General features: G+C 71.4%; 54 protein-coding genes, 1 tRNA gene and 1 pseudogene (2 of these 56 cut by a window edge). 38 read left to right on the forward strand and 18 right to left on the reverse strand.

The genetic code is table 11. From position 1 onward, the window contains the following. Positions 1-750 carry the 5' portion of an MFS transporter gene (locus EIY87_RS18575; protein WP_125309561.1) on the reverse strand. 675 nt of this gene lie to the left of the window's left edge, so the window shows 750 of its 1425 coding nt (coding positions 1-750); its start codon is at positions 748-750; its stop codon lies beyond the left edge, outside the window. 101 nt (positions 751-851) lie between these two features. Between EIY87_RS18575 and EIY87_RS18580 the strand changes: the two genes are divergently transcribed. From EIY87_RS18580 to EIY87_RS18590, 3 genes are all read left to right on the forward strand, one after another. Then, positions 852-1682 carry a helix-turn-helix transcriptional regulator gene (locus tag EIY87_RS18580; protein WP_125309563.1) on the forward strand — a complete coding sequence of 277 codons (831 nt, stop codon included), beginning with the start codon at positions 852-854 and terminating at the stop codon, positions 1680-1682. 76 nt (positions 1683-1758) lie between these two features. Further along, entirely contained in the window at positions 1759-2865 is a 1107-nt protein-coding gene (locus EIY87_RS18585) for a sensor histidine kinase (protein WP_191984150.1), read from the forward strand. After that, the gene (locus tag EIY87_RS18590) at positions 2862-3530 is read left to right on the forward strand and encodes a response regulator (protein ID WP_125309565.1); all 669 of its coding nucleotides are present in this window, start codon (positions 2862-2864) and stop codon (positions 3528-3530) included. Before EIY87_RS18585 ends, EIY87_RS18590 begins: the two co-directional genes overlap by 4 nt. Before the next feature lie 153 nt (positions 3531-3683). Here the strand turns inward: EIY87_RS18590 and EIY87_RS18595 are convergent, their stop codons facing one another. Further along, positions 3684-4907, reverse strand: a complete 1224-nt coding sequence (locus EIY87_RS18595) for a DUF1707 domain-containing protein (protein WP_125309567.1) — start codon at positions 4905-4907, stop codon at positions 3684-3686. A gap of 124 nt (positions 4908-5031) precedes the next feature. Further along, positions 5032-6324: an alginate O-acetyltransferase AlgX-related protein gene (locus EIY87_RS18600; RefSeq protein ID WP_191984169.1), complete on the reverse strand. Its 1293-nt coding sequence runs from the start codon at positions 6322-6324 to the stop codon at positions 5032-5034. An 89-nt stretch (positions 6325-6413) separates the two neighbouring features. Between EIY87_RS18600 and EIY87_RS18605 the strand changes: the two genes are divergently transcribed. Both EIY87_RS18605 and EIY87_RS18610 read left to right on the forward strand, forming a co-directional pair. Next, entirely contained in the window at positions 6414-7820 is a 1407-nt protein-coding gene (locus EIY87_RS18605; RefSeq protein ID WP_125309569.1) for an SAM-dependent methyltransferase, read from the forward strand. Positions 7821-7830: 10 nt separating this feature from the next. Further along, positions 7831-11010, forward strand: a complete 3180-nt coding sequence (locus tag EIY87_RS18610; RefSeq protein ID WP_125309571.1) for a glycosyltransferase — start codon at positions 7831-7833, stop codon at positions 11008-11010. Here the strand turns inward: EIY87_RS18610 and EIY87_RS18615 are convergent, their stop codons facing one another. Further along, entirely contained in the window at positions 11011-12144 is a 1134-nt protein-coding gene (locus EIY87_RS18615) for a hypothetical protein (protein ID WP_125309573.1), read from the reverse strand. Between the two features lie 232 nt (positions 12145-12376). Here EIY87_RS18615 and EIY87_RS18620 point away from each other — a divergent pair, with 232 nt between their 5' ends. Together EIY87_RS18620 and EIY87_RS18625 are read left to right on the forward strand one after the other, a co-directional pair. Then, positions 12377-12982 carry a hypothetical protein gene (locus EIY87_RS18620; protein ID WP_125309575.1) on the forward strand — a complete coding sequence of 202 codons (606 nt, stop codon included), beginning with the start codon at positions 12377-12379 and terminating at the stop codon, positions 12980-12982. A 70-nt stretch (positions 12983-13052) separates the two neighbouring features. After that, positions 13053-14603, forward strand: coding sequence for a serine/threonine-protein kinase (locus EIY87_RS18625; protein ID WP_125309577.1), 1551 nt, complete (start codon positions 13053-13055; stop codon positions 14601-14603). On the opposite strand, the gene EIY87_RS18630 is transcribed toward EIY87_RS18625, so the two are convergent. Beyond that, positions 14588-15259 (reverse strand): alpha/beta hydrolase, encoded by a 672-nt coding sequence (locus tag EIY87_RS18630; RefSeq protein ID WP_125309579.1) that lies wholly within the window; start codon positions 15257-15259, stop codon positions 14588-14590. The genes EIY87_RS18625 and EIY87_RS18630 overlap by 16 nt on opposite strands. 134 nt (positions 15260-15393) lie before the next feature. Here EIY87_RS18630 and EIY87_RS18635 point away from each other — a divergent pair, with 134 nt between their 5' ends. The 3 genes from EIY87_RS18635 (at position 15394) to EIY87_RS18645 (ending at position 16715) form a co-directional block, all read left to right on the forward strand. Further along, a complete protein-coding gene (locus EIY87_RS18635) occupies positions 15394-15933 on the forward strand; it encodes a DUF2716 domain-containing protein (RefSeq protein ID WP_163046865.1) in 540 nt (179 codons plus the stop codon). A 21-nt stretch (positions 15934-15954) separates the two neighbouring features. Continuing rightward, positions 15955-16353 (forward strand): immunity 7 family protein, encoded by a 399-nt coding sequence (locus tag EIY87_RS18640; protein WP_125309581.1) that lies wholly within the window; start codon positions 15955-15957, stop codon positions 16351-16353. A gap of 68 nt (positions 16354-16421) precedes the next feature. Further along, positions 16422-16715 carry a YiaA/YiaB family inner membrane protein gene (locus tag EIY87_RS18645; RefSeq protein ID WP_125309583.1) on the forward strand — a complete coding sequence of 98 codons (294 nt, stop codon included), beginning with the start codon at positions 16422-16424 and terminating at the stop codon, positions 16713-16715. A gap of 70 nt (positions 16716-16785) precedes the next feature. Here the strand turns inward: EIY87_RS18645 and EIY87_RS18650 are convergent. Further along, a tRNA-Gly gene (locus tag EIY87_RS18650) sits at positions 16786-16858 on the reverse strand. 187 nt (positions 16859-17045) lie between these two features. On the opposite strand from EIY87_RS18650, the gene EIY87_RS18655 reads away from it, so the two are divergent. The 14 genes from EIY87_RS18655 to EIY87_RS18725 all read left to right on the forward strand — a co-directional run bounded on the left by EIY87_RS18655 (position 17046) and on the right by EIY87_RS18725 (position 31556). Next, complete coding sequence (locus tag EIY87_RS18655; protein WP_125309585.1) at positions 17046-18569, forward strand: sigma-70 family RNA polymerase sigma factor; 1524 nt, start codon at positions 17046-17048, stop codon at positions 18567-18569. Positions 18570-18672: 103 nt separating this feature from the next. Continuing rightward, the gene (locus EIY87_RS18660) at positions 18673-19113 is read left to right on the forward strand and encodes a DUF983 domain-containing protein (RefSeq protein ID WP_086858118.1); all 441 of its coding nucleotides are present in this window, start codon (positions 18673-18675) and stop codon (positions 19111-19113) included. 39 nt (positions 19114-19152) lie between these two features. After that, complete coding sequence (locus EIY87_RS18665) at positions 19153-20013, forward strand: Fpg/Nei family DNA glycosylase (protein WP_125309587.1); 861 nt, start codon at positions 19153-19155, stop codon at positions 20011-20013. A gap of 247 nt (positions 20014-20260) precedes the next feature. Next, positions 20261-21574: a histidine kinase gene (locus tag EIY87_RS18670; RefSeq protein ID WP_125309589.1), complete on the forward strand. Its 1314-nt coding sequence runs from the start codon at positions 20261-20263 to the stop codon at positions 21572-21574. A gap of 20 nt (positions 21575-21594) precedes the next feature. Then, positions 21595-22440 carry a S49 family peptidase gene (locus EIY87_RS18675; RefSeq protein ID WP_125309591.1) on the forward strand — a complete coding sequence of 282 codons (846 nt, stop codon included), beginning with the start codon at positions 21595-21597 and terminating at the stop codon, positions 22438-22440. A gap of 43 nt (positions 22441-22483) precedes the next feature. Beyond that, positions 22484-22942: a hypothetical protein gene (locus EIY87_RS18680; RefSeq protein WP_125309593.1), complete on the forward strand. Its 459-nt coding sequence runs from the start codon at positions 22484-22486 to the stop codon at positions 22940-22942. 414 nt (positions 22943-23356) lie between these two features. Beyond that, positions 23357-24748: a glycoside hydrolase family 16 protein gene (locus EIY87_RS18690; protein ID WP_125309595.1), complete on the forward strand. Its 1392-nt coding sequence runs from the start codon at positions 23357-23359 to the stop codon at positions 24746-24748. A gap of 88 nt (positions 24749-24836) precedes the next feature. Then, positions 24837-25670 carry a LytR/AlgR family response regulator transcription factor gene (locus tag EIY87_RS18695; protein WP_163046789.1) on the forward strand — a complete coding sequence of 278 codons (834 nt, stop codon included), beginning with the start codon at positions 24837-24839 and terminating at the stop codon, positions 25668-25670. Between the two features lie 13 nt (positions 25671-25683). Next, the gene (locus EIY87_RS18700) at positions 25684-26214 is read left to right on the forward strand and encodes a hypothetical protein (RefSeq protein WP_125309597.1); all 531 of its coding nucleotides are present in this window, start codon (positions 25684-25686) and stop codon (positions 26212-26214) included. 31 nt (positions 26215-26245) lie between these two features. Continuing rightward, complete coding sequence (locus EIY87_RS18705; RefSeq protein ID WP_125309599.1) at positions 26246-28036, forward strand: sodium/solute symporter; 1791 nt, start codon at positions 26246-26248, stop codon at positions 28034-28036. A gap of 116 nt (positions 28037-28152) precedes the next feature. After that, a complete protein-coding gene (locus EIY87_RS18710; protein ID WP_125309601.1) occupies positions 28153-28503 on the forward strand; it encodes a DUF485 domain-containing protein in 351 nt (116 codons plus the stop codon). Next, positions 28500-30128, forward strand: a complete 1629-nt coding sequence (locus tag EIY87_RS18715) for a solute symporter family protein (protein WP_125309603.1) — start codon at positions 28500-28502, stop codon at positions 30126-30128. Before EIY87_RS18710 ends, EIY87_RS18715 begins: the two co-directional genes overlap by 4 nt. A gap of 52 nt (positions 30129-30180) precedes the next feature. Then, a complete protein-coding gene (locus EIY87_RS18720; RefSeq protein WP_086858109.1) occupies positions 30181-30540 on the forward strand; it encodes a rhodanese-like domain-containing protein in 360 nt (119 codons plus the stop codon). Positions 30541-30578: 38 nt separating this feature from the next. Next, positions 30579-31556 (forward strand): DUF4328 domain-containing protein, encoded by a 978-nt coding sequence (locus tag EIY87_RS18725; protein WP_404800054.1) that lies wholly within the window; start codon positions 30579-30581, stop codon positions 31554-31556. On the opposite strand, the gene EIY87_RS18730 is transcribed toward EIY87_RS18725, so the two are convergent. Continuing rightward, positions 31553-32143: a TetR/AcrR family transcriptional regulator gene (locus EIY87_RS18730; RefSeq protein WP_125309607.1), complete on the reverse strand. Its 591-nt coding sequence runs from the start codon at positions 32141-32143 to the stop codon at positions 31553-31555. The two genes, EIY87_RS18725 and EIY87_RS18730, sit on opposite strands and share 4 nt — an antisense overlap. Before the next feature lie 90 nt (positions 32144-32233). Between EIY87_RS18730 and EIY87_RS18735 the strand changes: the two genes are divergently transcribed. Both EIY87_RS18735 and mca read left to right on the forward strand, forming a co-directional pair. Continuing rightward, positions 32234-33589, forward strand: a complete 1356-nt coding sequence (locus tag EIY87_RS18735; protein WP_125309609.1) for an MDR family MFS transporter — start codon at positions 32234-32236, stop codon at positions 33587-33589. Further along, positions 33586-34206, forward strand: a pseudogene (gene mca / locus EIY87_RS18740) (mycothiol conjugate amidase Mca); the annotation flags it as partial. The gene EIY87_RS18735 and the pseudogene mca, both read left to right, overlap by 4 nt. Positions 34207-34496: 290 nt before the next feature. Here the strand turns inward: mca and EIY87_RS18745 are convergent. Next, positions 34497-35663 (reverse strand): cytochrome P450, encoded by a 1167-nt coding sequence (locus EIY87_RS18745; RefSeq protein WP_125309611.1) that lies wholly within the window; start codon positions 35661-35663, stop codon positions 34497-34499. 53 nt (positions 35664-35716) lie between these two features. On the opposite strand from EIY87_RS18745, the gene EIY87_RS18750 reads away from it, so the two are divergent. From EIY87_RS18750 to EIY87_RS18765, 4 genes are all read left to right on the forward strand, one after another. Then, the gene (locus tag EIY87_RS18750) at positions 35717-36598 is read left to right on the forward strand and encodes a DUF5926 family protein (protein WP_125309613.1); all 882 of its coding nucleotides are present in this window, start codon (positions 35717-35719) and stop codon (positions 36596-36598) included. A 103-nt stretch (positions 36599-36701) separates the two neighbouring features. Further along, positions 36702-37055 carry a DUF952 domain-containing protein gene (locus EIY87_RS18755; RefSeq protein WP_191984151.1) on the forward strand — a complete coding sequence of 118 codons (354 nt, stop codon included), beginning with the start codon at positions 36702-36704 and terminating at the stop codon, positions 37053-37055. 198 nt (positions 37056-37253) lie between these two features. Further along, entirely contained in the window at positions 37254-37766 is a 513-nt protein-coding gene (locus EIY87_RS18760; protein ID WP_125309970.1) for a SigE family RNA polymerase sigma factor, read from the forward strand. After that, complete coding sequence (locus EIY87_RS18765) at positions 37763-38587, forward strand: hypothetical protein (protein WP_125309615.1); 825 nt, start codon at positions 37763-37765, stop codon at positions 38585-38587. The genes EIY87_RS18760 and EIY87_RS18765 overlap by 4 nt, the downstream gene beginning before the upstream one ends. A gap of 76 nt (positions 38588-38663) precedes the next feature. Here the strand turns inward: EIY87_RS18765 and EIY87_RS18770 are convergent, their stop codons facing one another. The 3 genes from EIY87_RS18770 to EIY87_RS18780 form a co-directional block, all read right to left on the reverse strand. Then, positions 38664-39215, reverse strand: a complete 552-nt coding sequence (locus tag EIY87_RS18770) for a ferritin (protein ID WP_191984152.1) — start codon at positions 39213-39215, stop codon at positions 38664-38666. 149 nt (positions 39216-39364) lie between these two features. Then, positions 39365-40552, reverse strand: coding sequence for an arginine deiminase (locus EIY87_RS18775; RefSeq protein WP_191984170.1), 1188 nt, complete (start codon positions 40550-40552; stop codon positions 39365-39367). Between the two features lie 40 nt (positions 40553-40592). Continuing rightward, complete coding sequence (locus EIY87_RS18780; RefSeq protein WP_125309621.1) at positions 40593-41405, reverse strand: CPBP family intramembrane glutamic endopeptidase; 813 nt, start codon at positions 41403-41405, stop codon at positions 40593-40595. A gap of 22 nt (positions 41406-41427) precedes the next feature. Here EIY87_RS18780 and EIY87_RS18785 point away from each other — a divergent pair, with 22 nt between their 5' ends. Beyond that, on the forward strand, positions 41428-41889 hold the full coding sequence (locus tag EIY87_RS18785) for a PPOX class F420-dependent oxidoreductase (RefSeq protein WP_125309623.1): 462 nt from the start codon (positions 41428-41430) through the stop codon (positions 41887-41889). Here EIY87_RS18785 and EIY87_RS18790 read toward each other — a convergent pair. Continuing rightward, positions 41881-42675, reverse strand: a complete 795-nt coding sequence (locus tag EIY87_RS18790; protein WP_125309625.1) for a DUF2470 domain-containing protein — start codon at positions 42673-42675, stop codon at positions 41881-41883. The two genes, EIY87_RS18785 and EIY87_RS18790, sit on opposite strands and share 9 nt — an antisense overlap. Before the next feature lie 156 nt (positions 42676-42831). Between EIY87_RS18790 and EIY87_RS18795 the strand changes: the two genes are divergently transcribed. Further along, the gene (locus EIY87_RS18795; protein ID WP_125309627.1) at positions 42832-43854 is read left to right on the forward strand and encodes a hypothetical protein; all 1023 of its coding nucleotides are present in this window, start codon (positions 42832-42834) and stop codon (positions 43852-43854) included. Here EIY87_RS18795 and EIY87_RS18800 read toward each other — a convergent pair. Continuing rightward, complete coding sequence (locus tag EIY87_RS18800) at positions 43821-44747, reverse strand: LysR family transcriptional regulator (protein ID WP_125309629.1); 927 nt, start codon at positions 44745-44747, stop codon at positions 43821-43823. The two genes, EIY87_RS18795 and EIY87_RS18800, sit on opposite strands and share 34 nt — an antisense overlap. Positions 44748-44893: 146 nt before the next feature. Here EIY87_RS18800 and EIY87_RS18805 point away from each other — a divergent pair, with 146 nt between their 5' ends. Beyond that, entirely contained in the window at positions 44894-46051 is a 1158-nt protein-coding gene (locus EIY87_RS18805) for an MFS transporter (RefSeq protein ID WP_404800055.1), read from the forward strand. On the opposite strand, the gene EIY87_RS18810 is transcribed toward EIY87_RS18805, so the two are convergent. The 3 genes from EIY87_RS18810 to EIY87_RS18820 all read right to left on the reverse strand — a co-directional run bounded on the left by EIY87_RS18810 (position 46048) and on the right by EIY87_RS18820 (position 49839). Further along, positions 46048-46785, reverse strand: a complete 738-nt coding sequence (locus EIY87_RS18810) for a hypothetical protein (RefSeq protein ID WP_125309633.1) — start codon at positions 46783-46785, stop codon at positions 46048-46050. The two genes, EIY87_RS18805 and EIY87_RS18810, sit on opposite strands and share 4 nt — an antisense overlap. A 1-nt stretch (position 46786) precedes the next feature. Then, complete coding sequence (locus EIY87_RS18815; RefSeq protein ID WP_125309635.1) at positions 46787-48595, reverse strand: substrate-binding and VWA domain-containing protein; 1809 nt, start codon at positions 48593-48595, stop codon at positions 46787-46789. A 71-nt stretch (positions 48596-48666) separates the two neighbouring features. Then, positions 48667-49839 carry a homogentisate 1,2-dioxygenase gene (locus EIY87_RS18820; protein WP_125309637.1) on the reverse strand — a complete coding sequence of 391 codons (1173 nt, stop codon included), beginning with the start codon at positions 49837-49839 and terminating at the stop codon, positions 48667-48669. Between the two features lie 85 nt (positions 49840-49924). Here EIY87_RS18820 and EIY87_RS18825 point away from each other — a divergent pair, with 85 nt between their 5' ends. After that, positions 49925-50779 carry a hypothetical protein gene (locus tag EIY87_RS18825; RefSeq protein WP_276328914.1) on the forward strand — a complete coding sequence of 285 codons (855 nt, stop codon included), beginning with the start codon at positions 49925-49927 and terminating at the stop codon, positions 50777-50779. Further along, positions 50776-51411 carry an IclR family transcriptional regulator gene (locus EIY87_RS18830; protein WP_125309639.1) on the forward strand — a complete coding sequence of 212 codons (636 nt, stop codon included), beginning with the start codon at positions 50776-50778 and terminating at the stop codon, positions 51409-51411. The genes EIY87_RS18825 and EIY87_RS18830 overlap by 4 nt, the downstream gene beginning before the upstream one ends. Here EIY87_RS18830 and EIY87_RS18835 read toward each other — a convergent pair. Then, the gene (locus tag EIY87_RS18835; RefSeq protein ID WP_125309641.1) at positions 51408-52055 is read right to left on the reverse strand and encodes a DUF998 domain-containing protein; all 648 of its coding nucleotides are present in this window, start codon (positions 52053-52055) and stop codon (positions 51408-51410) included. The two genes, EIY87_RS18830 and EIY87_RS18835, sit on opposite strands and share 4 nt — an antisense overlap. Positions 52056-52111: 56 nt before the next feature. Then, positions 52112-52699 carry a TMEM165/GDT1 family protein gene (locus EIY87_RS18840; protein ID WP_125309972.1) on the reverse strand — a complete coding sequence of 196 codons (588 nt, stop codon included), beginning with the start codon at positions 52697-52699 and terminating at the stop codon, positions 52112-52114. A 186-nt stretch (positions 52700-52885) separates the two neighbouring features. Here EIY87_RS18840 and EIY87_RS18845 point away from each other — a divergent pair, with 186 nt between their 5' ends. From EIY87_RS18845 to cydB, 3 genes are all read left to right on the forward strand, one after another. Next, positions 52886-53878, forward strand: coding sequence for a S41 family peptidase (locus tag EIY87_RS18845; RefSeq protein ID WP_125309643.1), 993 nt, complete (start codon positions 52886-52888; stop codon positions 53876-53878). A gap of 38 nt (positions 53879-53916) precedes the next feature. Beyond that, positions 53917-55389, forward strand: a complete 1473-nt coding sequence (locus tag EIY87_RS18850) for a cytochrome ubiquinol oxidase subunit I (RefSeq protein ID WP_125309645.1) — start codon at positions 53917-53919, stop codon at positions 55387-55389. 114 nt (positions 55390-55503) lie between these two features. Beyond that, positions 55504-56399, forward strand: partial view of a cytochrome d ubiquinol oxidase subunit II gene (cydB, locus tag EIY87_RS18855; protein WP_125309647.1) — the 5' portion only. 112 nt of this gene lie beyond the right edge of the window; only the first 896 of its 1008 coding nucleotides appear in the window; the start codon lies at positions 55504-55506; its stop codon lies beyond the right edge, outside the window.

A 56399-nucleotide genomic window follows, 5' to 3' on the forward strand; every position in this document is an offset into this window, starting at 1 on the left:
GGGGAAGACGGCCAGCAGCGCGATCGTCCACGCCGGCCAGCCCAGCGCGCGGCCTTCCATCAGCGGGACCAGCAACGACAGCAGCGTCACGGCCAGCAGCAGCGTGCCGAGCCGGTCGACGCCCAGCGGGTTGTGCGCGCGGCTCTCCGGCAGGCGGCGGGCCAGCACCAGCACCACCAGGCCGATCGGCACGTTCACCAGGAAGATCGGCCGCCAGCCGCTGCCGAACAGGTCCGCGGCCACCAGGCCGCCACCGAGGAGCTGGCCGACCACCGTGGAGAGGCCGCCGGTCGCGCCGAACAGCCCCAGCGCGCGCGAGCGCTCTTCGCCGGACGTCGTCGCCTGGATGATCGAGAGCACCTGCGGCAGCAGCAACGCCGACGCCGCCCCCTGCGCGGCGCGGGCGATCACCAGCGTGCCCGCCGTCGGCGCGAGCCCGCAGGCCAGCGACGTCAGCGTGAACAGCCAGAGGCCCCAGAAGAACAGCCGCCGCCTGCCGAACGAGTCGCCGAGGCGGCCGCCGACCACCAGCAGCACCGCGTACGCGATGCCGTAGGCGGCGACCACCAGTTCCAGGGTCGCGGTCGAGGCGTGCAGGTCGGCGTTGATCGTCGGCAGCGCGACGTTGACGATGAAGAAGTCGATGATCGGCAGCGCCGCCCCCAGCAGCACCGTGACCAGGCCGGCGGGGGTCAGCCCAGGCCGGACGGGAGCGCCGGTGGTGTTCGGCGCGAGTTCAGTCGTGGTCATGGGTACTACGATCGACCCGGTTTTAAACTGGTACCAGTTGGTGTTCATCCTGGTACTGCCACTACCTGGTACCAGTTTCGCGGGCGTGCCATCCTGGCACCATGACCACCGCCGTCGAATCCGAACTGCGCCGCCAGGAACTCGCGAGGTTCCTGCGCAGCCGGCGCGAGCGGATCACGCCCGAGCAGGTCGGGCTCCCGATCCTGGGCCGCCGCCGCACGCCGGGGCTGCGCCGCGAAGAGGTCGCGCAGCTCGCCGGGGTGGGGGTCACCTGGTACACGTGGCTGGAGCAGGGCCGCGACATCAACGCGTCCGAGCAGGTGCTGCAGGCGATCGCCCGCACGCTGCGGCTCGACCCGCACGAGCACACCCACCTCTTCCGCCTGGCCGGCGCGCCCGAGCCCGAAGGCGAGAAGGACTGCCAGGTCATCACGCCGGCGATGGAGCTGATGCTCCGGAAGCTGGAGCCGTACCCGGTCGCGGTCCGCAACGCGCGCTGCGACCTGCTCGCCTACAACCGCGGCTACACCTGGCTGATGGGCGACGTCGACGCGATCCCGTTCGCCGACCGCAACACCCTGGTCCAGTGCCTGCTCAACCCCGAGTGGCGCGCGCGGATGCTGGACTGGGAGACGAACATCCCGCGCGTGATCGCGTCCTTCCGTGCGGCGATGGCCGACCACGTCGCCGAGCCGGCGTGGAAGCAGCTGGTCAAGCGCCTCAAGGCGGAGTCGCCGCTGTTCGCCGAGCTCTGGCCGCACCACGACGTCAACTCGGAGCCGATCCGCACCAAGCGTTACCAGCACCCCGACGTCGGGCTGCTGCGGTTCAACTTCACCTACCTCCACTACGGCCGCCGCTCGGAGATCACCGTGTCGACCTACACCCCGGCCGACGAGGAGACCGCGGCGAAGCTGCCGCTCGTGTTCTGACTACGGCGTACGGCGTACGCGGGGAGTCGCTCCGAGACGGACGCGGCCCGGCCCCGCGACCGGTAGTTTTCGCGGCATGAGATGGCCGCCGTGGGTGGGGCGCGTGGTGCGCACCGTCGTCGTCACCGGGTTCGTGCTCGGGGCGACCAGTGGTGCGTCGCGCTGGCAGCCCGGCTCGCCGCCGATGACGCCGCTCGCGGTCGCGTGGCTCGCCGCCACCGGGCTGACGCTGCTGCTCGTCCACCGCTTCCCGCTGACGATCTTCCTGCTCACGACGGCGTCGGCGTTCGGCTACTACGCCTCCGGGCTGCCCGGCGGGCCGGTCATCCTCGTCCCGACCGTCGCGCTCTTCCTGCTCACCCGGCAGCGCGGGCCGCTGACCGCCGGGATCACCGGGTCCGCCGCGCTGGCCGTGCTCTACCTGGTCCACATCGTGACGTCGGGGTCGTTCGCGCTGGAGTTCGGCGCCGGGTTCCTCGTCGTCTGGCTGGTCGCGGTGATCGGCGTCGGCACCGCCGTGCGGTACCAGCTCGACGCGCTCGCCGCCCGCCGCGAGCAGGCCGACGAGCACCGCCACCGGCTCGCCGAGCAGGAGCGGCTGCGCATCGCCCGCGAGGTCCACGACGTCGTCGCGCACAGCCTCGCCATGATCAACGTCCAGGCCGGCGTCGCCGCGCACGTCGCCGACCGGCGGCCCGAGCAGGCGAAGGAGGCGCTGCTGAACATCAAGGCGGCCAGCGCGTCCGCGCTCAAGGACCTCCGCGCGACCCTGGCCGTGCTGCGCTCCGGCGAGGACAAGGCACCCGCGCCGAGCCTCGCCCAGGCCGGTGAGCTGCTGGACCACGCCCGCGACGCCGGGCTGGCGGTTGACGTCCACGGCGAGCCGGGCGACCTCCCGGCGCCGGTCGACGCGGCCGCGTACCGGATCCTGCAGGAGTCGCTGACCAACGTCGTCCGGCACGCCGACCGGCCGGAACACGTCGACGTCCGGTTCGAGCGGCGGCCAGGTGCCTTCACGCTGAAGGTGCGTGACGACGGCCGCGGTACAGCCCAGCCGACGCCCGGCCACGGCCTGCGGGGCATGGGCGAACGCGCCGCGGCGCTCGGCGGCCGGTGCACCGCCGGGCCGGTCGACGGCGGTTTCGAAGTGTGCGTCGAGCTACCGATCGAGGGGGAAGCATGATCCGCGTCCTGCTGGCCGACGACCAGGTCCTGGTCCGCGCCGGGTTCCGCGTGCTGCTGGAGACCGAGGACGGCTTCGAGGTGTGCGGCGAGGCGGGCGACGGCGAGCAGGCCGTCGCGTTCGCCGTCGAGCACCACCCGGACATCGTCGTGATGGACGTCCGGATGCCCGGTGTCGACGGCCTCGAAGCGACCCGCCGGATCACCGCCAACCCGGACCTCGCCGGGACGAAAGTGCTGGTCCTGACCACGTTCGACGTCGATGAGTACGTCTACGAAGCCCTGCGCGCCGGCGCGAGCGGGTTCCTGCTGAAGGACACCGAGCCGGTAGAGCTGCTGCGCGCGCTGCGGGTGGTCGCGAGCGGCGAGGCGCTGCTGGCGCCGACGGTCACGCGCCGGCTGATCCAGGAGTTCGTCGGCCGCCCGGAGAACCGGCGCGTGGACACCAGCGCCGTCCGCGAGATCACCGACCGCGAACGCGAGGTCCTCGCGCTCGTCGCGGGTGGCATGTCGAACGACGAAATCGCCGCCCACCTGGTGATCTCGACGGCCACCGCACGCACCCACGTCAGCCGCATCATGACGAAGATCGGCGCACGCGACCGGGCCCAGCTGGTGGTGCTGGCCTACGAGTCCGGCCTGGTCAGCCCGCGTCGCCCCGCCTGACCACCCGCACGGTCCGCACCAGGAACACGACGGCGAGGACCGAGACCAAGCAGATCCAGATCACGGCGCCTCCTCTCCCGGCCGACTCTCTGCTCAAGAGGCGTCCGGGAGTGGGACGGCGTTCATCGACACGGCCGAACTCACCCGTTCGGGTCAGTTGTTGGTGCGCTCCGTCGGCGGCGCCTTCTGGACCTGCGCGGTCAGCAGCGTCTTGAACGAGTTGAGCGTCGCGTCCTTGGACGGGCCGAACGAGTCGATGATGATCACGCGGTTGTAGAGCACGTAGACCGCGCGGTAGACCTGCTGGTTCGCGTCCGCCGCCGAGAACACCTGGACGCCGTGCAGCGACAGGTTGCGGTTGACGGTCAGGCCGCCTTCCTGCTCCGCGTTGCCGTACTCGGCGGCCACCGCGGAGGCGGCCTGCGCGTTCGGCAGCTCCAGCGCGAACAGGCCCAGCGTGACGTCGCCGTCCTTGGTCGTCTTGAGCAGGCCTTCGGTCATGCCGCTCTGCTTGGCCTTCTCGATGACCGTGGTCGGCAGGTACTTGGCCGACTGCAGCTTGTCGAGGTCGAACTCGCCACCGCCGGCGCGGGTGGTGCCCGCCGGGGTGACCAGCGCGGCGGAGTTGTCGGCAGGCTCCGGCTTGGCCGCGGGCGGCTCCGGGAGCGGCTTGACGGTCGGCGCGGGCGGCGGCTGCTGCTGGCTCGAGCTCTGCGCGACCGGCGGGTTCTGGCCGCCGTCCTTGATGAACAGCGCCCAGACGCCGAAGCCGAGGCCGGCCACCACGAGCACCGCGATGACGGCGAAGGCGATCTTCTTGCCCTTGCCGGACGACGGCTGGGTCTGGAAGCTCTCCGGGCCCTGGCTGATCCAGTCCGCGTTGTTCGACGGCGCCAGCGGCGGGAAGTCCGAGCCGCCCCACGGCGGGCTGACGTCCTGCTGCTGCGCGCCCCACGGGTTCTGCTGCTGCATCGGCTGGGCGAACCCGCCGGCGGGGGAGTGCTGGCCGTACTGCGGGGGCGGCTGCTGCTGCGGGAACCCGCCCGACGGCGAGTGCGGGTGCTGCTGTTGCTGCCACTGCGGGACCACCTGGGTCCGCTCGCCACCGCCGGCGTCGGCCGCGGAGACGACCTGCGTCGCCTCGGCGGAGTTCTCCTGCGGCTGCTGGGGCGGCGACACCGGCGGGATGATCTGGGTCTCGGCGGCGTTCCCGGACGACTGCGGCTGGGCGGGCTGTGCGGGGGCCGCCGACTGGCTCTCGCCGGTCGACACGGCCATGGACAGCACGCGATCCCGGCGCGCCCGGTATTCGTCGGCCGTCAGGTTGCCTGCCGCGAGCTCCTCGTCAAGCCTGCGCAGCTCTTCCTGCCAGGTCACCCCGGTACCCCCTTGGGTATATCGCCTGCGAGTGCGAACCGGAGGTCCGCACGGAGTCATTGTGCACGGGTGTGCTCACCTGTTCGTCGCCCACCACCCCGTCGTTACCTCCGCGTGGCGGAGGTCAGCGCGGGTGGGCGGCGAGCACCTGCCCGAGCAGGTCGATCGTCTGGTCGCGCAGCAGCGCCGACGACCCGCCGATGACGCTGCGCTCGACCAGCTCGAAGGTCACGACGTCGCGGTCGGCGAACAGGCCGGCCAGCTCCGGCGCGGTGCTCTGCGCCACCGTCTCGGCGTGCACGATGGTGACGTCCTGGCAGGCCGCGGCCAGGAACGGGCTGGCGAACTGGGTGAACGAGTCGGCGACCACCGCCGTGTTCGGAGCTATCGAGCCCGGCGGCTTGGCGCCGTCCGGCTGGCTCAGGTGCAGCGGCGTCTTGAAGTCGCTGGCGATGTAGCGGGTGCGGTCGGCGCCGCCGTCGGTGGCGAGGCTGTAGGTCGTCAGCGAGCGCTGCTCGTTCTTGCCGAGCACGCGGGCCAGGTCGGCGGGCCACGGCCGGACGCCGTTCGGGGCCGCCTGCCAGTTCGCCGTGGTGCCGGGCTGGATGGCCGCGCCCAGCGCGTACGTCATGACCAGGCCGCCGTCGAACGACCAGTGCGTGTCGTTGCGGTCGTACAGCGAGTGCCCGACGCGCTTTTCCGCGTCGGCGAGCGCGGGGCGCAGGTCGATCGCGCCGGACTCGCGCGGGACGCGGTTCCAGAACTCGGCGGTCCGCGCCTGCGCGCACGGCTTGCCGACGTAGGTGTCGGGCAGGTGCGACGGCTCTTCGCTGTACTTGTCCGGCGCGATGACCAGCTCGAACTTCCGCCCGGACCGCTCGACCACGCCCCGCAGCTTCCGCAGGGCGGCGACGACGTGGTCGGTGTCCATCACCGGGCGGCACCGCGCGTTGACGTCCTCGCCGAGGTACAGCCAGCCGTCCTTGCCGGGGAGCACGGTCGGGTAGACGTACCCCGGGACGTCGCCGGTGTTCGGCTGCCCCTGGTCGACGCCGACGGTGCCGCCGTCGTGGCTGGTGCCCTGCCCGGACCCCGGCGGGTCGCCGAAGACGCCGGTGCCGACCGCGTCGGCGGCCTGGACCCCGGCCTGGCGCAGCGGCAGGTGGTCGGTCGCCCAGCCGGACAGGCCGGTGAAGAAGCCGAAGCCCTCGGACAGACTCGGGAAGTCGCGCAGCGGCCGGTTTTCGAACGCCTCGGGCCGCACGCCGACCGCGGACAGGAACAGCGGCGTGACGAAGAAGAAGGCCGCGCAGGCCAGCGCCGTGCGCTGCCGCTTGCTGTGCCGCGGCCGGTAGAGGTTGTGCTCCTTGGGCAGGAACGACTCCGGGGTCCTGGGCAGCAGCGGCGGGGTGGGCAACTGCGACGGAGGACGGGAGGACACGGCCGTATCCTAGCGCCGGGCCGGTGACAGGCGGTTCGGAACAGGTGAACCCGAGGGGACGTGCGATGAACGGTGGCCGAGGACCGGGCTACGAGGCGCGGCTGGCCAGGGAGCGCGAAACCTTCGCCGGCCAGGAGGAGATCCACGGCAACCTGCCGCCGTCGGCGCACCGGTGGTCCAACCGGCACGTGCGCCCGAAGCTCGAAGCGCTCGGCGTGCCGGGCCTCGACGAGCTGATCGTCGGGCAGATCGCCGACCGCGCGCGAGTGCTTTCCCGCGACGCCGTCGTGCTGTCGCTGGGCAGCGGCAACGGCGACCAGGAGCTCGGCTGGCTGCGCGGCCTGGCCGCCGAAGGCCTGGACAACGTCCGGCTGCGGCTGCTGGAGCTCAACCCCGAGATGCAGGCGCGCGCCGAGGCGTCCGCCCGCGAGCAGGGCGTCGCCGACCGCGTCGAGCTGATCACCGCGGACTTCAACACCTGGCGCGCCGACGCCGAGCACGACGTCGTCGTCGGGTTCCAGGCCCTGCACCACGTGCTGGACCTGGAGCACCTCTACGGCCAGATCAAGACCAGCCTGACCGCGGACGGCGTGCTGGTCGTGCACGACATGATCGGCCGCAACGGGCACCGCCGCTGGCCCGAAGCGCACGAGGTCGTCGACCGGATCTGGGCGACCCTGCCGCCGGAGCTGCGGCACAACTCGCTGACCGGGCGGACCGACGAGCGGTTCGAAGACGTCGACTGCGCCGCCGACGGGTTCGAGGGCATCCGGGCCCAGGACGTCCTGCCGGTGCTGCTCGACCACCTGCACCCGAGCCTGTTCCTGCCCTACGGCAACGTGATCGACCCGTTCGTCGACCGCATCTACGGCCACAACTTCGACATGGGCAACCCGGAACACGTCGCCCTGATCGACGAGATCGGCGTGCTCGACGACAGCCTGCTCGACCTCGGGCTGGTCACCGGCACGCGGCTGACCGCGCTGTTCCACCCCACGCCGCAGCCGCTGCGGGTGCACGGCAACCGGACGCCCGAGCGGTCGGTGCGCGACACCCGCGTCGTCGATCCCGCGGGCCGCGTCTCGTTCCGGCCCGGCGGCACCAACGGCGAACGGCTGGTGCGTGGCGCGGGCCTGGTGACCGGGCGGATGAACGGCATCGCGCACGACGACTGGGCGGCGCCGTCGGTCGAGTTCCCGCTGCTGACGACCGCCGCGGTCGAAACGATCGAGCTCAAGACCTACCTGCCCGACGACGCCACCGAGCACGGCAGCGTCACGGTGTCCGTGGACGGCGTGCCGGTCGCGAAGGCCGACGTCGGCGCCGGGCTGACCGAGCAGGTGCTGCCGGTCCGGCTCGCCGCCCACCGGCAGGTGCGGCTCTCGCTCGACGCGGACTGGTCGATCACCGCCGGGCTGGGCGGCGACCGCCGCACCCTGGCGTACGTCCTGGTCGGACTGGACCTCCGCTAATCTGCCCGCCATGGGCAAGGGGACGAGCGGTGAGCGCCTGATCGAGTGGACCGGCGAGCGGTGCGTGCCGTGGACCGACGACCTCCAGGTGATCTACGAGCACTACCACCGCTACGCGTTCGCGAGCCGGTTCACCGACGGCAAGCGCGTCCTCGACCTGGCCAGCGGCGAGGGCTACGGCGCCGCGCTGGTCGCCACGGGAGCCCGTGAGGTCGTCGGGCTCGAGATCGACCCCCGGACCGTCGAGCACGCCAGGGCCCGCTACCCGCACGTCCGGTTCGAGGTCGGCTCGATCACCGACCCGGCCGCGCTCGACGGCGAGGTCTTCGACGTCATCACGTGCTTCGAGGCGATCGAGCACGTCGACGAGCAGGACCGGCTGATGGAACTGGTCCGCAACCGGCTCGCGCCGGGCGGGGTGTTCCTCTGCAGCACCCCGGACATCGAGGTCTACACGCACGACCACGGCAACGAGAACCCCTACCACGTGCACGAGCTGACCGAATCGGCGTTCCGCGCGCTGCTGGCCGGCAGCTTCGAGCACGTCGTCGTGCTGCGGCAGAACGTCGCCGTCGGCTCGCTGATCCACGACAACGGCGCGGGTGCCGGCGCGGAGGTCTTCGCGCTGCAGCCCGACGACGCCGACGGCTGGGTCATCGAACCGGGCGCGCCCCACACGTACTTCGTCTCCGTCGCGTCGGCCGAGCCGCTCGACGTGCCCTCGACGTCGGCGCTGATCGACCCGAAGCTGACCCTCGTGGCGCGGGCCGCCGCCGAGGCCGGCCGCCTGCGCGACGGGCTGGGCCGCGCGGAAGCCGAACGCGACCAGGCGACGGCGTCGGTCACCCGGCTCACTGGTGAACTCGCCACGGTCACCGCGGCCGAGCAGCGGGCCGCGGCCGAACGCGACGAGGCGCTCCGGCAGGCCGAGCACGCCCGCGAGGACCGGCAGCGCGCGGCCGACGAGCTGAACCGCTTGCAGCGCAAGGCGGGCTACGACCGCGAACGCCTGGAATGGCTGGCGCGCAACAACACCGGCCTCAGCGAAAGCGTCGGCAGGCTCGCCGCGGAGAACGAGAAGCTGCGCGCCGAGACGTCCGCGCTGGTCCAGCGCGCGATCGGGAAGTACCGCGGCACCATCGAGAAGTACGCGCCCCGCGGCACCCGCCGCCGCGACTTCTACGAGACGGCGCTCGGCCGCCCGGCCGGCGTGCTGCCCGGCGAGCCCGTCGGCGTCCCCGGTCCGGTCGCGGTGACCACCAGCGACCAGCCGATCGTCAGCGTCGTCATCCCGGTGTACGGCAACTGGAACTACACCCGCGGCTGCCTCGACTCGATCCAGCGGCACCTGCCCTCGACGCCGTTCGAGGTGATCGTCGTCGACGACAAGTCGCCGGACGACTCCGCCGACCGCGTCGCCGGGTGCGCCGGGGTCCGGCTGATCCGGGCGCCGAAGAACCTGGGCTTCGTCGGCGCCTGCAACCTCGGCGCCGAGAACGCGCGCGGCGACTTCATCTTCTTCCTCAACAACGACACCGAAGTCCGCGCGGGCTGGCTGGACGAGCTGGTCGCCGTCGTCGAGACGCGGCCGGACGTCGGGCTCGTCGGGTCCAAGCTGGTCTACCCGGACGGCCGCCTGCAGGAGTGCGGCGGCATCATCTGGGCCGACGGCACCGGCTGGAACTACGGCAGGCTGCAGAACCCGGACGCGCCCTGGTACCAGGCCCTGCGCGACGTCGACTACTGCTCCGGCGCGGCCCTGCTCGTCCGCCGTGAGCTGTTCGAGCGCGTCGGCGGCTTCGACCAGCGCTTCGCGCCCGCGTACTACGAGGACACCGACCTCGCGTTCGCCGTGCGGGCGGCCGGGTACCGGACGATGGTCCAGCCCGCGTCGGTCGTCGTGCACCACGAAGGCATCACCAACGGCACGGACGTCTCCTCCGGCGTGAAGCGCCACCAGGAGCTCAACCGCGGCGTCTTCGTCGACAAGTGGAGCGTCCAGCTGCGCGACCACTTCCCCGAGGCGAGCCCGCGCGCGGTCTGGGCCGGGCGGCAGCGCACGAAGGACGGCCACCGCGGCGGCACCGTGCTGGTCGCCGACCACCAGGTGCCGATGCCGGACAAGGACTCCGGCTCGGTGCGGATGTCCCGCATCCTCGAACTGCTCGTCGGCCTCGGCCAGCGCGTGGTGTTCATGCCGCTGAACAACGCGCTCCCGGAGCCGTACGCCGACGCGCTGTACCGCGCGGGCGTCACCGTGGTGACCGGGCTCGGCGAACAGCTCGAGTTCCTGCGCGACGCCGGCGCCGACCTGAGCCTGGCGATCCTGTCGCGGCCGCACGTGGCCTGGCAGCTGCTGGAGCAGGTCCGCGAGCACGCGCCCGACTGCGTCATCGCCTACGACACGGTCGACCTGCACTTCGTCCGGCTCAACCGGCAGGCCGACCTGGCCGCGCAGCTCGGCGAGACGCGTGAAGAGCTGACGCTGCGGCGCCGCGCCGAAGTGCTGCGGGAGTCCGAACTCGGGCTGACCCGCGCCACCGACGTCACCTTCGTCGTGTCCGATGTGGAGCGTGCGCTGCTGCAGGAGCTCGTGCCGTCGGCACGCGTCGAGGTGCTGTCCAACGTGCACTACGCGAACGGCTCGGTCGCGACCCCCGAAGGCCGCTCCGGCGTGCTGTTCGTCGGCAGCTTCGACCACCTGCCCAACCGGGACGCGGCCCGCTGGCTGGCGGAGGAGATCATGCCGCTGGTGCGCCGCCGCCGTCCGGACGCGGTCGCGCAGATCGTCGGCAGCAACCCGCCGCAGGAGATGTTCGACCTCGAGCGCGACGGCGTCGTCGTCCGCGGCTGGGTGCCGAACCTCGAAAGCGCGTACGGCGAGACCCGGGTCGTCATCGCGCCGCTGCGCTTCGGCGCGGGCGTGAAGGGGAAGCTGGGCGAGAGCCTCGGCTACGGCGTCCCCGTGGTCGCCACCCCGCTGGCCGCCGAGGGCATGCACCTGACGCACGGGCAGGACGTCCTCGTCGGCGCTTCGGCGCAGGAGCTCGCCGACGAGATCGTCACCCTCCTCGAGGACGACAAGCTGTGGCAGCGGCTGTCCGAAGAGGGCAAGACCGTCGTGGACCGCCTGTTCGGCGCCGACGTCGCCCGCCGCACGCTGGCCGGGGTGCTCGACCGGCGCGGCTGATCAGCTCGGCGGCAGCGCTTTCTTGAACACCGCGACGGCGTTGTCCAGGCTGGTCTTCAGCTCGTCCTTGTCCTTGGCGAACGGCTGGGACGCCCAGAGCACGACGGCGACCTTGCCCGAGGTGTACCAGGTGCCGTCGAGGCGCTGGTCGTCGTTGCGGCCGGTGACCGACGCGGGGTCGGCCGCGATCGGGACGAACCCGCCTGCCGCGGCGGCCTCGCGCAGGTAGTCGACGATCGCCTTCGCGCCCTCGGCGTTTTCGGCGGGGATCGCGTAGCCGAGGAACCCGGTGTCGCCGGCCGACGAGGCGCGGTACACGAGCTGCGTGACGCCGTGCTGCGAGAAGACCTGCGCGGCCTCCTTGGGGTACAGCTTCAGGTCCAGGCCGCGGGCCAGCGACATCGTCGAGCTCTCCGGGTGCTGCATCCCGGGCAGCGGCGGCACCTGGTCCTCCAGCTGCGGCTGGGACGCGGCGACGGGCGGCTGCGTCACCGACGGCGTGAACGACGAGAGCGCGCTGGGCGCCGGGTCGTCCTTGCCGAGCCACAGCGTCGCGCCGACGACCATACCGAGCACCACCAGCACGCCCAGCGCGATGAACGGCCAGGTCGGCCGGCCCGACGACGGGCCGTCGGTGTCCCACCGGTGCTTGCCGGCGGTGCCGTCCGGTTCGAGCTGCGGCGGGCGCGTTTCGCCACCCGGCGGCGTGATCGGCGGGAACCGGCTGCCCGGACCCTGCTCGGCGGGCCCGTCGACGCGCAGGTAGCGGGTCGGCGTGATGTCGGCCGGGCTCGGCGCGGTCGTCATGTGGTCGGGGATCGCGGGCACGTGGCTCGTCGAGACCGTCTTCGGCAGCCCGGTCCGCTGCCACGGCGGGGGCGGCAGCGGCGCGGGCCGGGGCGACTCCACGCGCTGCTGCGGCGGGACGGGGTGCACCGGCGCGGGTTGGCTCGCGGGGTTGGCACTCCGCCAGGTATCACCCGGACGGCGTAGCGGCGAGGGCACCGGTGACGGCACCGTCGAACCGGAGGCCTGCGCGAGCAGCTCATCCCGCTGTTTGCGGTGGTCAGCGGGCTCGATGCGACCCTCGGCAAGCTCCGCGTCGAGACGGCGAAGCTCTTCCTGCCAGCTCATCCAAGGACCCCCATCCACCGTTCGGGGCATCAGTCTGGCACGCGCTGCCGACCTGCGAGGTTGCGGTTTGAGGTTGATCGGCAACGTAGCGCAAGTCGGCCGCTTTCGGGAGTCCCCTCGCGGGTCACCCGTCGAGCGGCCGAAAACTGTCGTACATATGTTCTAAAATTGGCGTTGTCCAGGGGAGATGCCGCTCGCGACCGCGGGCGGCGTGATGGAGGAAGGCAGGGCCATGGCCTACATCACCCTGTCCACGTTCGTGGGCTACAGCGCGAGTTCCGGTCCGTCGCGGTCGTCGTTCGTCCGGCGGCAGCGGAGGCAGTACGAAGACCCGGCGCGAGCGGCGTTCAACTACTACCGGCGGGCGGCCAACGCGGTGCGGTCCGGCCGGGCGGCGAACCAGGACGAGGTGGCGCTGCGCGCGCTCGTCAACGCCGCCGACGACCGGACGAAGCCGCACTACGCGGCGATAGCCGAGGGCTGGCTGCGGTACCTCGGCCGCAAGTCGCCGAAGCTGGTCGAGGTCGGCCGCGGCCGCTGCCGGATCGGCGAGCTGGAGATCGGCGTCAGCCCGCAGATGGGGCTCCGCAAGAGCGACGGCCGCCGGTACGCCACCTGGCTCTACTTCAAGGAGGAGCCGTTGACGAAGTCGTCGGCGCAGCTCGCGCTGTGGGTGCTGGAGCAGGCGATGCCCGACGTCCTGCCGGGCGGCGAGGCGCTGGTGATCGACGTCCGCCGCGCGAAGGAGTACCAGCTCTCCGCCCGTGATCGCGAGCGGCTGAGGCCCTGGGCACGCAGTGAGGCCTCGGCGTTCCTCACCCTCTGGGACGCCGCCTGAGCCGGGGAGGCGCCGGGTCCGCCCGGCGCCTCCCTTAGCATCGCCCCCGAGCGTTCAGGGGGGGGCGACGATGAGACTGGTCGCGGGGCGGTACGCGATCTCGGCCGAGCTGGGCCGCGGCGGGATGGGCGTGGTCTGGTGCGCCGAAGACCAGGTGCTCGGGCGCCCGGTCGCGTTGAAGGAACTGGCCACCCCGCCGGGCACGAACCTCGAACGCGTCATGCGCGAAGCCCGGACAGCGGGGCGGCTCAACGACCCCGGCGTCGTCACGGTGTACGACGTCGTCAGCGAGCAGGGCGCCACCTTCATCGTGATGGAGCTCGTCGTCGCGCCGACGCTCGCGGACGTCGTGGGCCGCGAAGGGGCGCTGGCGAACGACCGCGTCGCGGCGCTCGGCCTGCAGGTGCTCAGCGCGCTCGAAAGCGCGCACCGGGCCGGCATCGTGCACCGGGACGTCAAGCCCAGCAACATCATGGTGCTGCCCGGCGACCGCGTGAAGCTCGCCGACTTCGGCATCGCGCGGGCGATGGACGACCCGGCCCTGACGCAGACCGGCGGTGTCATGGGGTCGCCCGGCTACATGGCGCCCGAGCTGTTCGCCGGCGCGGGCCCGGCGCCCGCGTCGGACCTCTGGTCGCTCGGCGCGACGCTGTTCCACGCCGCCGAAGGCCGCGCGCCCTTCCAGCGCACCACCACGGCCGCGACGCTGCACGCGATCATGTACGACCAGCCGGTGCTGGAGCGCTGCCGCGGCCCGCTCGCCGACGCCGTCCGCGGCCTGCTCACGCAGTCCACTTCGGACCGGCTGACCGCGTCGGGCGTGCGCGGGCTGCTGGAAACCGCGCGCACGGCGATCACCGACTCGCCGACGCAGGCCGTGGATCCGGCGTCGCTGCCGACCATCGTCTTCGAGCCGGTGACCGCGAAGGTCGCCGCGCCGTCACCGACCACAGTGGACTGGAACCGGCCGCGCCGGAAGCGGCTCCCGCTGGTGCTGGCCGGCGTCGCGGCGGCCGTGGTCGTCGCGCTCGGCGCGATCTTCCTGCTCAAGCCGTCGGCGCAGACCCCGGTGGCGGCCGCGGGGGTGACGTCGGAGCAGGCCGAGCCGTCGCCGTCGAAGACCACCTCGCCCAGCCACAAGAAGTCCTCGGCACCGCCGTCCACGAGCGCGTCCGCGTTGCCGGGCGCGAGTTCGGCCGCCGCCCCGCCGCCGTCGTCGAGCGCGGGGGAGAAGCCGGAGCCGGCCAAGGTGCCGCTGACCCGGTTCCACCACCCCGAAGGCGGCCACTTCAGCGGTACCAAGAAGGTCGGTCCGCCGGCGGGCTTCACCAAGGAGGGCGTCTTCGGTTCGCTCGTCGCGACGGCCGAGCCGGGGACGCGGAAGCTGTTCGCCTGCAAGGTGAAGGACCAGAAGGACTGGTTCAGCTCGACCGACCAGAGCGGCAAGTGCGAGGGCCAGCAGGCACTCGGCCTGCTCGGGTACCTCTACGCCAACCCGCCGTCCTGGGCGGCCGCGCGGGCGCTCTACCGCTGCAATGCGGGTGCGAGCCACTTCGACTCCCTCGACGCCGGCTGCGAGGGCAAGACGAAGGAGTTCCTGATGGGCTACGTCGTCAGCTGAAGCAACACGTCGGCGACCAGTTCGGGCCGCGTGACGAACGGGTGGTGCGCCACCGGCAGCTCGACGACGTCGGTCGCGCGGGCGGCGTGTTCCCGCTGCATCTGCGGCGGCGTCGCGAGATCGTCCCCGCAGACGAGGTAGGTCGACGGCTTGTGGCGCCACGCGGCTTCGGTCGTCCGCTGGCCGAACACGACCTCGTTCTGCGCAGTGAGCCGCGCGGCGGCCGCGGCGTAGGTGGCGTCGTCGAAGTCCTGGGCGAACAGCGGCCGCACGAGCTCCTCCCGGACGCTCGCGGTGCCGTCGCCGTGGCTGACGTGCCGCGGCTCCCCGCCGCCGAAGTCCGCGAGCGCCTCGCCGACGTCCGGCAGGAACGACGTCACGTAGACCAGCCGGTGCACCGCCGGGTGCCGGCCGGCCTGGGTGATCACCATCCCACCGTAGGAGTGTCCGACGAGCAGAACAGGCTCGTCGGACGCGTCGAGCAGCGCGCGGACGGCCGCGGCGTCGTCGAACAGATCACCCCGCGGCTCGGCCTCGCAACTCGGCAGCACGGCCGCTGAACTGCGCAAACCGTGTCGCGCCAGTGCGTCCGCGGCCGGCTGCCACCACCAGGCGCCGTCGCGGACGAAGGCGCCGTGGACGAAGACGATTCGCATGGTGACAAGCTGGCACAACCCACCCGGTCGAGTGACACAGTTCGCGGCGAGCGGACGGGGACTGGACAAACCGAGAGGTGAACACGAAGCTTTCGCGTGTTCTTCCGTGCCTGGCCGACTTCGAGGTCCTCAAAGTGAATGCTGCCTGGGAAGCCGTCTCCCGCGTCGTGGACGAGCCCGCCTGGTACTGGGTGTACGACAAGCTGGGGTTCTGGCCGAGCACCTACGCCCACGCCTGGCCGGGCTTCCGCGAGCCGGCGCCGTCGCGCACCTGGGACCTCTCGCCCGGCGACCTCGACCGCGCGTCGGCCGAGTTCCGCCTCGGCCCGTACGCGGTCGAAGAGCACCAGGTGGCCGCCATCGCGCTGGCCGCGTTCCGCGAGGTCTGCGGCCCGGACGACTGGCTGTGGGCGCTGCACTGGCAGCACCAGTCCTACCGCGTCCGCCCGCACCTGATGACCGAAGGCGCCCGCTGGCCGGTGCCGGCGTTCCCGCGCGCGGACTACCACCTGTTCCTGGCGTCCGACTTCTCGTTCGGCACGCTCGGCCACCCGTGGGAGCGCACGCTGTGCGTCTTCGGCGAGAAGCTGGTGCCGGCGTTCGAGCGCCACGGCGAAGGCGTGCTGACCAACGTCCTGCGCCGCGACGGAAAGCCGTCCGCACTGGCCCGCTGAGCCCTTGCTACCGTTCTGCGGGTGTTCGAATTCCACGGCTGGGTGACCATCCAGGCGACCGCGAGCGGCGACGACGACGCGGCCCTCCTGGAGCGACTGGTCGACCGCGTCCACCGCGCGATCCGCGACGCCGGCGACTTCGACCTGATCGACCTCCGCTGGAGCGGCGGCATGCCGATGCTCCACATCGCGGGCTTCGACAAGCACGGCGGCCGCGGCCTGGAACTGCTCGACCTCTTCACCCGGGTCGGCGAACTGGCGGCGGGCTCGTACGGCCTGCTCCACGTCTGGGACGACCAGGACACCGAGCACGACAACGAGTTCCGCGTCTACCGGATGGCCCGCGGCCAGGTGACCGAACGCGAAGACCCGCACCTGACGCCGGTCGCCCCGACGGTCCTGGACGTCTACGAGCTGTAGCCACTTCGCAACCGCGCCTGAGTAGAACTGCTCAAGACGCCGCGGCCGCCGGACGAGACCGTGGTCACATGACCAAATCCGGCACCACGTCCCCCACCACGACGGCCTTCTACGTCCAGGCGGCGCTTTCGTTCGGCCTGGCGCTCGCCGCGGTCACCGGCGGCATCGCGTACCTCCCGGTCGACGGCTGGGTCCGCGGCTTCCTCGCCCTCGGCATGCTCTACCTGGTCACCTCGACGTTCACGCTCGCCAAGTGCGTCCGGGACAGACAGGACGAGACCTCGGTGGTCTCCCGCGTCGACCAAGCCCGGCTCGAGAAGCTCCTCGCCGAGCACGACCCCTACCAGACCCACGCGGTGTGACAGCGATCACGCGCTCTCGAAAGACTGAAGGCCGCCTCCCGGACGAACCGGGAAGCGGCCTTCGATCTTGAGCGGATGACGGGATTCGAACCCGCGACCCTCACCTTGGCAAGGTGATGCGCTACCAGCTGCGCTACATCCGCACTGCCTTGCTGATGGGAAGACTCTATACCCTCCCCCGAGTGGGCCGAACGCCGGGTCCCCCCATGCCCTGACCCGGTGCTTCGGTGTCACAGCTGGCGTACAAGGGGTGACGACGGCTGATTCCCTCCGTATGGTGTCCCCATTCGACCGAATGGGGAGACCTTCGGGGAGGAGGTGCCGGGCCGGATGACCGAGCTGGGCACGGTGCCGCCACCAGCGGCCTCGGAATCCGACGAGCAGGCACTGCTGCAACGGCTCCGCAACGGCGAAGACGCCGCGTTCGGGGAGCTGTTCGAGCTGCACGCCGCCGCCGTGCGCCGGCTCGCGCAGAGCCTGGCCGCCGACCGGTCCGAGGCCGAGGACATCACCGCGGAGACCTTCTTCCGCGTGCTGCAGGCCCTCCGCCGCGGCGCCGGCCCCCGCGACTACGTCCGCGCCTACCTGCTCACCGTCGCCCGCCGCGTTTCGTGGGAGTGGCACGGCGCCCGCCGGGACGTCCCGGTCTCCGACGACGAACTCACCTTCCGCGCCGGCGCGGGTGCCGACACGCACGCCCGCACCGCGGAGCACACGCTGATCACCACCGCGTTCACCAGCCTGCCGGAGCGCTGGCGGACGGTGCTGTGGCAGACCGAGGTCGAGGGCGAGCAGCCCGCGATGGTCGCGCCGCACTTCGGGCTGAGCGCGAACGCCACCGCGGCGCTGGCCCGCCGGGCGCGCCAGGGGCTGCGCGCGGCGTACCTGCAGGCCCACCTTTCGGTGAACCGCGGGCCGGACTCGTGCCGCGCGGTCGTCGAAAAGCTCGGCGGGTTCACCGCGGGCAGCGTCACCGGTGCCGAGGCCGAGCGGATCAAGGCGCACCTGCACGGCTGCGCGTCGTGCCGCGCCACCCAGGACGAGCTCCGCGACGTCTGTTCGTCGCTGCGCGCGCACGCCGGCGTGCTGGTGCTGCTCGTGCCCGCGGCCGCGTCGCTCGGCGGCAGCGGGGTGCTGGCCGGGCTCGGCACGACGATCAAGGGTGTCCTGGTCGGGTCGAAGGTCAAGATCGGGCTCGCGCTGGCGTCGACCGCCGCCGTGGGCGCGGTCGGGGTCGCGGCCGGTCCGGTGCTGTTCGGGCCGACGCCGGTCCAGGACGTCGGGCTGACCGGCGGCGCGCCGGAGCTGGTGGTGGTGCCGCCGACCGAGACGCACCACGAGCCGCCGCCGCAGCCGCAGCCCGATCCCCGGATCGGCATCGGCGTGCTCAACGGCCGCGGCACCGGGGTCGCGGTGCCGATCCGGCCGCGTGCCGCCGGCACCGGGCAGCTCGGCGCGCACGAGGTGCCGCACGTCCCCGCGGGCGACGTCCCGGCCGGGGAGGTGGGCGGCAGCACCGGCGGCGACGGCGTAACCCCGCGCGAAGACCTCACGTCCTCGACGTTCAGCACGCCCGACCACCCGGCGACGTCGCCGCGGCTCGACACGACGACGACCCCGAACCTGACGATGACCACCGAGTCGAGCGACTCGCCGGAAAGCGCCGACGCACCCGAGCTGTCGCCGACCGACGGGTCGACGGAGGCGAAGGGCAGGCCGACGGACACCAGCACGACCGAACCGACGACGACGGTCACGCCGACGTCCGGGAAACCGTGCCCGAGCAGCACGTCCGAAGTCACTGGTTCGAGCGAATCCGCCGAACCGGCGCCGACCGGCTCCGAACAGCGGTGATCCACTTCGCCGGGTGGGATGTCCGATTCCTCCCTCGCGCGTTCGCGGCCGCGCACGGTACCGTTGTGCTGCTCACCCTGCGGGCGGCCCTGGAGGCAACTGAATGAACCGGCTGGTGCGCGGCGAAGACGGCCGCGACTGGGTGGTCCGTGCCCAGATGGAATGGCGTGCGCCGGCGACGGCCGACGACTTCGAGCACGACGTCGCGGGCAGTTACGGCCCCGGCATCGCGATGATCGTGGTGACCGCGCTGCTGGCCGTCATCCTCGTCGTGTGGACGCCGGACCAGGTCAACATCCCCGCGTGGGTGCTGCTCGCGCTGCTGCTCGTGATCCTGTTCTTCCCCCTGCGGTGGATCCTGCGCCGGCCGTGGACGGTCGTCGCGGAGACCGAGGGCGACGTGACCGGCGACCGGCCGTCCGAGCGCTGGGTCGGCACCATCCGCGGCATGTTCACCGTGCAGGGCGAGGTCAAGAAGATCTCCAAGACCATCCAGCGGCACTCGCTGCCGGACTTCGACGGGCCGCTGCACCCGGTCGAATAGCCAGTACCGGAATTCGGCCGAAGGGGTGAAACTGGGGACATGCCCGAGCTACCCGAGGTCGAAGCGCTGGCCCACCACCTGCGCGAGAACGCGGTCGGCCAGACGATCTTCCGCATCGATGTCGCATCGCTGAGCGTGCTGAAGACGGCGACCCCGCCGTGGACCGAAATGCACGGCCGCGAGATCACCGGCGCGACCCGGCACGGCAAGCACCTCGACGTCGTCGCCGGCGACCTGCACCTGGTCGTCCACCTGGCGCGCGCGGGCTGGCTGCGCTGGTCCGACGGCCTCGCCGCGGCGCCGCTGAAGCCCGGCAAGGGCCCGATCTCGCTGCGCGTGCACCTCGAGTCCGCGACCGGGCCCGGGTTCGACCTCACCGAAGCGGGCACGAAGAAGGGCCTCGCGGTGTGGATCGTCAAGGACCCGCAGGAGATCGCGAGCGTGGCACGCCTCGGCCCGGACGCCCTCTCGCTGGACGCGACCCAGCTGCGTGAGCTGTTCGCGGGCAAGAACACCCGCTTGAAGTGGGCGCTCACCGACCAGTCGCTCATCGCCGGGATCGGCAACGCGTACTCCGACGAGATCATGCACCGCGCGAAGCTCTCGCCGTACGCGACGATCGGCAAGCTCGACGACGGCGCACTGGAAACCCTCGCCGAGGCGATCGTCGAAATCGAGTCCGACGCCGTCAACCGCTCGGTCGGCCAGAAAGCCGCGCGGCTGAAGGGCGAGAAGCGCTCAGGCCTGCGGGTCCACGCCCGCACCGGCCTGCCCTGCCCGGTCTGCGGCGACACGATCCGCGAGATCTCCTTCGCCGACAAGTCGTTCCAGTACTGCCCGACCTGCCAGACCGGCGGCAAGCCGCTCGCCGACCGCCGCATGTCGCGGCTCCTCAAGTAGCAGATTCGCCCGTTCGGCCGCAGGTGCTGCGCCGCGCGTCGCCGAGCGCGGGGTCGTCGGCGGCGAAACCGCGTCCTTCCTGCTGCTTTCGCCGGAAGGGGTGGAACAGGCGACGCCTCCCGCGTGTTGCGGACAGTGACCATGAGGGCCTGGATCCGACTCTCGGTAGGGTCGTATCAACCCTCGGTCAGCACAGTTGGACAGAAAGTGGGAACAGGCCTTGCACCCGGTTGGTCGAGCGCAGAGCATGGACGCCGTGTCCGGGTTTCCGCTTGCGCAGATCATTCCCTGGGGTGTCGCGGCAGTCCTCCTCGTCGTGGTGATCGTGCTGCTCGTGAAACAGCGCAAGCCGGCCAGCGTGGTGGAAGACGCCATGCTGCAGGCCGTGCACCGGATGTCGAAGGCGGCGCCGAACCTCCGCTCCGGCCTGGACGAAGACGCCGCCGACAAGATCACCACGCAGCTGCTGCAGATGCTCGACTGCGTGGCCGTCGGCATCACCGACTGCGAAGGCACGCTGCTGTCCTGGGACGGGGAGGCGAACGAGCACTACGTCGACCTCGTCGACGCGATCGGCGCGGCCATCCGCAAGCACCGCCGCGAGGTCGTGGCCCACGACCGGATGCCGTGCAACCACCGCGGCACCTGCCGGATGAAGACGGCGGTCATCGTGCCGCTGCTGGTCGAGGGCGAGACCGAGGCGGCGCTGATCGTCGTCGGCCGGACCCGCGGGCGCCTGGTGCAGATGGCCGACGCGGTCGCGCAGTTCGTCTGCACGCAGTTCGAGCTGTCCCGGCTCGACGAGTCGAAGCAGCAGCTCCAGCAGGCGGAGATCAAGGCGCTGCGCGCGCAGATCTCGCCGCACTTCGTCTACAACGCGCTGAACACGATCTCCGCGCTGATCCGCACGGACCCCGAAGAGGCGCGAGAGCTGCTTCAGGACTTCGCCGACTTCACGCGCTACTCGTTCCGTTCGTCGGGCATGTTCACCTCGCTCGCCGAGGAGCTGCGCAACATCGACCGCTACCTGACCATCGAGAACGCCCGCTTCGGCGGCCGGCTCGAGGTGCGGATGAAGATCGCGCCCGAGGTGCTCAGCGTCGTCGTGCCGTTCCTGATCATCCAGCCGCTGGTGGAGAACGCGGTCAAGCACGGACTGGCCAGCAAGCCCAGCGGCGGCTGCGTCACGGTGATCGCGCAGGACCACGGCGCCGAGGCGCTGATCAGCGTCGAGGACGACGGGATCGGCATGGACCCGCGGCGGCTCAACGACGTCAAGAACGCGCACAGCACCGGCGCGCACGTCGGGCTCGGCAACATCAGCCAGCGCATGCAGCAGGTGTTCGGCAACGACTACGCGGTGATGGTCGAGACCGCGCCCGGCGCCGGCATGAAGGTGACGCTGCGGGTGCCGAAGTTCGTCCCGGGCGTCCGCCCGAACATGCCGGACTACAGCTCCGAGGAGGCCGACGTCCCGGCGCAGAGCGGGCCGGCCCAGCTGAACGGCGCCGACGTGTCCGGGGTGAACGGTTCGCGCTCCGGCATCCTCCCCATGGGCTGAGTCCCGGCTAGCCTGGCTTCATGAGCGTTACGGACAAGCTGGCTTCGCGGATCCCGGTGCTCGCCGACCGGGTCGAGCGCAAGGACGTCGTGGCCGTGGTCAAGCTGCACGGCGTGATCACGCCGTCGCCGTCCCCGCTGGCCAGGGGCGCGATCAACCTGAGCGCGGTCGAATCGGCCCTGACCAGGGCGTTCGGCCACGAGCGGCTGAAGGCGGTCGCGCTGCTGGTGAACTCGCCCGGTGGCGCGCCGACGCAGTCCGGGCTGGTCGCCGAGCGCATCCGCCAGCTGGCAGACGAGAAGAAGGTGCCGGTACTGGCGTTCTGCGAAGACGTCGCCGCGTCCGGCGGATACTGGCTGGCCTGCGCGGCCGACGAGATCTACGCCCACCGCACCTCCATGGTCGGCTCGATCGGCGTGATCAGCGGCGGCTTCGGCTTCACGGGCCTGCTGGAACGCTTCGGCATCGAGCGCCGCCTGCACACCGCGGGCGCCAACAAGTCGCGCCTCGACCCGTTCTCGCCGGAGAAGCCGGAAGACGTCGAGTGGCTGAAGAAGATGCACACCCAGCTCCACGACCTGTTCGTCAGCTGGGTCAAGGAACGCCGCGGCGACCGCCTGAGCGACGCGGAGGACCTCTTCACCGGCGACGTCTGGCTCGGCGCGAAGGCGCAGGAACTGGGCCTGGTCGACGGCCTCGGCAGCCTCCGCCAGATCGTCACCGAGCGCTTCCCGGACGCGGAGATCTCGGTGGCCGAGCCCAAGCGCCCCCTCCTGGCCCGTCTCGGAGTCGGCGCCCCAGCAGCGGCTTCGGCGGTGCTGGAGGCGGTCACGCAGAAGGCGGCGTGGTCCCGCTTCGGCCTCTGACGAGTGACTTGCGCAGACTTCTGAAAAAGTTCAGAATAGTGCCATGGCCACCGAAGTGCAGTGGAGCGAGTTGCAGCGCGATCCCAAAAGCGTCGCTGCGCTCGCTGACGAGGGCGACGTCCGGGTACGTCGCCGCGACGGTGCTGCCCTGCTGTTGACCAGGGAAGACAGGGCGAACTCGGCGTCGGAAGGATCGGTGGCCGCGGCGCGTGCGCTGCGCAATGTGCTGGCTCACCTGCCACACGACGTCGCGGCGGCGGCCCTTCTTGACGAGTTCCCCTGGGTGGACGTCCTGCCGAAGGCGGAGCAGGCGCAGTTCGTCCACGACTTCGCACGCGCGTTTCAGGCTTCCGCGGAGCTGGGGCAGTGGTCCGTTCTCGCCCAGACGATCACGGAGTGGCGCAGCACCGCGGCCATCCACGCTGATCCGGCACTCGCAGGCAAGCTCAGCGGTCCGATCGACGAGGACTTCGGTCCGGTGCCGGGTCCTACGGACGGCTGAGCGATGCCTGCGAAACGCGGTGACCGCGTCGCGCCGCCCGCGCGACCCGGTGGCTGGGAGGCGCGCTTCGCGACTTCCGAGGCAGCAAAGGGTTGGGAAGCCTTGTGCCAGGCTGCGAGGTCGAACACCTGGGAAGCGTGGATCGTCCTGACTGAACGGCCGACTGCTCCGGAAAACCCAGGGCGGCAGCATCGGCTCCGGCAGGCGCGTCGTCTGGGTGGTCTTGGCGAGCACGGGCCACCCGAAGAACACCGAGTGACAGCTGTCCGGTTTGAGCACTTCCGGGCAAACTTTGTGACCCACATCACCCTTCCCCGGTAACGCCTCTGGCCCCGCACTGAGGCGTCAGGTCTCCTAGTCGACGGGCTTTGTTGCGATCGGCAACAAATCCGGACGACAAGGAGGTCGTACCCGATGCCCCACTCCCGAAGACTCGCCATCGGTGCCGTCGTCGGCGCCGCGCTGATCACCGTGCCCCTCACGCTGAACGCCGAAGCGTCGATCCCGCCGCCCGAATCGGGCTGGACGACCGTCTTCGCCGACGACTTCACCGGCGGCGCGAACACCCTGCCCTCGAGCGCCAACTGGATCATCGACACCGGCCACAGCTACCCCGGCGGGCCCGGCAACTGGGGCACCGGCGAGATCCAGAACTACACGTCGAGCACCGGCAACGTCTCGCAGGACGGCGTCGGCAACCTCCGCATCACGCCGTTGCGCGACGGGTCCGGCAACTGGACGTCGGCGCGGATCGAAACCCAGCGCGCGAACTTCAAGCCGCCGGCGGGCGGGGTCATGCGGATCGAAAGCCGGATCCAGATGCCGAACGTCACCGGCGCCGCCGCGCTCGGGTACTGGCCCGCGTTCTGGGCGCTCGGCGGCCCCTACCGCGGCAACTGGTGGAACTGGCCCGCCATCGGCGAGTTCGACATCATGGAGAATGTCAACGGGATCAACTCCGTCTGGGGCGTGCTGCACTGCGGCGTCAACCCCGGCGGCCCGTGCAACGAGACGACCGGCCTGCCCGCCAACCGCGCGTGCCCCGGCAGCAGCTGCCAGTCGGCCTTCCACACCTACCGCTTCGAATGGGACGCGAGCACCAGCCCGCAGGTGTTCCGCTGGTTCGTCGACGGCCAGCAGTTCCACTCGGTGAGCCAGAACCAGGTCGATGCCACAACCTGGGCGAACATGACCACCCACCAGGGCTACTTCGTGTTGCTGAACGTCGCCATCGGTGGCGCGTTCCCGAACAACAACTCCGGCACCACCACGCCCGGACCGGGGATCGTGCCCGGCCACCCGATGGTCGTCGACTACGTCACCGTCACCACCCGCGGCGGAACCGGTGGCGGCACGACGACCCCGCCGACCACGACGACTCCGCCCACCGGCGGGAGCAGCGCGTACAGCACCATCCAGGCCGAGTCCTTCAGCCAGCAGTCCGGCGTGATCACCGAGGCCACCACGGACTCCGGCGGCGGCCGGAACATCGGCGCGGTGGGCAACGGCGACTGGGCGCTCTACCCGAACGTCGACTTCGGCAGCAGCGCGGCGACCAACTTCCAGGCCCGCGTCGCGTCCGGGGCGGCGGCCGGCGTGAGCGGGCTCGTCGAGGTGCGGCTCGACAGCCGGTCCAACGCGCCCATCGGCAGCTTCGCCGTCGCCAACACGGGCGGCTGGCAGAGCTGGCGGACCGTGCCGGCCAACATCAGCGCGGTCACCGGCGTGCACAACGTCTACCTGACGTTCACGAGCGGCCAGCCCGCGGACTTCGTGAACCTCAACTGGTTCACGTTCGTGCATTGAGACAGGGACCCGCGGGCGGCCGGGCCGTCCGCGGGTCTCCCCACTTCAGGCAGACGGGGGCTGGACATTGCACTCGGCAATGGGCAGGATGCGTTTCACTGTGAGTGCTCACGATGACACCCGGAAACTCGTGGTCCTGGCTGTGGACGACGAGCCGAACGGTCTTGACGAACTCGTCCACTGCCTGCGCAACAGCCCGCACGTGGCGAAGGTGTTCCCGGCGATCGACGCCTCCGAGGCGCTTCGGTTGCTGTCCACCGACGACCCGCGGCTGCGCGAGCGCAAGGACCGCGGCCTGCCGATCGTCGACGCCGTCTTCGCGGACATCGACATGCCCGGCCTGTCCGGCATGGAGATGTCGCGCGTGTTCGCCGCGCTCCGGCCGTCGCCCGCGCTGGTGTTCGTCACCGGGCACGCCGAAGAGGCGGTCAACGCGTTCGACCTCGGCGCGCTCGACTACGTCCTCAAGCCGTACCAGCAGGACCGCCTCGACCGCGCGATCACGCGCGTGATCGACAAGCTGGCCTCCGCGGCGGCGCCCCCGCCCGGCGCGCTGGGCGGCGAGCCGGTGAAGAACGACGACGAGGTCATCCCGGTCGAGCTGGCCGGCACCACCAAGCTCATCCCGCGCTCCTCGGTCCGCTGGGTCGAGGCGCAGGGCGACTACGCGCGGCTGTTCACCACCGAAGGCAGCCACCTGGTCCGCATCCCGCTGGCGCAGCTCGAGGAGCGCTGGGAGAAGGCCGGTTTCGTCCGGATCCACCGGTCGTTCCTCGTCGCGCTGCCGCTGATCACCGAGCTGCGCATGGGCCAGGGCGGCTACCAGGTCGTGATCGGCAACGAGGAGAAGGTGCTCCCGGTGAGCCGGCGGCACACCCGCGCGCTGAAGGACCGGCTGGTCGGTTCGGGCCGGAACGGCTGACCCGGGACCGGTCATGACCGACGACTTCTACGAGCGCCGCGCGAACGGCGTCCGCGAACCGGATCCGACGCTCGGCAGGCGCGCCCGCCAGCGGCCGTTGCCGCAGCCGACCGACCGGGCCGTCGTCGAATCGCTGCCGCCCGCGCCGGAGCCGGAGAAGCCGCCGAAGCCGGAGCACCACGCGAAACCCAAGCGGGAGCGGGTGATCCTCGCCGACCCGCGCCGGGTGGGCGGCACCCTGCGCGCCCGCGTCGAGCTGGAAGAGCAGACCAGCTGGGGGAAGCTGCTCGTCCGCGACCACCTGGTGAAGGTGCAGCTGCGGACGGCGGTCCTGCTGGCCTTGCTGGTCGTCGTCGTGTTCGGCTCGCTGCCGGTGCTGTTCTACCTGGTTCCGGGCTTCTCCCGGGCCAGTCTCGGCGGCATCCCGGTGGCGTGGCTGATCCTCGGCGTGCTGCCGTTCCCGTTCCTGTTCGGCATCGGGATCTGGTACAACCGCCTGGCCGAACGCAACGAACGCGCGTTCGTGGACATGATCGAGAACTAGTTCCGCACCGAGTCGTGCGAGGATTCCCCCCGTGCAGCTGAACCCGTGGGCGTTGACCGGCATCGTGCTGGTCGCCGTGGTGACGTTCTTCATCGGTCACCGCTCCGCGCGGTCCGCCACGAGCACGCACGACTTCCTGGTCGCCCGCCGCACCGTGCGCTCCCGCCGCAACGCCGCCGCGATCTCCGGGGAGTACCTGTCGGCGGCGTCGTTCCTCGGCATCGCCGGGATCGTGCTCAAGGACGGCGCCGACGCGCTGTGGTTCCCGATCGGCTTCACCGCGGGGTACCTCGCCCTGATGCTCTTCGTCGCGGCGCCGCTGCGGCGCTCCGGCGCGTACACGCTGCCGGACTTCGTCGAAATGCGGCTCGGCTCGAAGGGCTTGCGCCGGTTCTCGACGGCGTTCGTCGTGTTCATCGGGATCCTCTACATGGTCCCGCAGCTGCAGGGCGCCGGCCTGACGCTGGCGACGATCCTCCCGGTGCCGGTCTGGACCGGCGCGATCGCGGTGATGGTCGTGGTGGCGTTCAACGTGATCGCCGGCGGCATGCGTGCGATCACCGTGGTCCAGGCCTTCCAGTACTGGCTCAAGCTGTTCGCCATCGCCGTGCCCGCGTTCGTGCTGTGCATGGTCTTCTTCGCCGGTGGCGGCCCGGACGGCTTCCGCCCGCTCGGCGCGGCCGCGCCGCCGGTGTTCACCAGCGACACCACGGTCGACGTGCAGACCGACGTCACGCTGCACGTCACGTCGGACACCTTCCTGTACGCCTACGGCCGCACCGACAACGGCCCGGCCGCCGGGCCGACGCACTGGACCCCGCTGGCCCCGCACACGGTCGCCGAAGGCACCAAGCTGAAGTTCCTGGCCGGCACGCCGGTGCCGGTGGTCAGCGATTCGGTGGCCGAGAACGCGAACTGGCTGCACCCGGCGTCGGGCAGCCTCACCGACCTGCTCCAGACGTACTCGCTGATGTTCGCGACGTTCCTGGGCACGATGGGCCTGCCGCACGTGCTGGTCCGCTTCTACACCAACCCCGACGGCAAGGCCGCGCGCCGCACCACCGTGCACGTCCTGCTGCTGCTGGGCCTGTTCTACCTGTTCCCGACGCTGCTGGGCGCGCTGTCCCGGATGTACGTCCCGGAGCTGCTCGTCACCGGCAAGACGGACGCGGCGATCCTGCGGCTGCCCTCGGCGATCCTGCCGGGGGTCGGCGGGCAGATCCTCGGCGCGGTCACCGCGGCCGGCGCGTTCGCCGCGTTCCTCTCCAGCACGTCCGGGCTGCTGGTGAGCGTCGCCGGGGTGGTGTCGACCGACCTGCTGCCCGGCCGGGTGCGGGACTTCCGCGTGGCGACCGGGCTGGTCGCGCTGTTCCCGATCGGGCTGGCGGTCGCGCTGCGGCCGGAGGACATCTCGCTGTCGATCGGGCTGACGTTCGCGCTCGCGGCGTCGACCTTCAGCCCGCTGCTGGTGCTGGGCATCTGGTGGCGCAAGCTGTCCTGGCCCGGCGCGCTGGCCGGGATGTTCGTCGGCGGCGGCCTGGTGCTGGCCGCGCTCGTCGTCAACGTCGTGAGCGGCTACAGCGGCGGCTGGGCGCCCTGGTTCGTCAACCAGCCCGCGCTGATCACGGTGCCTGCCGCGTTCGTCACGACCTACTTCGTCAGCCGCGCGACCGGCTACGGCCGCCCGGAGCACGTCCACGACATCATGCTGCGGCTGCACGCGCCCGATCCGCTCGGTTTCATGCGGGATCGGGCGGTCGCCAGATTCGGACAAGCCGAAGAAAAGACGCGAATCGCCGGTCGAGGCCGGCACCGCAAGTAAAGCGCTGACAGCGAGTAATAAAGTAATACCCGATCGAGGGATTACGAACTACACGATAGCCCCATACGTTCCGTTGGTTTCTACCGATACCAAATACGGGAAAGTGGGGATTCGCCGTGAGCAGCACCGAGCAAGACGTCGGTGGCGCGGAGCCGCAGACCGACTGGGAGAGGATCCAGGGAAGTCCCGAATTCACGGACCTGCGCCGACGGCTGCGGGTGTTCGTGTTCCCGATGACCGCGCTGTTCCTGCTCTGGTACCTGCTGTACGTGCTCCTCGCGGACTACGCGCACGGCTTCATGAGCACCAAGCTGGTCGGGAACATCACCGTCGGCCTGGTCTTCGGCCTGCTGCAGTTCGTCTCGACGTTCGTCATCACGGGCTTGTACGTGCGCTACGCCAACCGGAAGCTCGACCCGGTCGCCGACGGGATCCGCGCCGAAATCGAAGGGGAACCGCGCCGATGAACCTCGCGGCGGGCGTGGAGGGCAGCAACTCCACCCTCAACATCATCATCTTCCTGGTCTTCGTCGCGATCACGCTGGTGATCGTGTTCCGGGCCAGCCGGAACACGAAGACCGCGTCGGACTACTACGCCGCCGGGCGCGCGTTCACCGGTCCGCAGAACGGCATCGCCATTTCCGGCGACTACCTTTCGGCGGCGTCGTTCCTCGGCATCGCGGGCGCGATCGCGATCAACGGCTACGACGGCTTCCTCTATTCGATCGGCTTCCTCGTGGCGTGGCTCGTCGCCTTGCTGCTGGTCGCGGAACTGCTGCGCAACACCGGCAAGTTCACGATGGGCGACGTGCTCGCGTTCCGCATGAAGCAGACGCCGGTGCGCGCGGCGGCCGCCGTTTCGACGCTGGCGGTCTCGTTCTTCTACCTCTTGGCGCAGATGGCGGGCGCCGGCGGCCTGGTCAACCTGCTGCTGGGTATCGAAGGCGAAGCGGGGCAGGACGTCGTGATCGCCGTCGTCGGCGTGATCATGATCCTGTACGTGCTGATCGGCGGCATGAAGGGCACCACCTGGGTGCAGATCATCAAGGCGGCGCTGCTGATCGTCGGTGCCTTCGCGATGACGCTGTGGGTGCTCGGCAAGTACGGCTTCAACCTGTCGGACCTGTTCCAGGCCGCCGTCGACAAGGGCGGCAAGAGCGGCGCGGCGCTGCTCGACCCGGGCAAGCAGTACGGCAAGACGGGCACGACCAAGCTCGACTTCCTGTCGCTGGGCATCGCGCTGGTCCTCGGCACGGCGGGCCTGCCGCACGTCCTGATGCGCTTCTACACGGTGCCGACCGCCCGCGACGCGCGTCGCTCGGTGGTCTGGGCGATCGTGCTGATCGGCGTGTTCTACCTGTTCACGCTGGTGCTCGGCTACGGCGCGGGTGCGCTCGTCGGGCCGGAGAAGATCTCGAAGGCGCCCGGCACGACGAACTCGGCGGCCCCGCTGCTCGCGCTGGAACTGGGCGGGCCGGTGCTGCTCGGGTTCATCTCCGCGGTCGCGTTCGCGACGATCCTCGCGGTGGTGGCGGGCCTGACGATCACGGCGTCGGCGTCCTTCGCGCACGACGTCTACGCCAACGTGATCAAGAAGGGCCAGATCTCGACCGGCGGCGAGGTGAAGGTCGCCCGGATCACCGCGCTGGTGATCGGTGCGCTGGCCATCGCGGGCGGCATCCTCGCGAAGAGCCAGAACGTGGCGTTCCTGGTGGCGCTCGCGTTCGCCGTGGCGGCGTCGGCGAACCTGCCGACGATCCTGTACTCGCTGTTCTGGAAGCGGTTCAACACCCAGGGTGCGCTCTGGTCGATCTACGGCGGCCTGTTCGTCACGATCGTGCTGATCGTCTTCTCGCCCGCCGTTTCCGGCAAGCCGGTGGACGCCAAGACGGGCAAGAGCGCGTCGATGATCCAGGGCGTCGACTTCCACTGGTTCCCGCTCGACAACCCGGGTCTCGTCTCGATCCCGGCCGCGTTCCTGCTCGGCTGGCTGGGCACGGTCCTGTCGAAGGAGCGCAACGCGAAGAAGTACGCCGAGATGGAGGTGCGCGCGCTGACCGGCGCGGGTGCCGAGAAGGCCGTCCAGCACTGACCGCCGCCGGGGGCGTTGACCTCACGCGCGGGCAACGCCCCCGCATGGCAGCATGGAGATCGTGGTGAGCCCTGCTGAACTGCCGACCGCCGAGGTCCGCGACCTGCCCAAGGACGGCCTCGTGCTGCTCGACGTCCGCGAAGACGACGAGTGGGCCGCCGGCCACGCGCCCGGCGCCGTGCACATCCCGATGGGGGAGCTGCCCGCCCGCGTCGGCGAGCTGACCGACCTGCCCGACGACCAGCCGATCCACGTGATCTGCCGCAGCGGCGGCCGGTCCGCGCGCGCGGCCGCGTGGCTCAACCAGAGCGGCTGGGACGCGGTGAACGTCGCCGGCGGCATGGGCGCGTGGCAGCGCGAAGGCCGGCCGATGGTCGGCGAGCACCCCGGCATCGACCCCGAAGTGATCTAGCCTTGCAGCCGCCTCCGCCTGGGTACTGGCCGCGTCAGGTGCCGCCGCCTTCGGCGCAGCAGCTGCACGGCCGGACGCTGGCCGCCCAGCCGGAGCCGTACCCGTACCACCACCGTCCGGCGTACCGGCCGAAGCTGCGCTGGGTGGCCACCCCGCCGCCGGGCGCGTGGCCGCGCCGCCGCGTGACGCCGCCCGAGCGGTACTACGGCCCGCCGTCGTACCCGGTCCCGCCGCGCTGGGGCTTCCCGAACCTGGTCTGGCGCCGCCCGACGTCGGTGCCCGGCACGGCGTCCGACGAGATCCGCCCGATCGATCGTATGCCGGTGCTCAGCCGCAGCCTGGTCGCCGTCCTGTTCGGGTTCGCCGCGCTCGCCGTGGTCGCCGCCGGCGCGGAGATCTGGCGGTACGTGCTGCTCGTGCTGGGCCGGGACGCCGCGCTGTCCCGCTCGGTGGTGGCGTTCTCCGACGGGTTCGTGCTCACCGCGGGCCTGCTGGCCTCGATCCTCGCGCTGCTGCCCGCCGGCCTGTCGCTGTGGTGGCTGCTGGTCGCTCGCCAGGCGGCCGCCGACGTCTCGGGCGACGACCCGCCGCGCCCGGTGTGGCAGGTGCTCGTCGGCGTCCTCGTGCCGATCGCGAACCTGCCGATGGCGCTTTCGATCGTCGGCGAGCTGGAGCACGCCGTGCTGAGCCGCCCGCGTGACGTCCGCCCGAAGCCGTCTCGCCAGGTCGTGGTGTGGTGGGGCGCCTGGCTCCTGAACTGGGTGTTGCTCGGCGGTTCGATCGTCTGGCGCTTCCGCGGCGACGTGCAGTCGATGGCCGACAGCGTCGTGCTGGTCGCGCTGACCGACCTGGCCGCGGCCGCGCTCGCCGTGCTGACCGCGCTGGTCGTCCGGCGGTTCTCGGCCCTGCTCGCGCCCTCGGACGCACGGGCCGTGCGCTCGATGCGCGTGCTCAAGGTGGCCGGCGCCCCGGAGCCCGAGCTGCGGACCGCGCGGCCGGCCGGAGCCGCCCGCTAGTAGCCGCCGAAGGCCGGTTCCAGCTGGTCGAAGGCCTGTTCGGCGACCGGCCACAGCTCGTCGGCGATCGCTTCGCCGTTCTCCAGCGTCCGGTCGAAGACCTCCTGGAAGAGCACCCGCAGCACGGCCGTGAGGTGCGCCGCGGCGAGCACCGGGGGCAGGCCCTGTTCGGGGTGCCGCCGGACCAGCAGGTCGGCGAGGTTCTCTTCGCGCTCGCGGTGCATCTCGTGCAGCGCGTTCGTCAGGACCGGGCTCTCCTTGACCATCCGCACGAAACCCGGCCCGGAGAAGCCGACCAGTGCGTGCTTGGCGCCCAGCGCCTCGAAGTAGAGCTCGCGGGTGTCGTGGAAGGCGCTGTCGCGGATCAGCGACGCCGGCCACGCCGTGAAGTCCGCGCGGATGTCGAAGACCAGGTCTTCCTTGCGCGGGAAGTGGTTCGTGACGGTCATCTTGGCCACGCGCGCCTCGGTGGCGATCTCGGCGATCGTCACGTCCTCGAAGCCGTTGCGGATGAACAGCCGCGTGGCCACGTCCGAGATGGTCTTCCTGGTCTCGTGCTTCTTCTGGGCACGGAGTCCCTCGCTCATGCCCGTCACCCTACTGGGTCGGACCCAAGATTGTGCTTGACCCAGTGAGTGGGTCGGACCTAATCTGAGGTTCGACCTAATCTTCCGGGGGTGGATGTGACAACGGCGGTGGCTCGTCCCGACGCGGCGCTGTGGCGGCTCGGGGGCGTCCTGATCATGGGCGCGGTGCTGTCGATCCTGGACGCGACGATCGTGACCGTCGGGATCGACTCGATCGCCCGTGACCTGGACAGCCCGCTGACCACGGTGCAGTGGGTGGCGAGCGCGTACCTGCTGGCGGCGTCGGTGGCGATCCCGCTGTCGGGCTGGCTGACCGACCGCTTCGGCGGCCGCGCGGTGTGGCTGACCGCGGTCGCGCTCTTCACGGCGGGCACGCTGCTGTGCGGCTTCGCCTGGTCGGCTCCGGCGCTGATCGCGTTCCGGGTGCTCCACGGCCTGGGCGGCGGGCTCATGCAGCCGGTCGGCCAGGCGGTGTTCGCGCAGGCGGCGGGCCCGGCGCTGGGCCGGATGATCGGCGTGATCACCCTGCCGGCGACGGTGGCCCCGGTACTGGGCCCGATGCTCGGCGGCGCGCTGGTGGCGGACTTCGGCTGGCGCTGGATGTTCTTCGGCATCGTCCCGCTGGGCGTGGCGACGTTCCTGTTCGCCCGCCGCCTCCTCCCGGCCCCCGAGCCCGGCGGCGTCCGCGCGCCGCTCGACGTCGTCGGGATCGCGCTGCTGTCACCGGGGCTGGGCGCGCTCGTCTACGGCTTGTCCGAGGGCGTCCTGGTGGCCACGGTGGTGGGAGTGGTGCTGCTGCTGGCGTACGGCGTGCACGCGTCGCGGACGCCGTCGCCGGTGCTGGACCTGACGCTGTTCCGGAACCGCGGGTTCGCGGTGGCGAGCGCGAGCACGTTCCTGCTCGGGGCGTCGCTGTACAGCTCGATGCTGCTGCTCCCGCTGTACTACCAGCAGGTCGAGCAGGCGAGCGCGTTGCGCGCCGGCCTGCTGCTGGCACCCCAGGCCCTGGGCTCGGCGGCGGTGATGCTCGCGGGCGGCCGGCTCTTGGCTCGCTTCGGCCCCCGCCGGATGATGCTGGCCGGCATCGCGCTGTCGGTGCTGGGCACGATCACGTTCACCCAGCTCGGCTCCGAGCCGAGCGGTCTGCTCCTGACGCTGTCCCTCTTGATCCGCGGCGCCGGCCTCGGCGCGGCGACGACCCCGGGCATGACAACGCTGTACGGCTCGCTGGAGCGGTCTCGCATCCCCCGCGCGGCAAGCGCGTTCAACGTGGTCAACCGCATCGGCGGTTCCCTCGGCACGGCCTTGCTGGCCGCGATCCTGCACCACGCGCTGAGCGCGTCGCCGCCCCCGACGGCGTTCGGCACGACGTTCACCTGGGCCCTGGCGCTGTCGGCCCTGACCCTGATCCCCGCAGCCTTCTTCCCCCAGAGGAGCCCCCGATGACCCTCCGCCTGCTGAGCGTCCACGCCCACCCCGACGACGAGTCCAGCAAGGGCGCGGCCACCTTGGCCCGCTACGCCGCCGAAGGCGTCGACGTCCTGGTAGCCACGTGCACCGGCGGCGAGCGCGGCGACATCCTGAACCCAGCCGTCGACACGGCGGAGAACCGCGCGAACCTCCCAGCGATCCGCCGCCGCGAAATGGCGGCCGCGGCGGAGATCCTCGGCGTCCGCCACCGCTTCCTCGGCCTGACCGACTCCGGCCTCCCCGCCGCCGGCGACCCACCACCCGCAGGCTCCTTCGCGGCGCTGCCGCTGGCCGAGGCGGCGGCCCCGCTGGTCGCGTTGATCCGCGAGTTCCGCCCCCACGTCCTGATCACGTACGACGAAACGGGCGGCTACCCCCACCCGGACCACATCCGCACCCACGAGGTGACAGTCGAAGCCTTCTCCGCGGCTGCCGACCCTGCCCGCTACCCGGGCACGGGAGCCCCGTGGCAGCCGCAGAAGCTGTACTACCAGGCCACCCTGAGCCGAGCGTGGTTCCTGGCCCTCCACGAAGCCACCCTGGCCGCCGGCCTGGAGTCCCCGATGACCGAGGTCCTGGCCGAACTCACCCCATGACCACCGCCCCCGCCCCGACCTTCCCGCGTGGCCCCCCGCGCCCAGCCCCCACCGCCCCACGGCCGCAGCCACAGTCCCGCTGCCATCGGCTGGCCCGCGCTTCCGCCGCGCTCGCCCCATTCGGCTCGGCTGGTCGCAGCCCCACCGCCAAGCTGCCGCGGACTCTCCCACCGGCCACACCTGCCCCGCCGGCTCGCGTCGCCCCGCGGCGGCCGGCCACCGGCCGCGCAACTGTCGTCCGCTGCTCGCCCCGGGCCCGCGCAGCCGCCCGGCCCAGCCGCCACGCCTCACACCGTGACCCGCAGCTCCTTCAACCCCCGAATCACGAACTCCGGCCGCCGCGGCGGAGCCTCCACCAACCGCAGCCCCGGCACCTTCTCCACCAAAGCACTCAACGCAGCAGCGATCTCCACCCGAGCCAGCGGAGCCCCCACGCAATAGTGAATCCCCATCCCGAACCCCAGATGCGCATTGGGCGTCCGCCCGATGTCCAAGCGATCCGGCTCGTCGAACACCTCCGGATCCCGCGCCGCCGCACCCAGCAGCGCCCCGATCTTCTGACCCTCCGAAACGACATACCCGCGAATCGACACGTCCTCGGTGGCCGTCCGCTCGAACAGCTGCAGCGGCGCGTCGAACCGGATCAGCTCCTCCACGCACGAATCCAGCAAGGAAGGTGAGGCCAGCAGCCGCTCCCACTGGTCGCGGTGCGTCAGCAGCGCCGTGATCCCGTTGCCGAGCACGTTCACCGTCGCTTCGTGGCCCGCCATCAGCAGCAGCACCGCGGTGGCCACCAGCTCGTCGGGCGTCAGCTCGCTGCGCAGGAGGTCGCTGATGATGTCGTCGCCCGGTGCCGCGGCGCGGGCGGACGCCACCGACCGGACGTACGACACGAACTCGGCGGACGCCTGCTCGGCGGCGTCGCGGTCCGACTCCGGGCGGCCGAACTCGTACATCTTCACGATGGCGTTGGACAGCTCGACCATCCGCGGCCCGTCCGACCCCGGCACGCCGAGCAGCTCGGCGATCACCGCGACCGGCAGGGGCTGGGCGAGGTGCTCGAGCAGGTCGGCGCTGCCGTCGGCGGCGATCGCGGCGGCCAGGTTGTCGACCATGTCGGCGGCCAGCGCGGCGACCATCGGGCGCAGGCGCTGGACGTGGCCGCGGCCGAAAGCGCCCGCGATCAGGCGGCGGAGGCGGGTGTGCGCCGGGGGTTCGTTCTCGAGCAGCGAATTGCGGTGCAGCAGGTTGAACGAGGCGAACCGCTCCAGCGGCTGGGCGTCCTGCCAGATCCGGCCCAGCCCGCGGTGGCGCAGCACCGCCGCCGAGGCCGCGTGCGACACCGCGATGGCCATGCCGAGGCCTTCGTGGAAATGGACGTCGCCTTGGGCGCGCAGGGCGGCGAAGGCCGGGTACGGGTCTTCGAGGAACTCGGGATCGCGGGGGTCGAACACGTCGCGAGACTAACCCTTCGATAGCGTTCCAGGCCGAGCCAGAGGAGGCAGCAGTGGGCAAGGGCGCGCGCAAGAAGGGTCCCAAGCAGGCGTCGGACCGCAAGCCGAAGGTGCGCGACGTCTTCGTCGGTCAGCCGTTCGAGGGGCTGGCGGCGGAGCCCGAGCTGATCGCGCTGCGCGAGTTCGTGCCGTCCGCGACGGCCAAGCTGACCCTCGCCGACGGTGGGGACGTCACGCTCGGCACGGTGCTGCCGATGGCGGCCGCCGCGTTCGTGCGGTCGGACGGGGAGCGCTACCTCGGGCTGCAGGTCCAGACCCGGTCCTCCGACATCAGCCGTGACCTCGGCCGGTCGCTGAAGTGGCTGCTCGACGCCAAGGAGGGCGACGTCCTCGGCGTGCCGGACACGACCACGCTGCCCACCGCCGACGAGCACGCCCGGCTGCAGGACCTGCTCGCGCCGGGCGCCGAACTCGACGTCACGCTGCACACCGATTTCGCGTGGTGGCTGCCCGAGGACGCCGACGCCACCGGGGACGTCGCGGTGTCGCTCGAGCGCGCGAACGCCGCGATCATGCCCACCGAGCGGCTCGGCGCCGGGGCCTACTGGGTCCTCGCCGGCGAGAAGGCGCACCTGCGCTGGGTGCGTCCGGAGCCGGAGAACCTGCTGCTCCAGGCGCTGGCGCGGCTGTCCGCGGCCGGCGAGCTCGGGCTCGGCGAGGGCACGCGGTACGCGGGCTCGTTCCGGGCGCACGGCCTGCTGGTCCCCGTCTGGGACCTCGACCCCGAGGCCCACGCCCGCGAGTGGGCCGAGGCGAAGGACGCCCTCGGCGCCCGCCTCGAGACCGCGCTCAAGTCGCTCGACGACGAGCCGCTGAACGCCACCGAGCGGCGCGCACGGGACGGCCTCATCGGCCGTCAGCTCACCCTGCGCTGACCGGCGCTCACGGGGTGTCCGACCACTCCGTGAGCGTTCAACCAGGGGTTTTGTGGCGCACGAGACACCGCCGCCCGACCGTGCCGGTGGGACGATTCTCGGCGTGATACTCCACATCTGCGGGGCGGCCGACTGGGCCGAAGTGGGCGAGGGCGGGGAGTACCGGCCGCCGTCGCTGGACGACGTCGGGTTCATCCACTGCTCCGACTTCGGCACGGCGCACCTGCCGGCCAACGCGCTCTACCGGGGCCGCACCGACCTGGTGCTGCTCGAGATCGACCCGGGGAAGGTCGGCGTCCCGGTCCGCTGGGAGGACGGCGAGCCGCCGCACCCGGCCGGGGTCCGGTTCCCCCACGTCTACGGGCCGCTGCCGCACGCCGCGGTCGTCGGCGTGCACGAGTTCGGCGAGGTGGACGGCGGCGGGTTCCGGCTGCCGGCCGCGCTCGCGCACCGCTGACGTGGGCAGCTCGAACCGCCCGGATTCGGGCGGGAACGCAGGCAACCTGAGGGGGCTGTGATGCGTGTTGGGGGAGAAAGCGACTCGGCTTCTGGCTACCCGACCCCGATGGGAGGCGATACGGTGACCGCTGCGGCACCCGTCTTCACCGGGGGAGATACCTGGGTGACCAGCGCAGGCCGAGGGAGGGCCGCGACGTTGCCGGGCGAGTTCACCGACTTCGGCGACTTCGTGCAGGCCACCCTGCCGGGGCTGCTGCGGTACGGGCACGCGCTCACCGGCAACCCGCACGACGCGGCCGACCTGGTGCAGACCGTGCTGGAGAAGATCGGCTCGCGCTGGCACCACGTGCACGAGAAGACCGGTGACCCGCTGGCCTACGTCCGCCGGTCGATGGCGAACGCGCACGTCAGCCGCTGGCGCCGGACGCGCCGCGAGAACCTGGTGGCTGACCTGCCGGACACCACGCCGCACGTGCCCGCCGACCCGTTCGAGCACGAGCCGCTGTGGCGTGCGTTACGGACGTTGCCGCCGAGGCAACGCGCCGTGATGGTGCTGCGTTACTACGAAGGTCTCTCGGAAGCGGAGATCGCCGGGGCCCTCGGCGTCACGCAGGGCACCGTCAAGAGCCAGGCCAGCAAGGCGATCACGTCGCTGCGGACGAAGCTCAAGGCGACCGGCACCGAAGGCGAAGGGAGTGACGCGGGTTGAACATCTCCGAGGACGAGCTGGAGCAGCGCCTGCGCGCGATGTTCGCCGATGAGCGGCTGGACCTGCCGCCGCCACCGGAAGCGGGCGCGGCGATCGTCGCGGGCGCGGGACGACGTCGTCGCCGGCGCCGGAACCTGCAGGCCGTCACCGGTGTCGCCGCGGCCGTGGTCGTCGTCTCGGCCGGGCTGACGATGGTCCGGATCCACACCGAGGACGGCACCGCGGTGATGTCCGCCGACGGCGCCGACATCAGCGTCAAACCCCCGGAAAACCTGACGGCGGGCCGGTCACCGCAGCCGTCCGCGCCCGGGCCGACCGGGACCCACAGCATCGAAGTTTCCGTGCCGCCGGGCACGCCGACGTCGAAGCCGCCACGGCCGCCGACGTCGCGCCCGCCGACGGCGCTGCCCAGCGTGTCGACCGGGCCGCTGCTGGCGGCGGACGGCTTCGGCCGGCTCAAGCTCGGCATGTCCGAAGCCGACGTCGCCGCGCAGGAAGTCACGCTCAGCGAGGCGCAGGCGGGGCCGAGCTGCACCGTCTACAAGGTGGACGGCAGCGGTGTCCCAGCCGCCGCGAGCGTCGTCATTTCGAAGGCGGTCGGGCTGGTCGTCGTGACCCCCGACGTCGTCGCGCACACGCCCGAAGGCGTCGGTGCCGGAGCCACCAAGGAGCAGGTGCTCGCCGCCTACCCCGCGGCCAAGGACGAGACCGGTGGCGTGGTCGCCCCGGCGAGCGCGACCGCCGACTACCACTTCCTGCTCGGTACGGCGGGAGTCGCGCAGACGAGCTTGATGAGCGTCAACCAGGACTGCGCCGGCTGATCAGCCGGCGCACGCGGAAGCCCGGGCCATCCACAGGGGGAGGGCCCGGGCTTCCGTTCGTGGTGGGAGCGAAGTCCTAGAGTGCGCCGCCGGCCACGGGCGGCATCTGGGAGTCGGCGCCGGCGTCGCCGACCGACTCGCGGTAAAGGTGGTTCTCCACCTCGAACAGGTTGCCGTTCGCGCGCTTGACGACGTTCAGCAGCGTGCTCATCTGGGAGATCTCTTCGACCTGCTCCTTGAGGAACCACTGCGTGAACTGCTCGCCGATGTAGTCCTCTTCGGCCCGCGCCGCCTTCGTCATCGCGGAGATGTCGGCGGCGACCTCCTTCTCCTGCTCCAGCGCCAGTTCGATGAGTTCGGTGACGCTCGAGAAGTCGTTGCGCACTTCGCCGGTGCCGGGGATTTCGACGTGGTGGTCGCGGTCGAGCAGGTACTGCACGAGCGCCATCGCGTGGTTGCGCTCTTCGACGGACTGCTTGTAGAAGTGCTTCGCCAGCTGCGGCAGGTCCTCGGCGTCGAACCACACCGCGAGCGCGATGTACTGCTGGGACGCGTTGAACTCGTTGTGGATCTGCGCCTGCAGCAGTTCGTAGAACTTCGAGCGCGGTTCTTTCTTGGTGAGGGCCATGCAGACCAGAATAGATCAAGATTGGCGGAAATGCCAATCGGGACTGGTGATCCACCCCCTATTAGGGTTACCATTCCTAAAGAAGACGTACCTAATTTAAGTAAGCCTTCCCTAAATTGTCGTGTGCATTTAGGGAAGGCTTACTTCGTTTATCGCAACGGTTCGCGGCGGATCGGGCACGACATGCAGCGCGGGCCGCCGCGGCCGGAACCGAGCTCCGAACCCGCGATCGGCAGCACCTCGATGCCGGCCGCCTCCAGGCGCTCGTTCGTCTCGACGTTCCGCTCGTAGCCCACGACGACGCCCGGGGCCAGCGCGAGCGTGTTGTTGCCGTCGTCCCACTGCTCGCGCTCGGCGGTCACCGGGTCGAGGCCGGTGTCGATGACGCGCAGCCGGTCGATCTCCATCGCTTCGGCCGCGGCCACCAGGAACGGGGCCGGCCCGGCCACCTTCACGCCGCCGTCGCCGGTCGGGCGCAGCGTGAACGCCGTCAGGGAGTCGCGCGCCAGCGGGTACATCACGACCGCGTCGGCGTCGACCATCGTGCAGACCGTGTCCAGGTGCATGGTCGCGCGGGACTGCTCGATCGGCACCGCCAGCACGGTGTGCGCGATGCCGTCGGCGAACACCGAACGGGCGAGGGACTCGGCGCCGGCCGCCGTCGTGCGCTCGCCGACGCCGATGGCCAGCACGCCCGGGGCCAGCAGCATCACGTCGCCGCCCTCGATCGGCGCGGAATGCGCGCCGTACGCGCGCGCGGCGTGCCGGAAGTGCGGGTGGTAGGCGTAGATCAGGTCCAGCACCGCGGTTTCCCGGCGGCGCGCGGGCATGGTCAGCGACGAAACCGCCACCCGGTCGGCGATCCACGCCGACGAGTCGCGGGTGAACAGCAGGTTCGGCAGCGGGTCGACGGCGAAGTCGTGCGGGTGGTTCATCATCCGCACCAGCGACGCGCCCTCCGCGGACGGCAGCTCCTCGAACGTCATCCCGGCCATCAGCACCTCGGCGAGGCCGGCCGCGTCGGCGCTCGAGAGGTGCGACCGCAGCGAGTCGGCCAGGTCGCCGCCGAGCCGCCGGTCGTCGACGGCCGCGTGGACGCCCGCCGCGTGGGCGCGGTCGTCCTCCAGCGCCGTGCGGAGCGCGTCGGCCAGCAGCAGGACGTCGACGCCGCGGCTGCGCAGCACCTCGGCGAACGCGTCGTGCTCGGCCTGTGCCCGGTCGACCCACGGGATCGAGTCGAACAGCAGCTGGTCGTTGTTGCGGGGCGTCAGCCTTTTGAGCTCGTTGCCGGGCCGGTGCAGCAGCACCGCGCGCAGGGGTCCGACTTCGCTGTCCACCCGGGGAGGTGTCGTTTCGTCGTTCACCACCCGATCCTATTCACGGCAGCCAGGAAACGTGACCTTTGAGCAGCGAATACCCGACGAACGACACGAAGTCGAACAGCGTGTGCGCGGCCACCAGCGGCCACAGCCGGTTCGTCTTCTGCCACAGCCTGCCGAACACCAGGCCCATGACCAGGTTGCCGACGAACCCGCCGAAGCCCTGGTACAGGTGGTACGACCCGCGCAGCACGGCGGCGCCGAACACGGCGTTGTTCTCGCGGACGCCGAGCTGCCGCAGCCGGGTCAGCAGGTAGCCGACGACCAGGACCTCTTCGGCGAAGGCGTTGCCGAACGCCGACAGCGTCAGCGTGATCGGGCGCCACCACGTGTCGTTCAAAGTGGACGGTTGGACCGCCAGGCTGAAGCCCAGGTGGTAGGAGATGAAGTACAGCGCCAGGCCGGGGATGCCGATCAGCGCGGCGAGCGCGAGCGTCAGCAGTGCGTCGCGACCGGGGGTGCGGCGGTCCAGCCCGACCTGCGCGAGCTTGACCCCGGCGCGCCACAGGAAGTACAGCCCGAGCGCGCCCCAGCCGACCAGCTGGGCGGCCGAGAGCAGCTGCTTGAGCAGGTCGATCAGGCTCGCCGCGGCCTGGGGCACGTTGAGCTGGACCTGCTGCTGGGCCAGCGGCGTCGGCTGCAGCAGCGAGTCCACAAGGGACAGCAGGCTGCGCACACCGGACAGGCCGAGCGTGATGCCGAAGACGATCAGCAGCTCGAGCTTGATCGCGCGGCGCTCCGCCGGGTCTTCGATCGTCCCGGGGAACTCGGGGCGGGCCGGGGCCAGCCACGATCGCGCGGTGAACGTCATGTGCGCACGCTACCTTCGGGGTATGCCGAGGAGCATCGCCACCAACGAAACCGTCGACCGCACCGCGCTGGTCGAGTTCCTGTCCACCCGCCACCGCGCGATCCTGCTGACCACGAAGGCCGACGGCGGGCCGCAGCTGTCGCCGGTCACCTGCGGGGTCGACGCCGAGGGCAGGCTGGTCATCTCGACCTACCCGAAGCGCGCCAAGATCGTGAACATCAAGCGCAACCCGAAGGTCTCGGCCTGCGTCCTGTCCGACGAGTGGAACGACCAGTGGGTGCAGCTCAACGGCACCGCCGAGGTGCTGGACATCCCGGATTCGGTCGAGCCGCTCGTCGACTACTTCCGCGCCATTTCCGGCGAGCACCCCGACTGGGACGAATACCGCGAAGCCATGGTCAAGCAGGGCAAGAGCATCATCCGGATCACCATCGAGAGCTGGGGCCCGATCGCCAAGGGCGGCTTCCCCGCCGAACTAGCCTGACGCGCCCCGCAGGAACGGGCAGCCGACCAGCCGCCGCAGCTCCGTCGCGAGCTGCGGCGGGCTGTCGACGGACTTCGAGAACGCCAGCCGCACGTCGTGGTCGCCCGCCTCGGACTCGACGCGCAGCCGCAGCCCGAACCGGTCGAGCCCGAGCGGGCGGATCCGGCCGCCTCGCAGGTCCGCCGGCAGGTGCTTCGCCAGCTGGTCGACGACGTCGGAGTGGTCGCTTTCCAGGTGCCGCAGCCACTGGGCCTCGTAGTCGTGGAACGGGTCGGGCGGCGCGGCGCTGAACATGTGCGGGCGCAGCGAGTGCGTGCCCTCGGCGTCGGCGAGCACGAGCGACGCCGGGGTGAGCCGCAGCAGCGTGACGCCGTGGCCGACGTCGAGCAGCCGCTCGTCCGGCCGCGTTTCGGCGATCGCGACCGCTCGCGCGCGGGCCGACACCGGGGAGAGCGGCCGCAGCCAGCCGGTGATCCACAGCAGCCCGCGGATCGGTTCCCGCAGCGCGACCGGCGCCTGGTCGGCGAGCTCGACCATCACGGCCAGCTCGCCGCGCTGGGTCTGCTTCGCCGCGGTGACCATGGGGTGGTCGTCGGCCAGCAGCACGCTCACGCTGCCGCTGTGGTGCACGTGGTGCAGGACCGGGACGACGCGCTCGCCGTCGAGACCGGCGCGTTCGCAGGTGGGCAGCAAGGACGCGGGACCGTTGCGGGTCGCGATCGTCTTGGCGCGCTCGGCGGGGTTCGGCGCCGGCGGGCGGCGGATGGATGCGGGGGCCTGGGTCACGGCTCACCTCCTACTTAGGTGAGCCTAACCTGAATTCGACGGTCTGGGTAGTCACCCGGGTCACGCCCGGCGTTCCGCTGAACGGAGTATCCGGTAACGCCGGTGACCGGTTCACCGAAAAGCCGGTGACCAAAGCCGACACGGTGGGGGCCTAGCGTGCAGATCGTCCCGGTTCCCGAACGCGTGCCGGCGTTCGAACTCGACCCCGCGATGCCGTCCGGGGCGCTGCCGATCTTCGGCGAGTACCTCGACCGCATCGGCCGGAGCACCGCGGACCGGCGGGTGCTGTCCTGGCTGTTCCTGGTGTTCGGGGTCGTCCAGTTCTTCACCGGCGCCGGCCTCGCGCTGCCGGTGGGCACGCTCGTGCTGGCCGGCTCGGTCGAGGCGTGGTGGCTCTACCGCGCGTACGTGAGGGTGCCCGAAACGCGGCTGAAGCGGGAGGCGTTCCGGCAGGTGGACGTCACCGCACTGGTCGCGGCCGGCCGGACGGTCGGCGTCCGCCTCCCGGACGGCCGCTGGCTGCGCGTCCGCCTCGACGAAGCCCACCGGCTGCTGCTGGCCGGGCACCGGCGGGTCTGGCTGCTGGGACGTGGTCCGAAGGTCTTCGTCGGCTTCTCCGGGCTGGTCCGCGTCCGCCGCGCCCGCGTCCACGAGACGCCGCCGCCGGGCGCCACGGCGGTCCCGGTCCCGGCCGGCTCGGGCTCGCCGCGGCTCGACCCGGTCCTCGCCGCGCACCGCCGCGGACTCGCCCGCGAACTGCGCCGGACGGCGGCGTTCCTGCTGGTACTGGCCGGTTTCGCGCTGTGGGTCCGGCTCGATTTCCCGGTCATCGGCTGGATCGCGTGGGCCTTCGCGGCCGGCGCGCTGCTGGGCGCGCTCGCGATGGGACTGCGTTCGCTCGCCCACGGCCGCCCGCTGACGGCCGACCACTGGACGGAACTGCGCGCGGTCCCGGACGGCCCGGTCCGCATGGACCGCCGCGGCACGGCGCGGCTGAGCGGCCTGACCATGCTGGCCGACGGCACGGTGGTCCCCTTCCGCCTCGCCAAGGCGGACCCGTCGATGGCCGCGAACATCGCGTCGACGGGCCGCCTGTGGATCGCGGGCGTCCCCCGACCGGGCGCGGCACGCACGGGCCTGCCGGGCTACCCGGTCCTGGGCACGGTCCGGCTGGGCTGAGCGTCCCACCGCGGGTGCCAAGCGTCGTTCGCCCGGGTGCCCTGGCCCAGGTAGGACCGCAGCGCCGCCAGCGCCGGGTGCGGGTTGTCGCGGCGCCACACCAGCGAATGCGGGTACACCGGCACCGGCCGTTCGATCCGCACCCGCCGCAGGTCGTGCTCCGCCGGCCACAACAGCCGGGCGCCCGTGGGGAACAGCGTCGCCACCTCCGCCGACTCAGCGACCGTGTCCAGCACCACCTCGGTCCCGAAGTTCGGGCCGGCCGCGTCGATCGACAGCCCGAACGCCGTCGCGAACGCGCCGTAGTACGCACCCCACTCGGTCCCGGGCGCGACCCCCGGCAGCCACAGCCGGTGCCCCGCCAGCTCCGCCGGGGTCACCGACGACGTGCCGGCCAGCGGGTGCCGGGGTCCGCACAGCAGCTCGATGGGCTCGTCGAACACCCACCGCGCGTCGAGGTCCGGCGGCAGCTGCACCACCGCGCGGAACGACGCGTCGATCTTGCCGGTACGGAGCGCGGTGGCCGCCGTGTCGAACAGGGTCACCACCTCCAGCGCGATCTCCGGGTGCGACTCGTGGAACTCCCGCAGCAACGTCGCCGGGCACAGGCGGCGGCCGATGACGTCGACGCGCAGCGGGCCGGTGCGGACCGACGCCAGTGCTCGCGCCTCCGCCGAAAGCAGCTCCCTCGCGTGCGGCAGGAACGCTTCGCCTTCGGTGGTCAGCCGCGCGCCGCGGGCGGTGCGGGTGAACAAGCGGGCGCCGAGGGTCTTCTCCAACGTCGCGATGCGCTTCGAGACCGCCTGCTGCGTGATCGACAAGTCCACCGCGGCGTCCTGGAACCGGCCCGCCGAAACGACGGCCACGAAGGTGCGCACTGCGTCGAGGTCCACGGCGACCGACCTTAGGACCACAACCCCGCGTTGTGGCTCGCCGACGCGTCGGTTGTTTGCGCCGCTCGCCCGCTCCTCGCTTTGATCTCCCGGTGACGCGGAGGCAGCTCGGGCGGGGATTCAGGTGGCTTTGGTCGGCGTACGCGGTGAGCGCGTTCGGCACCTGGCTCGGGTTCGGCGCGTTCCCCATGCTCGCGATCCTCGTGCTGCACGCCGGGCCCACGGCGGTGTCGGCGCTCGCCGCGATCGGGCCCGCGGTGGGGGCGCTCGTGGCCGTGCCGCTGGGACCGTGGGTGGACCGGCGGCGGAAGCGGCCGGTCATGGTGGCCATGGACCTGGTGCGGTTCGGCGCGCTGCTCAGCGTGCCCGCCTGCTACGCCCTCGGGTTGCTGAGCTTCGGCCAGCTCCTCGCCGTCTCCGTGGTCGTCGCCGCGGCGGACATCACCTTCACCTCGGCGAGCGGGGCCTTCCTGAAGGGGCTCGTCGCGCCGGAGGACCTGCTCGTGGCCAACGGCCGGTTCGAATCGACGAACTGGACGGCCACCGCGCTCGGGCCGCCGCTCGGCGGGGCCGCGTTCGCCGTGCTCGGGCCGGTGACGTCGGTGGCGGCCAACGCCGCCAGTTTCCTGCTCTCCGCGCTCGGGATCCGGGCGATCGGCGGGGACGAGCCGCGCCCGCGCCACACCGAGCGGCTGCGCGCGCGTGAGCTGGCCGACGGGTGGCGCTTCCTGCTGGCCCACCGAGGACTGCGCCCGCTGCTCTTCAACGCGATGGTCTTCAACGGCCTGGTGATGGCGACCGAGCCGCTGCTCGCGGTGCTGATGCTGGGCGAGCTCGGGCTCACGCCGTGGCAGTACGGGCTCGCGTTCGCGGTGCCGTGCCTCGGCGGGCTGGCCGGTTCGCGGCTGACCCCGCGGCTCGTCGCCCGGTTCGGGCGGCACCCCGTGCTGCTGACGTCGGGCGCGGTCCGGGCGTGCTGGCTGCTCGCGCTGGCGTTCCTGCCCGGCGGCGCGAGCGGGCTGGTCTTCGTCATGGTCGTAGAGCTGGGCCTGATCGTCAGCTGCAGCGTGTTCAACCCCGTGCTGGCCACCTACCGGCTCGAACAGCTGCCGCCGGACCGCGCCGCCCGCACGCTCTCGGCGTGGTCGGTCAGCACCAAGGCGGCGATCGCCGCGCTGACCGCCCTGTGGGGGGTGCTCGCCGGCTGCACCGGCCCGCGGGTCGCGATCGGGGTCGCCGGGGTGCTCGTGCTCGTGACGCCGTTGCTGCTGCCCCGGCGCGATCGGACGCCGGTCGCCGTCTAGCCCAGCGACTTCCGGGTCGCCTGCTCGGTTTCCAGCACGCCTTGGCGGATGCCTTCCAGCTGGTCGCTCAGCTCCCGGACGGCGCCGGTGTCGACGGCGACGTCCGTCGTCGCGGCGGTCAGCTCCGCGACCCGCGCCACCAGGCTGTCCAGGCCGAGCGCGCCGGACTGCAGCTGCGCCAGCAGCTTGTCGCGCGCGCCGGACAGCCGGGTGTGCACGTCGGCCTGTGCCTGCACCGCCGTCAGCGCCTGCTCCAGGTCGCCGCGCACTTCCGCGCGCGCCGAACGCAGCTCGCGCTCCAGGCGGCGTCGCTCCTTCGAGACGGCGTCGAGGTCCACCCGCGAGAGCGCCTTCCCGGTCGCCGAGGCACGCCCGGCCAGGCGCCGCAGCGTCACCAGCGTCTCCTGGACCACCGGTGCCATGTCCGCGACGCGGTCGGCGAGCGGCCCCGCGTCCAGGGAGTCGCTGAGCGAGCCGAAGCCCTCGGCCGCGCTTTCGGCCCGGCGCAGCCAGTTCTCTTCGGGCGAGCCGGGCGCGACGTCGAGCACCCGCGCCTCACGCGGTCGCGGCTCCTTCTCGCGGGTCGCGACGGCGACGCCCGCCCGCGCGGCGAGCACCGCCACCCCGACCCCGACGGCGGCGACGACCGGCAGCTGCACGGCCCACGCCACCCCGGCCGACGTGGCGGCGAACAGCAGCCCCCACGGTTCGGCGAGCTCACGGGCGAACTTCATGTCAGAAATTCGAGATCACGGAGGTGAACACCTGGTTGATCGAGTCCGGTTTGGACGAATCGTACTCCGATCCCTCGGTCGCTTCCGCGATCTGCTTCAGCACGCCCTGGTCGGCGTCCGAGCCGTAGGCGATGGTGAACAGCCGGACCGTCTCCGCGTTGCCCTCCGGCCGCAGCTGCGGCAGCAGGTGCTCGAGGTCGATGCCGCCGGAGTCCTCGTTGCGGCCGTCGGTCAGCACGACGACCGCGTTGATCGCGGCCGGGTCGAGGTGCGCCTTCAGGTACTCGTACGCGGCCTGCGACGAGTCGTAGAGCCCGGTGCCCGCCTGCGGCGTCAGCCCGCTCAGCCGCATCGCGAGGGTTTCCTTGCCGCTGTTCCCGAGCGCCTGCACCGGGACCAGCTCCTGGTAGTCCTTGTCGCCGTCGAGGTGGGTGGAGAACTGCCAGAGCCCGACCTGGTCGCGCGGCACGAACTGGCCGAGCGCGTCGATCGCGGCCTGCTTGGCCAGGTCGATCTTGCTCTTGCCGGTGCCCTTGACCTCGTCGCCCATCGAGCCCGAGACGTCCACGACGAGCAGCACGTTCGCCTTCTTGCGCAGCTCGGTCCACGACGCCAGCAGCTTCGAAAGCACGGTCGGCGACGGCGGCCGGATGAAGTTGATCTTCGCGTCCGGCTGGACGCCGTTCTGGATCGTCGCCTGCGGACCCGGCTGGCCGTCGAACGAGCGGAAGCCGAGCGCGGCGAACCGCTGCTGGGTCTCCGGGCCGCGCAGGTAGCCGAGGAAGTCCGCGGCGATCTGCTTGCGCGTCGGGTCGGCCCAGTTCAGCGTGACGAACGGGTGGTCGGAGTTGAGCGTGCCGTCGGCCGGGTAGATCGCGACGATCGGCACCTTCGGCGGCGCGTGCTGGCCGACCTTCGCCGGGTCGTTCGTCGGGTTGCCCTGGTTGTAGCCGATCAGGGAGCTCTCCTCGACGGTCACCGCCGAGATGTAGGACAGCGCCGCGCCGCGGTCGTCGGCCTTCTGCAGGTTGGTCAGGAACGTCAGCGTGTTGTCGCCGTAGTGCACGATCGCCTGCTCGATGTTCGAGACGAACTGCCGGGCCTCCGGCTTCTCGAGCGCGGCCGCGGTGAGGTCGGACGACGTCCCGGTGGCCGCGTAGTAGGCGCCGATCGTGGCGTTCAACCCCGCCGTCGAGATGTTCGGGTTCGTCTTGCCGAGCCGGAACCTGCCCCACTCGGGGTGGCCGAACTTCGCCCAGCCCGCCGGGTCGGTCGCCAGCGTCGCGAGGTCCTTCCAGCCGATCGGCTTGGCCGGCCAGCCCAGCGCCTCGGCCATCGGCTTCGGCATGGCGACGGTCAGCGGCGAGTTCGCGATCGACTGCGGGTCGCCGTCCGGCACGATCGACGCCGTGTCGCCCTTCGCGTTGACGCGCAGCAGGTTGACCCAGCCGCTCGCGGCCGGCGTCCAGACGTCCGGGCGCGGGCCGTCGGTGGCCTCGTTCCAGCCGTTCGCCAGCGCCTGCATCGCGACGCCCGACGACTTCGATTTCACGACGACGTCGACGCAATGGCCGGCGACCGTCCGTCCGGAGTAGGCCTTGGCGGCCTCCTGGACTATTCCGGCCTTTTCCGGCGACGACGCGACGGTGAGCGCGACGGCGTCCGAGCCGGTGCACTTCGGCGCGTCGGCCTCGTCGTCCGAGCCGCTGGTCCAGGCCCGGATCCCGATGATCAGCCCGGCGGCGACCACGATCGCGGCCAGGAACGGGAGAATCTTTCTCCTTCGCCGTGCTGGCTGGGAATTGATCATCGAATCCTCCCCGTTCCGCGACCGGAAATTCCATTATCCGGCAGCGGAACGGGAAGAGGACGGTATTTTGACTATTGCTTAGGGCCGCGGCGCGACCACGTCCACGCGTAGCCGGGGTCCTCGGACGCGTCGGCGGCCTCGCCGAGTTCGAGCGGCGCGAACGTGTCGACCATGACCGCGGTCTCGTCGAAGAACTCCGCGCCGATCGACGCCTCCGCCGCGCCCGGCTGCGGGCCGTGCGTGAAGCCGGACGGGTGCAGCGACAGCGAGCCGACGCCGATGCCCGAGCCCTTGCGGGCTTCGTAGTTGCCGCGCACGTAGAACATCAGCTCGTCGGAGTCGACGTTCGCGTGGTTGTACGGCACCGGGATCGAGTCCTCGTGGTAGTCGACCTTCCGCGGGCAGAAGGAGCAGACGACGAAGTTCGGGCCCTCGAACGTCTGGTGCACCGGCGGCGGCTGGTGCACGCGGCCGGTGATCGGCTCGAAGTCGTCGATGTTGAAGGCCCACGGGTAGAGGCAGCCGTCCCAGCCGACGACGTCGAAGGGGTGCGTCGCGTACGTGTAGCGCGTGAGGCCCGCGCGGTGCCGCACGAGCACCTCGACGTCCTCGCCGTCCACCACCAGCGGCGCCGACGGCCCGCGGATGTCGCGCTCGCAGTACGGCGCGTGCTCCAGGAACTGGCCCTTCGCCGACAGGTACCGCTTCGGCGGGCCGATGTGGCCGCGCGCCTCCAGCGTGAAGAGGTTGATCTCGCCGTGGGGGACCACCCGGTAGGTGCACGACGTCGGGATCACCAGGTAGTCGCCGTCGCCCACGTCGATGCTGCCGTAGATCGTCTCGACCGTCGCCGAGCCGCCGTGGACGTAGAAGAGCTCGTCGCCGGCCGCGTTGCGGTAGAGCGGGCTGGGCGCGGTCGCGGTGACGAAGCCGATCGTGACGTCGTTGTTGCCGAACAGCCGCCGCCGGTCGGTCACGGCGTCGGTCTCGCCGCCGAACTTGAGGTCCTGGGTCTTGAAGGCACGCGGCTTGAGCGGCAGGTTCGGGGTGAGCGGGCCGCGGTCCTCCTCGACCGCGACGGCGTCGACGATCGCCGTCGGCAGGCCGCGGTGGTAGAGCAGCGCGGAGTCGGCGGAGAAGCCCTCGACGCCCATCAGCTCCTCGGCGTAGAGGCCGCCGTCCGGCTTGCGGAACGCGGTGTGCCGCTTGTGCGGGATCTCGCCTACTTGCCGGTAGTAAGGCATCGGCGTCCCCTTCATACGTGTCCGTTGTGCGAACGATTTTGTCCTGATGTCGTACGCTACTAGCGTGTCAGTCGTGTCAAGCGCTGTGGAACTCACGCCCCCCGGCCCCCGTGGGATTCCTCCCCTGTTCGCGAGGCTCGTCGACGACTCGGCGCTGTTCCCTCCGGGCGATGCGGCCATGCCCGAAGCTCTGCGCTCGCACTTCGCGAGCCGGGAGTCCGAACACGCGGGTGTCCTGGGGGTTTTTCTCTGTCAAGCCTCCCGGTTGCCGGAGCTGATCACCGAGCTGATCAAGATCAAGCCGAAGCAGCCGCTCCCGCTGTCGCTGATCATCGACACCGGCCTCGGCGGCGTCCCGAAGGCCATCTCGATCGTCGAGTCGCGCAGTGAGCTGCTCGCGCTGCGGATGGTCGAGATGCCCGCGCCGTCGGACGTCGACGAGGTCTGGCTGGAGCGCGTTTCGGAGTTCGTCCCCGAGGACGTCATCCGCGTGGTCGAGCCGCGGCGCGGCGTCGGCTGGCTGGACGGCGTGCGCAAGGTGATCGAGCACGGCAGCTGGCCGAAGATCCGCTGCGGCGGCAAGGCGGGGGAGAACTTCCCCAACGTCGACGAGGTCGCGGACTTCCTCGCCGTGGTCTCCGGGTCCAGCGGGGCCTCGTTCAAGGCGACGAACAGCCTGCACCGCGCGGTCCGGCACACCGACCCGGAAACCGGCTTCGTGCACCACGGCTTCCTGAACCTGCTCGTGGCGTCCGCGCGCAGCCTCGCCGGCGGTGACGTCCGGGCGGCGCTGGAGTCGACCGACGCCCAGGCGCTGGCCGACGAGGCCCGGGCGCTGTCCGAGCCGGCCGCCAAGGCCGTGCGGGCGCTCTTCGCGTCCTACGCGGCGGCGTCGTTCGAGGAGCCGGTCGCCGACCTGGGCGAACTCGGCTTGCTGTGACCAGCCGGGAGGGGTCGCTGACGCTCGACCGCGGGCTGGCCCTGCTGCAGGCAGTGGCCGACGCCGGTGGCGACGCGGCGACCATCTCCGAGCTGGCGGTCACCATCGGGGCCAGCCGCGCGGCCGTCTACCGGCTGCTCGTGCCGCTGTCGGAGCGCGGGCTGGTCTGGCGCGACGGCACCAAGGTGCGACTCGGCGTCGGGCTGCTGCGGCTGGCCGGGCAGGTGCTCCCGCAGCTGCGGGACGCGGCCGGCCCGGTGCTGCGCGAGCTGGCCGAAAAGGTGGGCGCGACCGCGCACCTGTCGGTCGCGCAGGGGGAGCAAGCGCTTGCGGTGGCCGTCGTGGAGCCGTCCTGGACGAGTTTCCACGTCGCCTACCGCGTCGGGAGCCGCCACTCGCTGACCGCCGGCGCGGCGGGCAAAGCGATGTCCCTGCGGCCCGGCGGCGACGGCTGGGTGACGTCCACCGGCGAGCTGCAGGCGGGCGCGTCCGGCGTCGCGGCGCCGGTCCGCGGGGTGCCGGGGCTGAAGGCGAGCGTCGGGGTCGTCTCGATGGAGCCGTTGCAGGCCGCCGAGGTGGGTCCGCAGGTCGTCGCGGCCGCCGTGCGGCTGGCGGACATCCTGAAGGCTTAGCGCAGCGGCCGGACCATCGTCAGCAGCAGCGTGACGTCGACGGTGAACAGCAGCCGCTCGAACAGGCCGAGCGTGACCTCCTGGTTCGCCGGGCCGAGGACGAGCGTCAGGACGAACCCGCCCAGCACCACGCCGACGCTGGCGAAGCTCGCCGTGGCCAGGCGGCGGATCGTCGTCCGGCGCGGTTCCCAGGGGCAGCGTTCGCGGCCCTTCTTCGTCAGCACGAAGGCGGCCGCCGGCAGGGCGAGGAACGCCGTGAGCGCGGCGAGGTTGTGGACCTGCCCGGCGAGCGAGCGCGCCTGGCCGTCGGGGTCCACCGGGACGAGCCCGCACACGAGCAGCCCGGCCGACCACACGCCGAGCAGCACGCAGACGGCGGTGGTGCCCGGCCGGTGCGCTTTCGCGATGCCGGCGAGCAGGGCGACCGAGCCGAGCGACAGGGCCAGGCACATCACGCTGAACAGCGGCGCGGCCGACGCCGTGCCGAGCCTGCCGTAGACGTACTCCGAGAGCGTCTGCCAGATCGGGCTGACCTGGCCGGACAGGCTCAGGTGCAGGTCGAGCGAGATGGCCACGGCGAGGCCGATGCCACCGAGCGCGAGCCTGCCGTGCCACGGCGAGACCGCGGTCAATGGCTTGTTCACCTGGCTTCCACCCTTTCGTTTCCGAAAGGTTACCGGGTGAACCTGTGAGGCAGCGGTCAGAAGGTCAGCTGGAGCAGGGCGAACGCGGCGAAACCGGCGAACACGAACCCGGCGCAGCGCTGGATCAGCTTCGGCTTGATCCGGCTGCGGATCTTCCCGCCGATGAACACGGCCAGCCCGGCGACGACGACGAGCGCGGCGAACGCGCCGACGCCGACGGCGACGGGGTTGCCGATCCGGGCGGCGAGGCTGGCGGTGGCGAGCTGGGAGGCGTCACCCCACTCCGCGGCGAAGAGCACGCCGAACGACGTCATCGCGGAGCGCAGGAAGGACAGCGGAGCCGGGCCGATGCGCGAAGCGTCTTCACCGGCTTCGTCCGCTTCGCTGAATCCTTCGCGAAGGAGCATGAAAGAACCGAGGCCGAACATCGCGGCGACGGCGAGGGAAAGGACGACGTCCGGCAACAGCGTCAGGACACTGCCGAACGCGACCGCGATCACGCATTGCACGGCGAACGCGGCGCACACACCCGCGAATACCGGACCGCCGCGGAAGCGCGTGGTCAGCACGAGGGTCGCGACCAGCGTCTTGTCCGGCAGCTCCACGGCGAGGACCAGGCCGAACGCGCTGATCAACGCCACCATCGCGGAAGTCATGTGATTTCTTCGCCCCTTTCACTGCAACGATAAAGGGGCGATTCAGAGAACCGCAAGCTGATGGCGATCGCGAAATCGCCTGATCGGCAGCCATGAATTTGTCATCCAGCCGGGGCGCACAATTTTCTTCGGCACCCCGAATTTTCGTTTGCGGGCTCCGGTAGGTTGACGGTCATGGGGTCAGAGGCGCGTGTCGCGCAGGTCAACGAGGTCATCCGCCGGCTGGAAGCGCACTACGTCTTCCCGGCCGTCGCCGCGAAGCTGGCGGACGTGCTCCGCGGCCGTCTCGACGAAGGGGCGTACGCGGACGTGGACGACGCCGAATTCGCGACGCTCGTCACGGCCGACCTGCAGTCCGTCAACGGCGACCCGCACCTGCGCCTGCGCCACCACGCCGACCCGGTGGCCGACGACGGCGACGCGGCGATGAACTCCGAGGACTTCCGGGTCGAGGCCGAGCTGGAGGGCTTCGGCGTCGCGGCCGTCCGGCGGCTGGCCGGCAACGTCGGCTACCTCGACACGACGATGCTGTACCCGGCGGAGCTGGCCGGTCCCGCGATCTCGGCGGCGATGACGCTGCTCGCGACGACGGACGCGCTGCTGCTCGACGTGCGCCGCAACCGCGGCGGCAGCCCGGGCACCAGCGCGCTGCTGCAGACCTACCTCGTCGACGAGCAGGTGCACTACCTCGACATCTACGAGCGCGAGGGCGACAAGACGACCCAGATGTGGACGCTGCCGTACGTGCCGGGCCCGCGGTTCGGCGGCACGAAACCGATCTGGGTGCTGACCGGCCCGCGGACGTTCTCCGGCGGCGAAGACCTGGCGTTCTCGCTCCAGCAGCAGGGCCGCGCGAAGACGGTCGGCGAGGCCACCCGCGGCGGCGCCCACCCGCGTGAGCAGTACAAGGTGGACACGTACCTCGACGTCACGGTGTCCATCGCGCGTTCGCTGCACCCGGAGACGGGGGAGAACTGGGAAGGCACCGGCGTCCGCCCGGACCTCCCGGTGGCTGCGGACCAGGCGTTCGACACGGCGTACGCGCTGGCGCTGAAGCACGTCCTCACGCTGGGTTCGGCCGGGGCGCGGCGCGGCGTCGCCGAGGAGGCGCGGGAGGCACTCGGTCAGGTGAAGGACGTTGGTCCCGGGAGGGACGGGACCGAATGATCTAGCTGGGTCCGGCGGCCCGGAGCACGCTGGACCACGTGGAGGTCCTTGAGCTAGCGCGGTGGCAGTTCGGCATCACCACCGTCTACCACTTCCTGATGGTCCCGCTGACCATCGGGCTGTCGATCCTGGTCGCGGCGATGCAGACCCGGTGGGTCCGCACCGGCGATCCGCGGCACCTGAAGATGACGAAGTTCTGGGGCAAGCTGCTGCTGGTCAACTTCGCGATGGGCGTCGTGACCGGCATCGTGCAGGAGTTCCAGTTCGGGATGAACTGGAGCGCGTACTCCCGCTTCGTCGGCGACGTCTTCGGCGCGCCGCTGGCGATGGAAGGGCTCGTCGCGTTCTTCGTCGAGTCGACGTTCCTCGGCCTGTGGATCTTCGGCTGGGACCGGCTGCCGAAGAAGGTGCACCTGGCGTGCGCCTGGGCGTTTTCGCTGGCCACCATGGCTTCGGCGTACTTCATCCTGGCCGCGAACTCGTGGATGCAGCACCCGGTCGGCGTGACGTTCGAGAACGGCAAGCCGACGATGAACTCGATCTGGGCGGTGCTGACGAACAACACGGCGCTGGCCGCGATCCCGCACACGCTCGCGGGCGCGTTCTCGGTGGCCGCGGCCTTCCTGGTCGGCGTCGCGGGCTGGCACCTCTGGCGGCGCCGGTCGAACCAGGACGTGTGGCGCTCCTCGCTGCGCCTCGGCGGCTGGGTCGGCGTGGCGGCGTTCGCGGTGCTGGCGATCACCGGTGACGCGCAGGGCAAGCTGATGTTCGAGCAGCAGCCGATGAAGATGGCGTCGGCGGAAGCGCTGTGCCACACGGAGCAGCCGGCGAGCTTCTCGATCATCGCGATCGGCGACGTCGCGGGGTCGAACTGCGAGGACGTCAAGACGTTCAACGTGCCGGCGCTGCTGTCGTTCCTCGCGCACAACGACTTCAAGACCGAGGTCAAGGGCGTCGAGGACCTGATCACCGAGTACCAGGCGAAGTACGGCACGAACTACCCGGACGACCCGGAGCTGGGTTCGCTCGCGGGCAAGCCGATCGACTACGTGCCCAACCTGCCTGTGACGTACTGGGGCTTCCGGATGATGATCGGCTTCGGCGCGGTCTCGGCGGGCATCGGGCTGCTGGCGCTGTGGCTGACCCGTCGCGACCGGATCCCCACCGGGCGCTGGTTCCCGCTGCTGGTCCTGGGCGGCATCGCGACGCCGTTCCTCGGCAACAGCGCGGGCTGGATCTTCACGGAGATGGGCCGTCAGCCGTTCGTGGTCGTCCCGAACCCGTCGGGCGTGGACGGCGTCTGGATGTTCACGGCCCAGGCGGTGTCGCGCCTGACGACCGGTGAGGTCTGGACGTCACTGATCGCCCTGACCACGGTGTACGCGGCCCTCGGCGTGGTGGAGCTGTTCCTGATGCGCAAGTACGTCCGCGGCGGCGTCGAAGCGGTGATGCCCCCGGAGAAGAAGGATTCCGACAAACCGGGCGAGGACACGCTCGCCTTCGCCTACTGAGGTGCTGACGATGAGTGCCGATGTGATCACCCGCGCGGGTTACCCACAGCCTGCCTGTGGACAACTCCGCCGGTTGTGGACAACTCACGGCGACCGAGTGGGAGGAGTGGCCCGATGACCCTCGAAATCGCCTGGTTCGTCGTCATCGCCTTCTTCTGGCTCGGCTACCTGTTCCTCGAGGGCTTCGACTTCGGCGTCGGCATGCTGCTGCCGGTCCTCGCCCGCGACAACACCGAACGCCGGGTCATGGTCAACACCATCGGACCGGTCTGGGACGGCAACGAGGTCTGGCTCATCGTCGCCGGCGGGGCCATGTTCGCGGCCTTCCCCGGCTGGTACGCCAGCCTGTTCTCGGCCGCCTACCTGCCGCTCCTGCTCCTGCTGCTCGCCCTCATCGGCCGCGGCGTCGCCTTCGAGTACCGCGGCAAGGTCGACTCCGACCGCTGGCGCCGCACCTGGGACCGCGTGATCATGATCGGCTCGTGGATCCCGCCGCTGGGCGTCGGGCTCGTCCTCGCGACGACCGTGCTCGGCCTGCCCCTGGACGCCGACGGCAACCGCGTCGGCTCCGCGTTCGCCGCCCTCCGCTGGGACACCCTGCTCGGCGCGGTCGCGATCGCCGCCTTCTCGATCACGCACGGCGCGGCGTTCCTGGCCCTGAAGACCAGCGGTGACCTGCGGGAACGTGCCCGTCGCCTGGCGCTTCGCGCGCTGCCGGTCGCGATGGTGCCGATCGTCGCCTTCCTGACGGTCGTCCAGTGGCGCGAAGGCACGCTGTGGACGCTGCTCGCGTTCGGCGTCGCCGCCGTGGCCGCGGTCGTGGCCTGGTTCAGGCTGCGCGCGGACCGCGACGGCCAGGCGTTCGCCGCGCTCGGGGTGCTGATCGCCGCGGCCGCCGTCGTGCTGTTCGGGTCGCTGTTCCCGAACGTGCTGCCCTCGACCCTCGACGCCGCGAACTCGCTGAGCATCGAAGGCACCGCGTCGAGCCCGTACACGCTGACCGTGATGAC

This window comes from Amycolatopsis eburnea, assembly GCF_003937945.1.
Taxonomy (GTDB): domain Bacteria; phylum Actinomycetota; class Actinomycetes; order Mycobacteriales; family Pseudonocardiaceae; genus Amycolatopsis; species Amycolatopsis eburnea.

What these genes read in the sequence shown, in the direction of transcription:
- EIY87_RS18580 (WP_125309563.1), top strand. Translation starts at nt 852, where the DNA reads ATGACCACCGCCGTCGAATCCGAACTGCGCCGCCAGGAACTCGCGAGG.
- EIY87_RS18585 (WP_191984150.1), top strand. Translation starts at nt 1,759, where the DNA reads ATGAGATGGCCGCCGTGGGTGGGGCGCGTGGTGCGCACCGTCGTCGTC.
- EIY87_RS18590 (WP_125309565.1), top strand. Translation starts at nt 2,862, where the DNA reads ATGATCCGCGTCCTGCTGGCCGACGACCAGGTCCTGGTCCGCGCCGGG.
- EIY87_RS18605 (WP_125309569.1), top strand. Translation starts at nt 6,414, where the DNA reads ATGAACGGTGGCCGAGGACCGGGCTACGAGGCGCGGCTGGCCAGGGAG.
- EIY87_RS18610 (WP_125309571.1), top strand. Translation starts at nt 7,831, where the DNA reads ATGGGCAAGGGGACGAGCGGTGAGCGCCTGATCGAGTGGACCGGCGAG.
- EIY87_RS18615 (WP_125309573.1), bottom strand. Translation starts at nt 12,144, where the DNA reads ATGAGCTGGCAGGAAGAGCTTCGCCGTCTCGACGCGGAGCTTGCCGAG.
- EIY87_RS18620 (WP_125309575.1), top strand. Translation starts at nt 12,377, where the DNA reads ATGGCCTACATCACCCTGTCCACGTTCGTGGGCTACAGCGCGAGTTCC.
- EIY87_RS18625 (WP_125309577.1), top strand. Translation starts at nt 13,053, where the DNA reads ATGAGACTGGTCGCGGGGCGGTACGCGATCTCGGCCGAGCTGGGCCGC.
- EIY87_RS18630 (WP_125309579.1), bottom strand. Translation starts at nt 15,259, where the DNA reads ATGCGAATCGTCTTCGTCCACGGCGCCTTCGTCCGCGACGGCGCCTGG.
- EIY87_RS18645 (WP_125309583.1), top strand. Translation starts at nt 16,422, where the DNA reads ATGACCAAATCCGGCACCACGTCCCCCACCACGACGGCCTTCTACGTC.
- EIY87_RS18655 (WP_125309585.1), top strand. Translation starts at nt 17,046, where the DNA reads ATGACCGAGCTGGGCACGGTGCCGCCACCAGCGGCCTCGGAATCCGAC.
- EIY87_RS18660 (WP_086858118.1), top strand. Translation starts at nt 18,673, where the DNA reads ATGAACCGGCTGGTGCGCGGCGAAGACGGCCGCGACTGGGTGGTCCGT.
- EIY87_RS18665 (WP_125309587.1), top strand. Translation starts at nt 19,153, where the DNA reads ATGCCCGAGCTACCCGAGGTCGAAGCGCTGGCCCACCACCTGCGCGAG.
- EIY87_RS18670 (WP_125309589.1), top strand. Translation starts at nt 20,261, where the DNA reads ATGGACGCCGTGTCCGGGTTTCCGCTTGCGCAGATCATTCCCTGGGGT.
- EIY87_RS18675 (WP_125309591.1), top strand. Translation starts at nt 21,595, where the DNA reads ATGAGCGTTACGGACAAGCTGGCTTCGCGGATCCCGGTGCTCGCCGAC.
- EIY87_RS18680 (WP_125309593.1), top strand. Translation starts at nt 22,484, where the DNA reads ATGGCCACCGAAGTGCAGTGGAGCGAGTTGCAGCGCGATCCCAAAAGC.
- EIY87_RS18690 (WP_125309595.1), top strand. Translation starts at nt 23,357, where the DNA reads ATGCCCCACTCCCGAAGACTCGCCATCGGTGCCGTCGTCGGCGCCGCG.
- EIY87_RS18695 (WP_163046789.1), top strand. Translation starts at nt 24,837, where the DNA reads ATGCGTTTCACTGTGAGTGCTCACGATGACACCCGGAAACTCGTGGTC.
- EIY87_RS18700 (WP_125309597.1), top strand. Translation starts at nt 25,684, where the DNA reads ATGACCGACGACTTCTACGAGCGCCGCGCGAACGGCGTCCGCGAACCG.
- EIY87_RS18715 (WP_125309603.1), top strand. Translation starts at nt 28,500, where the DNA reads ATGAACCTCGCGGCGGGCGTGGAGGGCAGCAACTCCACCCTCAACATC.
- EIY87_RS18720 (WP_086858109.1), top strand. Translation starts at nt 30,181, where the DNA reads ATGGAGATCGTGGTGAGCCCTGCTGAACTGCCGACCGCCGAGGTCCGC.
- EIY87_RS18730 (WP_125309607.1), bottom strand. Translation starts at nt 32,143, where the DNA reads ATGAGCGAGGGACTCCGTGCCCAGAAGAAGCACGAGACCAGGAAGACC.
- EIY87_RS18770 (WP_191984152.1), bottom strand. Translation starts at nt 39,215, where the DNA reads ATGGCCCTCACCAAGAAAGAACCGCGCTCGAAGTTCTACGAACTGCTG.
- EIY87_RS18780 (WP_125309621.1), bottom strand. Translation starts at nt 41,405, where the DNA reads ATGACGTTCACCGCGCGATCGTGGCTGGCCCCGGCCCGCCCCGAGTTC.
- EIY87_RS18785 (WP_125309623.1), top strand. Translation starts at nt 41,428, where the DNA reads ATGCCGAGGAGCATCGCCACCAACGAAACCGTCGACCGCACCGCGCTG.
- EIY87_RS18810 (WP_125309633.1), bottom strand. Translation starts at nt 46,785, where the DNA reads ATGAAGTTCGCCCGTGAGCTCGCCGAACCGTGGGGGCTGCTGTTCGCC.
- EIY87_RS18815 (WP_125309635.1), bottom strand. Translation starts at nt 48,595, where the DNA reads ATGATCAATTCCCAGCCAGCACGGCGAAGGAGAAAGATTCTCCCGTTC.
- EIY87_RS18820 (WP_125309637.1), bottom strand. Translation starts at nt 49,839, where the DNA reads ATGCCTTACTACCGGCAAGTAGGCGAGATCCCGCACAAGCGGCACACC.
- EIY87_RS18840 (WP_125309972.1), bottom strand. Translation starts at nt 52,699, where the DNA reads ATGGTGGCGTTGATCAGCGCGTTCGGCCTGGTCCTCGCCGTGGAGCTG.
- EIY87_RS18845 (WP_125309643.1), top strand. Translation starts at nt 52,886, where the DNA reads ATGGGGTCAGAGGCGCGTGTCGCGCAGGTCAACGAGGTCATCCGCCGG.